The organism is Bradyrhizobium genosp. SA-3 (assembly GCF_004212635.1).
Lineage (GTDB): Bacteria > Pseudomonadota > Alphaproteobacteria > Rhizobiales > Xanthobacteraceae > Bradyrhizobium.
In genome coordinates this window covers 1-55,824 of sequence record NZ_PSRT01000028.1, presented here as the reverse complement: position 1 = coordinate 55,824, position 55,824 = coordinate 1, and the positions used below count along the sequence as shown (strand labels likewise).

Annotated in this window: 55 protein-coding genes, 1 tRNA gene and 2 pseudogenes (1 of these 58 only partly in view); 31 read left to right on the top strand and 27 right to left on the bottom strand. The window is 64.8% G+C overall.

All coding sequences use genetic code 11. The features are described 5' to 3' along the window. The 4 genes from CWO91_RS12225 to CWO91_RS12210 all read left to right on the top strand — a co-directional run. Positions 1-1,659, top strand: partial view of a helicase-related protein gene (locus CWO91_RS12225; protein WP_130213669.1) — the 3' portion only. Its footprint begins 1,737 nt before the window's first position; only the last 1,659 of its 3,396 coding nucleotides appear in the window; the start codon falls outside the window, past its left edge; its stop codon occupies positions 1,657-1,659. 22 nt (positions 1,660-1,681) lie between these two features. Continuing rightward, complete coding sequence (locus CWO91_RS12220; RefSeq protein ID WP_130213668.1) at positions 1,682-1,933, top strand: RNA-binding S4 domain-containing protein; 252 nt, start codon at positions 1,682-1,684, stop codon at positions 1,931-1,933. Positions 1,934-2,065: 132 nt separating this feature from the next. Further along, complete coding sequence (fdxA, locus tag CWO91_RS12215; protein ID WP_091893472.1) at positions 2,066-2,404, top strand: ferredoxin FdxA; 339 nt, start codon at positions 2,066-2,068, stop codon at positions 2,402-2,404. Between the two features lie 345 nt (positions 2,405-2,749). Further along, the gene (locus CWO91_RS12210) at positions 2,750-3,562 is read left to right on the top strand and encodes a CarD family transcriptional regulator (protein ID WP_091893477.1); all 813 of its coding nucleotides are present in this window, start codon (positions 2,750-2,752) and stop codon (positions 3,560-3,562) included. A gap of 335 nt (positions 3,563-3,897) precedes the next feature. On the opposite strand, the gene CWO91_RS12205 is transcribed toward CWO91_RS12210, so the two are convergent. From CWO91_RS12205 to cyoA, 7 genes are read right to left on the bottom strand one after another with little or no spacing between them, the layout of a single operon-like run. Then, positions 3,898-4,431: a response regulator transcription factor gene (locus CWO91_RS12205; RefSeq protein WP_130213667.1), complete on the bottom strand. Its 534-nt coding sequence runs from the start codon at positions 4,429-4,431 to the stop codon at positions 3,898-3,900. Next, positions 4,421-5,827: an ATP-binding protein gene (locus CWO91_RS12200; RefSeq protein WP_165405382.1), complete on the bottom strand. Its 1,407-nt coding sequence runs from the start codon at positions 5,825-5,827 to the stop codon at positions 4,421-4,423. The genes CWO91_RS12205 and CWO91_RS12200 overlap by 11 nt, the downstream gene beginning before the upstream one ends. Continuing rightward, a complete protein-coding gene (locus CWO91_RS12195) occupies positions 5,799-6,650 on the bottom strand; it encodes an SURF1 family protein (RefSeq protein WP_130213665.1) in 852 nt (283 codons plus the stop codon). Before CWO91_RS12195 ends, CWO91_RS12200 begins: the two co-directional genes overlap by 29 nt. Continuing rightward, complete coding sequence (gene cyoD / locus CWO91_RS12190) at positions 6,647-7,027, bottom strand: cytochrome o ubiquinol oxidase subunit IV (RefSeq protein ID WP_130213664.1); 381 nt, start codon at positions 7,025-7,027, stop codon at positions 6,647-6,649. The genes CWO91_RS12195 and cyoD overlap by 4 nt, the downstream gene beginning before the upstream one ends. After that, entirely contained in the window at positions 7,024-7,653 is a 630-nt protein-coding gene (gene cyoC / locus CWO91_RS12185) for a cytochrome o ubiquinol oxidase subunit III (protein ID WP_091893490.1), read from the bottom strand. Before cyoC ends, cyoD begins: the two co-directional genes overlap by 4 nt. Beyond that, a complete protein-coding gene (gene cyoB, locus CWO91_RS12180; RefSeq protein WP_130213663.1) occupies positions 7,654-9,651 on the bottom strand; it encodes a cytochrome o ubiquinol oxidase subunit I in 1,998 nt (665 codons plus the stop codon). 11 nt (positions 9,652-9,662) lie between these two features. Next, positions 9,663-10,826, bottom strand: coding sequence for a ubiquinol oxidase subunit II (gene cyoA, locus CWO91_RS12175; protein WP_130213662.1), 1,164 nt, complete (start codon positions 10,824-10,826; stop codon positions 9,663-9,665). A 182-nt stretch (positions 10,827-11,008) separates the two neighbouring features. Here cyoA and CWO91_RS12170 point away from each other — a divergent pair. Then, a pseudogene (locus CWO91_RS12170) lies at positions 11,009-12,336 on the top strand (MFS transporter). A 172-nt stretch (positions 12,337-12,508) separates the two neighbouring features. On the opposite strand, the gene CWO91_RS12165 reads toward CWO91_RS12170, so the two are convergent. Then, positions 12,509-13,900: a M48 family metalloprotease gene (locus CWO91_RS12165; RefSeq protein WP_245471225.1), complete on the bottom strand. Its 1,392-nt coding sequence runs from the start codon at positions 13,898-13,900 to the stop codon at positions 12,509-12,511. Positions 13,901-14,033: 133 nt separating this feature from the next. Continuing rightward, positions 14,034-14,855, bottom strand: coding sequence for a thermonuclease family protein (locus tag CWO91_RS12160; protein ID WP_130213661.1), 822 nt, complete (start codon positions 14,853-14,855; stop codon positions 14,034-14,036). 402 nt (positions 14,856-15,257) lie between these two features. On the opposite strand from CWO91_RS12160, the gene CWO91_RS12155 reads away from it, so the two are divergent. From CWO91_RS12155 to CWO91_RS44220, 5 genes are all read left to right on the top strand, one after another. After that, positions 15,258-16,463, top strand: a complete 1,206-nt coding sequence (locus tag CWO91_RS12155) for an ABC transporter substrate-binding protein (protein WP_130213660.1) — start codon at positions 15,258-15,260, stop codon at positions 16,461-16,463. Between the two features lie 137 nt (positions 16,464-16,600). Continuing rightward, positions 16,601-17,392, top strand: a complete 792-nt coding sequence (locus tag CWO91_RS12150; RefSeq protein WP_130213659.1) for an enoyl-CoA hydratase — start codon at positions 16,601-16,603, stop codon at positions 17,390-17,392. Between the two features lie 2 nt (positions 17,393-17,394). Next, positions 17,395-18,147, top strand: coding sequence for a hypothetical protein (locus tag CWO91_RS12145; protein WP_165405381.1), 753 nt, complete (start codon positions 17,395-17,397; stop codon positions 18,145-18,147). A gap of 149 nt (positions 18,148-18,296) precedes the next feature. Then, positions 18,297-19,709, top strand: coding sequence for an acetate--CoA ligase family protein (locus tag CWO91_RS12140; RefSeq protein WP_245471224.1), 1,413 nt, complete (start codon positions 18,297-18,299; stop codon positions 19,707-19,709). 13 nt (positions 19,710-19,722) lie between these two features. After that, positions 19,723-20,412, top strand: a complete 690-nt coding sequence (locus CWO91_RS44220; RefSeq protein WP_245471223.1) for an acetate--CoA ligase family protein — start codon at positions 19,723-19,725, stop codon at positions 20,410-20,412. A gap of 187 nt (positions 20,413-20,599) precedes the next feature. Here CWO91_RS44220 and CWO91_RS12135 read toward each other — a convergent pair whose 3' ends face one another. The 3 genes from CWO91_RS12135 to CWO91_RS12125 form a co-directional block, all read right to left on the bottom strand. Further along, positions 20,600-21,412 carry an enoyl-CoA hydratase/isomerase family protein gene (locus CWO91_RS12135; RefSeq protein ID WP_130213657.1) on the bottom strand — a complete coding sequence of 271 codons (813 nt, stop codon included), beginning with the start codon at positions 21,410-21,412 and terminating at the stop codon, positions 20,600-20,602. A gap of 196 nt (positions 21,413-21,608) precedes the next feature. After that, on the bottom strand, positions 21,609-22,769 hold the full coding sequence (locus CWO91_RS12130) for an acyl-CoA dehydrogenase family protein (protein ID WP_128940312.1): 1,161 nt from the start codon (positions 22,767-22,769) through the stop codon (positions 21,609-21,611). 16 nt (positions 22,770-22,785) lie between these two features. Further along, positions 22,786-23,850 (bottom strand): acyl-CoA dehydrogenase family protein, encoded by a 1,065-nt coding sequence (locus tag CWO91_RS12125; protein ID WP_130213656.1) that lies wholly within the window; start codon positions 23,848-23,850, stop codon positions 22,786-22,788. Between the two features lie 248 nt (positions 23,851-24,098). Here CWO91_RS12125 and CWO91_RS12120 point away from each other — a divergent pair, with 248 nt between their 5' ends. After that, a complete protein-coding gene (locus tag CWO91_RS12120) occupies positions 24,099-24,884 on the top strand; it encodes an SDR family NAD(P)-dependent oxidoreductase (RefSeq protein WP_130213655.1) in 786 nt (261 codons plus the stop codon). 204 nt (positions 24,885-25,088) lie between these two features. Here the strand turns inward: CWO91_RS12120 and CWO91_RS12115 are convergent, their stop codons facing one another. Beyond that, positions 25,089-25,361: a GlsB/YeaQ/YmgE family stress response membrane protein gene (locus CWO91_RS12115; RefSeq protein WP_206732771.1), complete on the bottom strand. Its 273-nt coding sequence runs from the start codon at positions 25,359-25,361 to the stop codon at positions 25,089-25,091. Positions 25,362-25,388: 27 nt separating this feature from the next. Beyond that, on the bottom strand, positions 25,389-25,955 hold the full coding sequence (locus CWO91_RS12110) for a YidB family protein (RefSeq protein WP_130213654.1): 567 nt from the start codon (positions 25,953-25,955) through the stop codon (positions 25,389-25,391). A gap of 164 nt (positions 25,956-26,119) precedes the next feature. Between CWO91_RS12110 and CWO91_RS12105 the strand changes: the two genes are divergently transcribed. Both CWO91_RS12105 and CWO91_RS12100 read left to right on the top strand, forming a co-directional pair. Further along, on the top strand, positions 26,120-27,127 hold the full coding sequence (locus CWO91_RS12105; RefSeq protein WP_130213653.1) for a 2-dehydropantoate 2-reductase: 1,008 nt from the start codon (positions 26,120-26,122) through the stop codon (positions 27,125-27,127). Positions 27,128-27,143: 16 nt separating this feature from the next. Next, positions 27,144-27,356, top strand: coding sequence for a hypothetical protein (locus CWO91_RS12100; RefSeq protein WP_130213652.1), 213 nt, complete (start codon positions 27,144-27,146; stop codon positions 27,354-27,356). Between the two features lie 92 nt (positions 27,357-27,448). On the opposite strand, the gene CWO91_RS42875 is transcribed toward CWO91_RS12100, so the two are convergent. Further along, positions 27,449-28,066, bottom strand: coding sequence for a hypothetical protein (locus tag CWO91_RS42875; protein WP_165405380.1), 618 nt, complete (start codon positions 28,064-28,066; stop codon positions 27,449-27,451). A 208-nt stretch (positions 28,067-28,274) separates the two neighbouring features. On the opposite strand from CWO91_RS42875, the gene CWO91_RS12090 reads away from it, so the two are divergent. From CWO91_RS12090 to CWO91_RS12070, 5 genes and pseudogenes are all read left to right on the top strand, one after another. Next, a complete protein-coding gene (locus CWO91_RS12090; RefSeq protein ID WP_165405384.1) occupies positions 28,275-29,303 on the top strand; it encodes an alpha/beta hydrolase in 1,029 nt (342 codons plus the stop codon). Between the two features lie 111 nt (positions 29,304-29,414). Next, entirely contained in the window at positions 29,415-30,932 is a 1,518-nt protein-coding gene (locus CWO91_RS12085; RefSeq protein WP_130213650.1) for an AMP-binding protein, read from the top strand. A gap of 25 nt (positions 30,933-30,957) precedes the next feature. After that, a pseudogene (locus tag CWO91_RS12080) lies at positions 30,958-31,598 on the top strand (RraA family protein). A gap of 27 nt (positions 31,599-31,625) precedes the next feature. Continuing rightward, positions 31,626-31,997 (top strand): cupin domain-containing protein, encoded by a 372-nt coding sequence (locus CWO91_RS12075; protein WP_130213649.1) that lies wholly within the window; start codon positions 31,626-31,628, stop codon positions 31,995-31,997. Positions 31,998-32,139: 142 nt separating this feature from the next. Continuing rightward, positions 32,140-33,096, top strand: a complete 957-nt coding sequence (locus CWO91_RS12070; RefSeq protein ID WP_130213648.1) for a tripartite tricarboxylate transporter substrate-binding protein — start codon at positions 32,140-32,142, stop codon at positions 33,094-33,096. A 12-nt stretch (positions 33,097-33,108) separates the two neighbouring features. Here the strand turns inward: CWO91_RS12070 and CWO91_RS12065 are convergent, their stop codons facing one another. Next, a complete protein-coding gene (locus CWO91_RS12065) occupies positions 33,109-33,468 on the bottom strand; it encodes a VOC family protein (protein WP_091893529.1) in 360 nt (119 codons plus the stop codon). Positions 33,469-33,612: 144 nt separating this feature from the next. Here CWO91_RS12065 and CWO91_RS12060 point away from each other — a divergent pair. The 3 genes from CWO91_RS12060 to CWO91_RS12050 all read left to right on the top strand — a co-directional run bounded on the left by CWO91_RS12060 (position 33,613) and on the right by CWO91_RS12050 (position 36,373). Continuing rightward, positions 33,613-33,689, top strand: a tRNA-Arg gene (locus CWO91_RS12060). Between the two features lie 261 nt (positions 33,690-33,950). Further along, a complete protein-coding gene (locus CWO91_RS12055; protein ID WP_130213647.1) occupies positions 33,951-35,087 on the top strand; it encodes a DUF2252 family protein in 1,137 nt (378 codons plus the stop codon). A gap of 146 nt (positions 35,088-35,233) precedes the next feature. Next, complete coding sequence (locus CWO91_RS12050; protein ID WP_130213646.1) at positions 35,234-36,373, top strand: amidohydrolase/deacetylase family metallohydrolase; 1,140 nt, start codon at positions 35,234-35,236, stop codon at positions 36,371-36,373. A 38-nt stretch (positions 36,374-36,411) separates the two neighbouring features. Here the strand turns inward: CWO91_RS12050 and CWO91_RS12045 are convergent, their stop codons facing one another. Beyond that, positions 36,412-37,137: an alpha/beta fold hydrolase gene (locus CWO91_RS12045; protein WP_130213645.1), complete on the bottom strand. Its 726-nt coding sequence runs from the start codon at positions 37,135-37,137 to the stop codon at positions 36,412-36,414. Positions 37,138-37,277: 140 nt separating this feature from the next. Between CWO91_RS12045 and CWO91_RS12040 the strand changes: the two genes are divergently transcribed. Beyond that, positions 37,278-38,258 (top strand): helix-turn-helix domain-containing protein, encoded by a 981-nt coding sequence (locus CWO91_RS12040; protein WP_130213644.1) that lies wholly within the window; start codon positions 37,278-37,280, stop codon positions 38,256-38,258. A 20-nt stretch (positions 38,259-38,278) separates the two neighbouring features. Here the strand turns inward: CWO91_RS12040 and CWO91_RS12035 are convergent, their stop codons facing one another. Together CWO91_RS12035 and CWO91_RS12030 are read right to left on the bottom strand one after the other, a co-directional pair. Then, complete coding sequence (locus CWO91_RS12035) at positions 38,279-39,424, bottom strand: acyl-CoA dehydrogenase family protein (protein ID WP_130213682.1); 1,146 nt, start codon at positions 39,422-39,424, stop codon at positions 38,279-38,281. Between the two features lie 140 nt (positions 39,425-39,564). Then, a complete protein-coding gene (locus CWO91_RS12030) occupies positions 39,565-40,509 on the bottom strand; it encodes an SDR family NAD(P)-dependent oxidoreductase (RefSeq protein WP_245471221.1) in 945 nt (314 codons plus the stop codon). A 71-nt stretch (positions 40,510-40,580) separates the two neighbouring features. Between CWO91_RS12030 and CWO91_RS12025 the strand changes: the two genes are divergently transcribed. Both CWO91_RS12025 and CWO91_RS12020 read left to right on the top strand, forming a co-directional pair. After that, positions 40,581-41,237 carry a TetR/AcrR family transcriptional regulator gene (locus tag CWO91_RS12025; protein ID WP_130213643.1) on the top strand — a complete coding sequence of 219 codons (657 nt, stop codon included), beginning with the start codon at positions 40,581-40,583 and terminating at the stop codon, positions 41,235-41,237. A 19-nt stretch (positions 41,238-41,256) separates the two neighbouring features. Then, entirely contained in the window at positions 41,257-41,934 is a 678-nt protein-coding gene (locus tag CWO91_RS12020; RefSeq protein ID WP_130213642.1) for an alpha/beta hydrolase family protein, read from the top strand. A 3-nt stretch (positions 41,935-41,937) separates the two neighbouring features. Here CWO91_RS12020 and CWO91_RS12015 read toward each other — a convergent pair whose 3' ends face one another. Then, a complete protein-coding gene (locus tag CWO91_RS12015; protein ID WP_130213641.1) occupies positions 41,938-42,912 on the bottom strand; it encodes a ketopantoate reductase family protein in 975 nt (324 codons plus the stop codon). A gap of 155 nt (positions 42,913-43,067) precedes the next feature. Between CWO91_RS12015 and CWO91_RS12010 the strand changes: the two genes are divergently transcribed. Continuing rightward, entirely contained in the window at positions 43,068-43,874 is an 807-nt protein-coding gene (locus CWO91_RS12010) for an enoyl-CoA hydratase-related protein (RefSeq protein ID WP_130213640.1), read from the top strand. A 4-nt stretch (positions 43,875-43,878) separates the two neighbouring features. Here the strand turns inward: CWO91_RS12010 and CWO91_RS12005 are convergent, their stop codons facing one another. After that, the gene (locus tag CWO91_RS12005; protein WP_130213639.1) at positions 43,879-44,151 is read right to left on the bottom strand and encodes a hypothetical protein; all 273 of its coding nucleotides are present in this window, start codon (positions 44,149-44,151) and stop codon (positions 43,879-43,881) included. Positions 44,152-44,363: 212 nt separating this feature from the next. Further along, complete coding sequence (locus CWO91_RS12000; RefSeq protein ID WP_130213638.1) at positions 44,364-45,248, bottom strand: LysR family transcriptional regulator; 885 nt, start codon at positions 45,246-45,248, stop codon at positions 44,364-44,366. A 109-nt stretch (positions 45,249-45,357) separates the two neighbouring features. Here CWO91_RS12000 and CWO91_RS11995 point away from each other — a divergent pair, with 109 nt between their 5' ends. The 4 genes from CWO91_RS11995 (at position 45,358) to CWO91_RS11980 (ending at position 49,641) form a co-directional block, all read left to right on the top strand. Then, a complete protein-coding gene (locus CWO91_RS11995) occupies positions 45,358-46,725 on the top strand; it encodes an FAD-dependent oxidoreductase (RefSeq protein WP_130213637.1) in 1,368 nt (455 codons plus the stop codon). Positions 46,726-46,767: 42 nt separating this feature from the next. Further along, positions 46,768-47,772, top strand: a complete 1,005-nt coding sequence (locus CWO91_RS11990) for an ABC transporter substrate-binding protein (protein ID WP_130213636.1) — start codon at positions 46,768-46,770, stop codon at positions 47,770-47,772. Between the two features lie 287 nt (positions 47,773-48,059). After that, positions 48,060-48,824: an ABC transporter ATP-binding protein gene (locus tag CWO91_RS11985; protein WP_130213635.1), complete on the top strand. Its 765-nt coding sequence runs from the start codon at positions 48,060-48,062 to the stop codon at positions 48,822-48,824. Beyond that, positions 48,817-49,641, top strand: coding sequence for an ABC transporter permease (locus tag CWO91_RS11980; protein ID WP_165405379.1), 825 nt, complete (start codon positions 48,817-48,819; stop codon positions 49,639-49,641). The genes CWO91_RS11985 and CWO91_RS11980 overlap by 8 nt, the downstream gene beginning before the upstream one ends. A gap of 166 nt (positions 49,642-49,807) precedes the next feature. On the opposite strand, the gene gtdA is transcribed toward CWO91_RS11980, so the two are convergent. Next, positions 49,808-50,848, bottom strand: coding sequence for a gentisate 1,2-dioxygenase (gene gtdA, locus CWO91_RS11975; protein ID WP_130213633.1), 1,041 nt, complete (start codon positions 50,846-50,848; stop codon positions 49,808-49,810). 140 nt (positions 50,849-50,988) lie between these two features. Between gtdA and maiA the strand changes: the two genes are divergently transcribed. Together maiA and CWO91_RS11965 are read left to right on the top strand one after the other, a co-directional pair. Then, complete coding sequence (gene maiA, locus CWO91_RS11970; protein WP_130213632.1) at positions 50,989-51,621, top strand: maleylacetoacetate isomerase; 633 nt, start codon at positions 50,989-50,991, stop codon at positions 51,619-51,621. Continuing rightward, complete coding sequence (locus CWO91_RS11965) at positions 51,611-52,123, top strand: MarR family winged helix-turn-helix transcriptional regulator (protein WP_165405378.1); 513 nt, start codon at positions 51,611-51,613, stop codon at positions 52,121-52,123. The genes maiA and CWO91_RS11965 overlap by 11 nt, the downstream gene beginning before the upstream one ends. A gap of 226 nt (positions 52,124-52,349) precedes the next feature. Here the strand turns inward: CWO91_RS11965 and CWO91_RS11960 are convergent, their stop codons facing one another. From CWO91_RS11960 to CWO91_RS11945, 4 genes are all read right to left on the bottom strand, one after another. After that, positions 52,350-53,963 carry a benzoate-CoA ligase family protein gene (locus CWO91_RS11960; protein WP_130213630.1) on the bottom strand — a complete coding sequence of 538 codons (1,614 nt, stop codon included), beginning with the start codon at positions 53,961-53,963 and terminating at the stop codon, positions 52,350-52,352. Further along, positions 53,960-55,099 carry an FAD-dependent monooxygenase gene (locus tag CWO91_RS11955; RefSeq protein ID WP_165405377.1) on the bottom strand — a complete coding sequence of 380 codons (1,140 nt, stop codon included), beginning with the start codon at positions 55,097-55,099 and terminating at the stop codon, positions 53,960-53,962. The genes CWO91_RS11960 and CWO91_RS11955 overlap by 4 nt, the downstream gene beginning before the upstream one ends. A 191-nt stretch (positions 55,100-55,290) precedes the next feature. Next, a complete protein-coding gene (locus CWO91_RS11950) occupies positions 55,291-55,506 on the bottom strand; it encodes a hypothetical protein (RefSeq protein ID WP_018316432.1) in 216 nt (71 codons plus the stop codon). A gap of 132 nt (positions 55,507-55,638) precedes the next feature. Beyond that, on the bottom strand, positions 55,639-55,824 hold a 186-nt coding region (locus CWO91_RS11945; protein WP_433995555.1), incomplete at its 5' end, for a cysteine rich repeat-containing protein.

Sequence of the window (55,824 nt, the reverse complement as noted above, 5' to 3'; positions counted from 1 at the left end):
TCCGCCGCAGACGACGCGCTGCATCCGCGCATCCGCATCATCTCCGACGAGAGATTGACTGGGGCGCCGCGCGAAAAAGTGCAGGCGCGGCTCGAGCTCTGGCTCAAGACGCATATCGAAAAGCTGCTCGGGCCGATGTTCGAGCTGTCGAAGGCCGAGGATGTCACCGGCATCGCCCGCGGCATCGCCTATCAGCTGGTCGAGGCGCTCGGCGTGCTCGAGCGTCCCAGAATCGCGAACGAGCTGAAGGATCTCGACCAACCCTCGCGCGCGGTCTTGCGCAAATATGGCGTCCGCTTCGGCGCCTATCACATCTATTTCCCCGGCCTGCTCAAGCCCGCCGCGCGCGCGCTGGCCGCGCTGCTCTGGGCGCTGAAGCAGGACAATGTCGATCTCTCCGCGCTCTCGGGCGCGCAGCATCTGGCATCGTCGGGCCGCACCTCGTTCCCGGTCGACAAGCAGCTGCCGCGCGATGCCTATCGCGTACTCGGCTACAAGCAGGCCGGCGAGCGCGCCGTGCGCGTCGACATTTTGGAGCGCCTTGCCGATCTGATCCGCCCGGCGCTGGCCTGGCGCGAGAATTCGCCCGGCGAAAAGCCCGCCGGCGCGTTCGACGGCCGCAGCTTTGTGGTGACGCAGGCGATGACCTCGCTCACGGGGTCTGCCGGCGAGGACTTCGCGTCCGTGCTGCGCGCACTCGGCTATCGCATGGAGAAGCGTCCGCCGCTGCCGCAAAAGCCTGTCGTGACCGAGACGGTCGCGGCAGAGACGCCGCCCGCCGAGGGCAGCGCGGAGACGTCGACCGAGACCGAGACCGAGACCGCGGCGGAGGCCGTGGCGGGCCTGCCCGCGGAGGCATCCACGGATGCCGCCGCTGAACCCGTCACCGTCGAAGACGCGCCCGGCGTGGAGCCGCAGGACGAGACAGCGCACGCGGAGCCGGCGCTGGACGCGTCGCCCGAGGCTCCCGTCACGTCCGAAGATGCCCCCGGCATCGCGCCGCCGGCGGAAGAGACCGCTGCGTCGGCGGAGGCTGCCGGCCTCGAAGCCGCTGCCGCCGAGACCGCGGCAACGGAAGCTGCCGCATCGCCTGACGCTGCCGCGCCTGAGGCCGCAGCGACTGAGGCTGCGGCGACGCCGGCGGAGCCCGAGCTCGTCGAGGTCTGGCGTCCCGGCGGCCGTCACGAGGACCGCAAGCCGCGCCACGAACGCCATCGCCATCAGCGTCACCATCACCGTCCGCAGGCGGCTGCAGAAGGCGCCACGGCCGCGCCGGGCGAAGCAGCGCAGTCAGCCGACGGCGAGAAACGCGGCGAGCGCCATCGTCATGGTGGTCATCGCCGCGATGGTGCCAAGGATTTTCGCAAGCCGCGTGAAGGTGGCGAGGGCGGTGATCGCCGCGAGGATAGGAATCGCAGCTTCCAGGGCAAGGACCGCGACAACAAGGGCAAGTTCGGCGCCGATCGCGACAAGGGTCGTGAGCATCGTGGCCGCGACCGCGACAAGGGCCGCGACCGCCGCGACCGTGAGTCCGGTCCGTCGCTGCGTCCCTATGCCTCCAGCGCGAATCCGCGCGAACGCGATCGCCCGGTCGATCCGAACTCGCCCTTCGCCAAGCTGGCCGCGCTGAAAGAGCAGCTGTCCGGCCGGAAGGAGTAATCCTACGACCGAGCGACAGCGCATAGACAAATGGCTGTGGCACGCCCGGGTGGTGAAGGCGCGCACCTCCGCCGCTGAGCTGGTCGTTACCGGCCATGTTCGCGTCAACGGTACGCGCGAGACATCGCCGGGGCATGCGATCAAGCTCGGCGATGTCGTCACCATCGCGCTCGATCGCACCGTGCGCGTGTTGAAGGTCACCGCCTTCACTGAGCGCCGCGGCGATGCCGCCTCGGCCCGCGTGCTCTATGAAGAACTCGGCGAGCGCAATTAATTGCGCTTCGTATTCATTTCTTGGCCGACCAAACGCACACAAGTGTCATGATCGGCCGTTGTCGACCTTGCAGCGCCGGGCCATCCGCGCTACGCAAGCCGCGACTTTTAAAAGAGCTTTTCGGAGCGTTGGATGACTTACGTCGTCACTGAAGCCTGCATCAAGTGCAAGTACACCGACTGCGTCGAGGTCTGCCCGGTCGACTGTTTCTACGAGGGCGAGAACATGCTCGTCATCCATCCCGACGAGTGCATCGACTGCGGCGTGTGCGAGCCGGAATGCCCCGCCGACGCCATCAAGCCGGACACGGAACCGGGTCTGGAAAAGTGGCTCCAGGTCAACGCCGACTACGCCAAGAGCTGGCCGAACATCACCCAGAAGAAAGAATCACCCGCCGATGCCAAGGAATTCGACGGCATGGAAGGCAAGTTCGAGAAATATTTTTCTCCGAACCCGGGCTCGGGAGACTAATTAGGGCCCAAACTTAACCCTATTAGCGGCGTTGCCGCCGAAAACCAGCCCTCAAGACCCCTAAATCATTGATTTTTGCGGGAAATGTGCTATATTGGGCACATTAAGCCGAACCCCGTCAGCCCCGTTGGCCCCTCTGGGTTCCCGTGAAACCAAATGTCGAACAGGGGCGTGGCAGTTTTCCGCGCGCAGGCTGTGTCACAGAAAACGCGTAAAAAGAGTACTTCAGCGAGGGCTTCCCATAAGGAGGCCAAAAAAGTCGCCGCGGCCAGCCGTAGCGCATCCAAGGGTCGGACCGCGACGAAGGCGCCGGCTGCAAAGTCCTCGAAGAACAAAAGAAGCGCAATGCCTAACAAGACTGCCAAACCGGCCGCGAAAGCGACCGTTGCCAAGCCTGCTGCTGCCAAGGCTCATCCTGCGAAGGCTCACGCTGCCAAGCCCGCCGCGCCGAAGGCTCCCGTTGCTGCTGCTCATGCCAAGGCTCCTGCCGCTGCCAAGCCGGCCGCCAAGCCCGCTGCTGCGCCGAAGGTCGAGGAAAAGAAGGTCGTGACCCAGCGTCAGGGCTTCAAGGCCAACGAATTCGTCGTTTATCCCGCTCACGGCGTCGGCCAGATCCTGGCCATCGAGGAGCAGGAGATCGCCGGTGCCAAGCTCGAGCTGTTCGTCATCAACTTCATCAAGGACAAGATGACGCTGCGCGTTCCGACCGCCAAGGTCGCCAATGTCGGCATGCGCAAGCTGTCCGATCCGGCGCTGGTCAAGAAGGCGCTGGAGACGCTCAAGGGCCGCGCCCGCGTCAAGCGCACCATGTGGTCGCGCCGCGCCCAGGAATACGAAGCAAAGATCAATTCGGGCGACATCGTCGCGATCGCGGAAGTCGTGCGCGACCTCTACCGCTCGGAGTCGCAGCCGGAGCAGTCCTACAGCGAACGCCAGCTCTATGAAGCGGCGCTCGATCGTCTGTCCCGCGAGATCGCGGTGGTGCAGCACTCGACCGAGACCGAAGCGGTCAAGGAGATCGAGGCCCAGCTCGCCAAGAGCCCGCGCCGCGCCAACGCCAAGGCGGAAGCCGCCGACGGCGAAGCCGATTCGGATGCCGAGGGCGATACCGACGACACCGATGGCGACGACACCACCGTCGCCGACGAGGCCGCGTAAGCGCCTCCGTCGATTGCAAGAGATCAAAAGCCCGGCCGTTTGGCCGGGCTTTTTGTTTGGGTCTGCACTCGCGCGAAGATACTGGATCGGTGCTCGCTGGTCCAGAACAACGAGGAGAGAATGGGAGCGAAGCCGGTTCAAGAAATGCGGTGTCGTCCCGGCCTAGCGCGCAATTGCGCGCGGGGGGCCGGGACCCATAACCACCGAATTGCATTTGGCAAAGACTACCAATGATCATCTCGCGCCAAACTACTCACTGTGGTTATGGGTCCCGGCCCCCCGCGCGCAATTGCGCGCTAGGCCGGGACGACGAGAGGAGTGAGACTCGCCTCGCCTTACTTCACCGGCCGCTTTTCCAGCTTCCGCGCCAGCGTCCGCCGATGCATCCCCAATCGCCGTGCCGCCTCCGAGATGTTGAAATCCGTCTCGATCAGGGTCTGGTGGATGCGTTCCCATTCCAGCGTCTTGATCGATGTCGGCCGGGCATCGAGCGCGACCTCGGCATTGCCTTCGGCCTTGTTGAAGGCGGCCTCGATGTCGTCGGTGTTCGACGGCTTTGCCAGATAGTGGCAGGCCCCCAGCTTGATGGCTTCCACGGCAGTGGAGATGCTGGCAAAGCCGGTCAGCACCACGATCAGCATGTCGGGATCATGCGTGTGCAGGAGCTCGACGCAGGCGAGCCCCGAGGCGCCGCCGAGCTTGAGGTCGACCACGGCGTGGCCGAAGGAGCGCTCCTCCAGCACTTTGCGCACCTCCTCGATCGAGGCGGCGAGCACGACCTCGTAGCCGCGACGCTCGAACGAGCGCTTCAACGTGCGGGCGAAGCCGGCATCGTCCTCGACGACGATGAGCGAGCGGTCAGGCGTCAAAATTCCCTCCGATCGCGAGCGTTGCGAGCGGCAGCGTGAGACGGACGGTGGCGCCGCGCTTCCTGTGGTTCTCGGCGGTCACGCTGCCCCCTAACTTGCGCACCACGTTCACCACCAGGAACAGGCCGAGCCCGCCGCCGGCACGACCCTTGCTCGACTGATAGGGCTTTCCGAGCTGCGCCAGCATCTCCGGTGCAAAGCCGGGGCCGCGGTCGCTGATCGCAAGCACGAGATTGTCGCCCTCGCGCTCGGCGACGAGCTCGACCCATTCCCGCGAGACCTCGTAGGCATTGTCAAGCACGTTGAAGATCACCTGCTTCAGCGCGACGTCGGAGACGATCGCAACATCCTCGCCGAAGGTGTTGACGAAGTAGAGCGTGCGCGCCGAGCGCGCATCGCGCCATTCCTCCACCAGCGCGGTGACAAAGGCCGTCACCGTCGTCGGCGAGGAGCCTTCTCCGCGCGCTTCGCCCGCCGATACCAGGATGCCCGTGACGATCGACTTGCAGCGCTGCAGCGAGGTCTCCATTTCCGCGAGATCTTCGGCGAGCTCCTGATCGGCGGCGAGATCGGGCATGCGGCGCCAGTCGCTGAGGATCACCGAGAGCGAGGCCAGCGGGGTGCCGAGCTCATGGGCCGCGCCGGAGGCGAGCAGACCCATGCGCACGATGTGATCCTGCTCGGCCGCATGCTGGCGCAGCGCCGCCAGATGCGCGTCGCGCTCACGCAAATTCCTGTTGATGCGGGTGACGAACACCACCAGCAGCACGGCGTTCAGGACGAAACCCAGGAGCATACCGGTTACGGTGAGGCTGTAGGTCTCGCTGATGGGATTTGGCGGCAGGTCGAGCGGCCGGTAAGCGAGCGTCAGCCACACGAAACTCGCGCAGGTCAGTGCGACCAGCGACCAGGTCGAGCGGGCGTCGAGCAGCACCGCGCCCAGCGTCACCTGGAGCAGGAACAGCGAGGTGAACGGATTGGTGGCGCCGCCGGAGAGGTAGAGCTGCGCGGTGAGCGCGGCGACATCGAGCATCAGCGCGACCAAAAGCTCATTGTTGGTGATCGCCGCGCGATGGCGCACCCAGACCAGGCTGGAGACGTTGAGCAGCACCAGCGCGCCGATCACCGCGCCCATCCGTTCCAACGGCAAGGCAATACCCAGGCCAAAATGCACGGCGCCGATGGTCGCGATCTGGCCGACCACCGCGGTCCAGCGCAGCTGGATCAGCAGCGCCATGTTCTTGCGGTTGGTCTCGTCGTCGGTGGGAGCAGTGCCGATCAACTCGCCGCGCGCGTCCGCCTGCGATTGCAGCGTCACGGCCAGCTCGCCGCCATGGGCAAGCGTCCGGGGACTCGACTTTGCGTCGTCAGGTCGGCTCGACGATCGTTCCAGCATCTGATCCCGTCCTGCGGGCAGCGGCATCGAAGCCGCCGGCCGGTTCATGGACGAAGCGTTTGCGGCGGAACAGCCCGCCGCCGAATGTGACAAAAAGCCTGCCGACCAGCATGAAAGCCAGGGCAAACCACGTCAGCGCATAGATCAGGTGGTTATTGGGAAAGCGGATCACGGTCAATCCGCCGATCGGACCGCCGCCAATTTGTGATCCGGCGTCGGCATCCACGAAGAAGGGCGCGACCTCGTGGAGGCCGCGTGCCGCTGCGATCGCGGCGACATCCCGCGAGTACCAGCGGTTGTGCTGGGGCACGTTGTTCCGCAGGAATCCGCCCTTCGGCTCCGTCATGCGCAACAGGCCGGTGATCTCGACCTTCCCGTCGGGATTGCCGTCCTGGCGCGTCGATGCGTCGCGCCTCTCGGACGGCACGAAGCCGCGGTTGATCAGGACCTGCGTGCCGTCATCACGCTTGAGCGGCGTCAGCACCCAATAGCCGGGGCCTTCCTCGGTGACGGCCTGAACCAGGGTCTCGCGGTCGTGCAGGAAGCGGCCGGTGACGCTGACATGCCTGTATTCGTCGTTCGCGGCGGTGATCATGGGCCATGAAGCGGCCGTGGGGATCGGCACCGCCTGGGCATGAACGCGCTGCTCGACGCGGTCGATCAGCGCCAATTTCCAGGCGCGGCGCTCGATCTGCCAGACGCCAAGCGCGATCAGAAGGGCAATCGCCGTCAGCGAGAGGACCGTGAGCCACAGGGACGGGGATCGCGCAGCCTTGCCGCGCGTCCCGCTTGCCTTGCCCGTCACGGTCCCGATTTCGCTCACTTCATGCCCGTCATCTGGTGGATCGGCATCATGTTGCTGTTGAGGTGGTTCATCACCCACAGCGAACCGGACAGCGCGATCACCACCATGACGATGGTGAAGATCAGCGCCATCATGCTCCAGCCGTTCTCCGACGTCGTGTTCATGTGCAGGAAGTAGATCATGTGCACGACGATCTGCACGACCGCGAAGGCCATGATCACGAGCGCGGTGATCTGCTTGCTCGGCAACGCGCCGCTCATCACCAACCAGAACGGGATCGCGGTCAGCACGACCGAGAGCACGAAGCCGAGCATGTAGGTCGAGAACGTGCCGTGGGCGTGGCTGTCGCCGTGGTGATGGTCGTCCGCGTGGGTGGCGTGGGTATCGGTGCTCATCGCAGAACTCCCAGAAGATAGACGAAGGTGAAGACGCCGATCCAGACCACGTCGAGGAAGTGCCAGAACATCGACAGGCACATCAGGCGGCGGCGGTTGGCTTCGATGAGGCCGAACTTCCAAACCTGCACCATCAGCGTCACCAGCCAGATCAGGCCGCAAGACACGTGCAGGCCGTGGGTGCCGACCAGGGTGAAGAAGGCGGACAGGAAGGCGCTACGCTGCGGCGTTGCGCCTTCATGGATCATGTGGGCGAACTCGGTGAGCTCGATGCCGATGAAGGCGAGGCCGAACAGGCCGGTGATCGCCAGCCACATCTGGGTTTGGGCAACCTTGTTCTGCTGCATCGTCAGCATGGCAAAGCCATAGGTGATCGACGACAGCAGCAGCATCGAGGTGTTCACCGCGACCAGGTCAAGGTCGAACAGGTCCTTTGGCGCGGGACCGGCGGCATAGTTGCCGCCGAGCACGCCGAAGGTAGCGAACAGGATCGCGAAGATGAGGCAGTCGCTCATCAGATAGATCCAGAAGCCGAGCGAGGTGCTCCAGCCTTCCGGATGCGGGTGCTCGTCGGCGAGATAGAAGACCGGCTCGCCGGTCTGCGAGGGATTGATCGCGACAGTCATTTACTTGGCTCCGGCGAGCAGTTTGGTGCGCGCGTCCTCGGTCCGGATGACGTCTTCAGCCGGAATGTCGAAGTCGCGGTGATAGTTGAAGGTGTGACCGATACCGACGGCGAGCATCGCGATGAAGCTCACGGCGGCCAGCCACCAGATGTACCAGATCAGGCCGAATCCCATCGCCGTGGCAAGGCCGGCGAGGATAATGCCAGTGCCGGTGCTGCTCGGCATATGGATCGGCTTGAACCCGGTGAGCGGACGCTGGTAGCCGCGCTTCTTCATGTCCCACCACGCGTCGTTGTCATGCACGACGGGCGTGAAGGCGAAGTTGTAGTCCGGCGGGGGCGAGGAGGTCGCCCATTCCAGCGTGCGCGCATCCCAGGGATCGCCGGTGACGTCCTTGAGCTGCTCGCGCTTGAGGAGGCTGACCGCGAACTGCATCAGCATCGAGAGGATACCGATGAAGACGAAGACGGCACCGATCGCGGCGATGATGAACCAGATCTGCAAGGACGGATCATCGAACACGCGCAGGCGGCGGGTCACGCCCATCAGGCCGAGCACGTAGAGCGGCATGAAGGCGAGGTAGAAGCCGGTGACCCAGAACCAGAACGACATCTTGCCCCAGAACGGATCGAGCTTGAAGCCGAACGCCTTCGGGAACCAGTAGTTGATGCCGGCGAACGCGCCGAACACCACGCCGCCGATGATCACGTTGTGGAAGTGCGCGATCAGGAACAGGCTGTTGTGCAGGACGAAGTCGGCCGGCGGCACCGCGAGCAGCACGCCGGTCATGCCGCCGATCACGAAGGTCAGCATGAAGGCGATGGTCCACATCATCGGCAGCTCGTAGCTGATGCGACCGCGATACATCGTGAACAGCCAGTTAAACATCTTCGCACCCGTCGGGATCGAGATGATCATCGTGGTGATGCCGAAGAACGAGTTGACGCTGGCGCCCGAGCCCATCGTGAAGAAGTGGTGCAGCCAGACCAGGTACGACAGGATGGTGATGACGACCGTGGCGTAGACCATCGAGGTGTAGCCGAACAGCCGCTTGCCGGAGAAGGTCGAGGTGACTTCCGAGAAGATGCCGAACGCCGGGAGAACCAGGATGTAGACCTCGGGATGGCCCCAGATCCAGATCAGGTTCACGTACATCATCGGGCTGCCGCCGAAATCGTTCGTGAAGAAGTTGGTGCCGACGTAGCGGTCGAGCGAGAGCAGCGCGAGCACGACGGTCAGGACCGGGAAGGAGGCGACGATCAGGACGTTGGTGCAGAGCGAGGTCCAGGTGAACACCGGCATCTTCATCATGGTCATGCCGGGGCAGCGCAGCTTGACGATGGTGCAGATCAGGTTGATTCCGGATAACGTCGTGCCGACACCGGCGACCTGCAGCGCCCAGATGTAATAGTCGACGCCGACGTCGGGACTGTAGCCGATGTTCGACAGCGGCGGATAAGCCAGCCAGCCGGTGCGGGCGAATTCGCCGATGAACAGCGAGGCCATCACCAGCACCGCGCCGCCGACCGTCATCCAGAAGCTGAAATTGTTCAGGAAGGGGAACGACACGTCGCGCGCGCCGATCTGGAGCGGCACGACGTAGTTCATCAGGCCCGTGACCAGCGGCATCGCCACGAAGAAGATCATGATCACGCCGTGGGCGGTGAAGACCTGATCGTAGTGATGGGCGTTGAGATAGCCTTCGGAGCCGCCAAAGGCGAGCATCTGCTGGCCGCGCATCATCAGCGCGTCGGCAAAGCCCCGCAGCAGCATCACGATGCCGAGGATCATGTACATGATGCCGATGCGCTTGTGATCCACCGTGGTGAACCATTCGCGCCACAGATAGCCCCAGAGGCGGAAATAGGTGAGGCCGCCGAGCAGTGCGGCGCCGCCGAGCGCGACCACCGCGAAAGTGCCGACGACGATCGGCTCGTGCAGCGGCAGCGATTCGAAGCCGAGCCGGCCGAAGATGAGCTTGAGAAGATCAGGAGACATGCGGGATCTCTTTAGGAGTCTGACTTCGGACGCTGTCCGAGGAAAAAGGACGAGGACTTCAGCGGCGCGAAGCTCGGCCGCTTCAGGCCGGCGCCGATGAGCGGCGCGGTATCGGTGGGAGCCTTGATCGACGCGGTGGTCGCGGCACCTTGCGGCGCATCCGGCGTGCAGCTGCCGGCGACGAAGCTCGGCTCCGGCCCAAGCACCGTGCCGCGGCGGGCGTATTTGTCGTAAGTGAGCGGCAGGGTGTTGTTCAGGCCCTCATGGCCGTTGCCGCCCTTGGCGTCGATCGCCATCATCTCGCTCTGGCACATCTTGCCGGTCTCGACGCACATGTTGAGGATCAGGCGGTAGAGATCGGAATCGACGGTGCCGTAGCGGCGGACTGGTTCGTTCTGGCTGGGCTTTTCGAGCTGGAGATATTCGGCGCGGCCGAGCGAGCCGCCGGCCGACTTGGCGCTGGCGATCCAGGCATCAAAGCCCTTCTCGTCGAGACCCTGGAAGTTGAAGTGCATGCCGGAGAAGCCGGCGCCACTATAGTTCGCCGAAAAGCCCTTGTAGGTGCCGGCGTGGTTGACGACGGCGTGGAGCTTGGTCTCCATGCCCGGCATCGCGTAGATCTGGCCGGCGAGCGCGGGAATGTAGAACGAGTTCATCACCGAGGACGCGGTGATGCGGAAGGTGATCGGACGATCGACCGGAGCTGCCAGCTCATTGACGGTGGCGATGCCGTAGTCAGGGTAGATGAAGAGCCACTTCCAATCGAGGGCGACGACGTCGACCTCGAGCGGAGCCTTGGACTGGTCCACGGCGCGCTCCGCATGGATGCGGCCGAGCGTGCGATAGGGGTCGAGCAGATGCGTGCCCATCCAGGTCAGTGCGCCCAGGCAGACGATGATCAAGAGCGGCGCCGACCAGATCACCAGTTCGAGTTTGGTCGAGTGGTCCCATTCCGGCTCGTAGCGAGCCGAGCTGTTGGATTGGCGGTAGCGCCAGGCGAATAGCACCGTGAGCGCCATCACGGGGACGACGATCAGGAGCATCAGGACGGTGGAGATGATGACGAGGTCGCGCTGCTGGGCAGCGATATCGCCGGCTGGCGCCAGCACGACGTAGTCGCAACCGCTAAGCGCGGCAGCCAGAGGTAGTAGCGCCAGGATCTTGAGACGAGACACGGGCCGAGCCTTATGAGAATGAGTTTCCTTTGCGGGGCCAACGGGTAGCTGCGGCGCAACAATCCGGACATTGGACAATTTGTCCAATGTTGCAGTGCGGAATGTTGGGTCAGAGAGGGCCAGATTGCCTGGCGTCCCGCCGGGCGGTCGGCTTTGGTTTTCAGGACGTTAAGGGCGCACGCATGGCGACGGCACAGACCCCCGCAATGGCAGACCTCCACTCGGGCGAGCACGGCCACGACCAGGCCAGTCCCGGCGAGATCGCCATCGGCGTCATTATTGGCCGCACCTCGGAATTCTTCGACTTCTTCGTCTTCGCGATCGCTCGGTGATCGTGTTCCCGCGCCTGGTGTTCCCGTTCGCGAGCGAGCTGACCGGTACCCTCTATTCCTTCATGATCTTCGCGCTGGCCTTCATGGCCCGGCCGATCGGCACCGTCATTTTCATGACGGTCGACCGCGCCTACGGCAAGACGGCCAAGCTGATCTCGGCGCTGTTCCTGCTCGGCACCGCCACCGTCGCTCTCGCGTTCCTGCCCGGCTATCACGAGATCGGCGTCGCCGCGATCTGGCTGCTGGCGCTGGCGCGTCTCGCCCAGGGTCTGGCCTGGGGCGGCGCCTGGGACGGTCTCGCTTCGCTGCTGGCGCTGAATGCACCGCCTTCGAAGCGCGGCTGGTACGCGATGGTGCCGCAGCTCGGGGCCCCGCTCGGCCTGATCGTGGCGAGCGCGCTGTTCGCCTATTTCGCCGGCAACCTCTCGGCCGATGACTTCTTTGATTGGGGCTGGCGCTATCCGTTCTTCGTCGCCTTCGCCATCAACGTCGTGGCGCTGTTCGCGCGCCTGCGCATGGTGACGACGGAAGAATATTCCTCGCTGTTCGAGACCCGCGAATTGCAGCCGGCGCGCATCTCCGACACCGTCGCGCGCGAAGGCCAGAACATCATGCTCGGCGCCTTCGCGCCGCTGGCGAGCTTCGCGCTGTTCCACATGGTCACGGTGTTTCCGCTGTCCTGGGTGTTCCTGTTCACCCGCGAAAGCCCGGTGCGCTTCCTGATCATCGAGATCGTCGCCGCCGTGTTCGGGGTCGTCGCAATCGTGCTCTCCGGCATCATCGCCGACCGCGTCGGCCGCAAATCGCTGCTGATGGGATCGGCGGTCGCGATCGCGATCTATAGCGGCTTTGCCCCGCAATTGCTCGACGCAGGTGCGTTCGGCGAGACCATCTACATGGTGATCGGCTTCATCCTGCTCGGCCTGTCCTTCGGCCAGTCCTCGGGCGCGATCGCCTCGAACTTCAAGCAGACGTACCGTTACACGGCTTCGGCGCTGACCTCGGATATGGCCTGGCTGTTCGGCGCCGGCTTCGCTCCGCTGGTGGCGCTACTGCTCGCGACCAATCTCGGCGTCATCGCCTCAGGTGCGTACCTGCTGTCGGGCGCGTTCTGGACCCTGCTCGCGCTCTGGCTCAGCGGCCAGCGCGAGGCGGGCGATATGGACGCGGGGCGGTAAGGCTCAAGCATTAGCCACATAACAGCCGTCGTCCCGGCGAAGGCCGGGACCCATACCCCCAGGGAGGGGTTGTGGCGCATACTGGCAACCACGAGTCTTCGCCAAACTACGGCCTGTGGTTATGGGTCCCGGCCTTCGCCGGGACGACGGCAGAGATTGTAGCGCGAGTATGTCAATCCGCCACGATCTTCACGCGGTCGCGCACCTTCACCTGGGCGTTGCGATCGAGGCCGTTGAGCACGCGGAAACGTTCGGCGGGGTGATCGACGCCGGCCATGCGGTGGGACAGCGATTCCACGGTGTCGCCGGGCTGCACGGTGATGACCTTGATCCGTAGCGGGCGCGCGGCCTGGATCTCGTCGAGCGTCAGGCGGCGGAATGAGTTGACGGTCTCGCGCGCGTTGCGGTCGCTCTCGGTCGACTTCTGCCGTGTCGCGAAGATAAAGCGGTAGACGTCGCTGCCGAAGCGCAGTGCATAGACCTTGAACTGCCACTGATCGCCCTTGGCGGTGGCGGACGCCGCCGGAAAACCGTTGATGGTGAGGTCTTCGGTCGAGGCCTTCTCGACGCCCTCCATCCAGCCGGAGTTCAGGTAATCGCCGAGCGACTGCTCGGCCGGCACCCGCACCACGTCGAAGCGCATCGCCTGCGAGCCGCCGTCGCGCACGCCGATCACGGCCTGCGCGGTGTTGTCGAGCGTGAAATTGTCCGGCGCCTGGAAGGTGAAGCCGAGCTTCGGATGCAGGAACCTGCGGCCGCGGACAAAACCTTCGCTGGGGTCTTCGCCATAAACGAGGTTGTCGATCGCGGCGAGATAGGTTTCGCGGTCGCGTTCGGCGCCCTCGGGCGCAGCATATTGCCGCGCGATGGTCTGCGCATTCTGCACGCGCTCCGGGGTTGCCGGATGCGACGAGGTGAAATCCTGCGCGCGCGGATCGAGCGAGCTCTTGCCGGCCTTCAGCTCGGCATTGCGCTCCATCGCTGAAAGGAAGCGGGCCGCACCATAGGGGTCGAAATGTGCGCGGGCGGAAATGCCGACGCCGATGCCGTCGGCCTCGATCTCCTGCTTGCGCGAGAAGCTCGCCATGGTGAGCTTGGTCTTGGCGAGCGCCAGCGCGGTGAGATCGGGATCGTTGCTCATGTCGGTGACGACGCGGGTGACGATCGCGGCCTGGCGCGCCTGATCCTCGCGCATCGCGGCGTGCTTGGACAGCACATGCGCCATCTCGTGGCTGAGCACGGAGGACAATTCCGAGGTGTCGCTGGCGAGCGCGAGCAGGCCGCGCGTGACGTAGAGTTGGCCGTTCGGCAGCGCGAATGCGTTCACCGCGCCGGAATTGAGGATGGTGACCTTGTAGCCCTGATCGGGGCGGTCGGAGGCTGCGACCAGCCGGTCGACGGTCTTGCTGACAAGCGATTCGAGCTTGGGATCGTCATAGTTCCCGCCATAACTCGCCAGGATGCGCTCATGCTCCTTCTCGGTGGCGGGGGTCTGCGCGACAGCAGGCTTCGGCTTGGGCATCGCCACAACCGGCGGGGTCGCAGCGGTTTGGAACCGGCCCATGTCGCCGCAACCCGCCAACGCCGTGCCCAGGACAAGGCATAGCGCGACCGGCGCAGCCCGCAGGCGGCGGCCATCACCTCGTTCGTGCCGTTCTAGCACCCCATTCACGTCGCTTAACCCGTGCCCGGCCCTTTTAGGGCCTTACCCCTGTCGGCTCGTTTGCGCCTAGCAACTCGACCTGTCCCACGAGGCGTATATCGATACGCGGTCCCGTGTTTCCCTCGACCCAGCCCCGAACTCGAATACGTCTATTCTCCAGGGACTTAAGGGTAATTCCGGCGCTTTCGAACGCCGGTAGCGTGCGCTTTGAGATAGTCGCCGCAAAGCCGCGTGTCCAGTTCCGTCCGAAGTTGAGGTAGGTCATTGCCCCAGCTTGCCGGACCGACAGGACTTTGCCCTCGACCACCATAAAGCGCCCGATCCCCGCCAAAATATCGTCCGGACTTTCCGCGTTTTTTATGGCCGACAGGTCAGCCCAGTTGCCCTTTTTTTGGCGCCGCGCCTCGGCCTCCGACGCCATCAGAGCGGCCGCGCAGTCCCTGTCCGCGATCTCGGCGGAGACGATGGCATCGCCCTGGGCGAGCAGCGTCGCCTGCACGGAGGTATCGCTTTCGCCGACGAAGACCAGCGCGTTCTGGCGGCCGTAACGATCGGGCGTGTCGTCAGGGCTCCGCAGTGTCACGTCGCGGCCGGCGAGCAGCGCGGTCAGTGCCTGCTTCGTCGTCGCCGTCGGCTCGATGCCGGTGAGGCGGATCTCGCGGCCGTCGTCGAGGCGGATGCTGCGCGCATCGACGACCGCGGCGACACGGCCGTCGCCTTGGGACTCGAATTGGCATGGCGCGGCAAACGCAGCGCGACTTGCGACGAGAAGACATGCGACGATGAGATGAAGCCGTTGCGTCACGTGACCCGGAGAGGTTGTGTTGTACTTCGATCTTAACCCAAACGGTGCCAACGACGAAGGGGCACTCGTAGGGTGGGCAAAGCGAAGCGTGCCCACCTCTTTGGTCCGTCGCTCCGGGCTGGTGGGCACGGCGCGAAGAGTGCGCCTTTGCCCACCCTACGGCAGATCATGTGATGCTTCGCCATTGCCTCACACGCCGTCATTGCGAGGAGCGGAGCGACGAAGCAATCCAGACTATCTCCGCGGAAAGACTCTGGATTGCTTCGCTGCGCTCGCAATGACGTGGAAGCATTTGTCCGCCTCTCACTATTCCGCTTTGCGGAAATCTGGCGCCGAACCTGCGGCCTCGTCGCGCCTCGCGCTTGCTGCCCTCTCGCGCATGCGGCATGATCGCGGCAACAACGATAACCAAGCCGCCATCAGAGCACGGCGCGATAAGGGAGGTCTTTTCCGATGAAGCATATTCTGGCGGGCATTTTTGCTGCCGCGTTTGCTCTCAGCGCGAGCGTCGTGCAGGCGGAGGACAAGCCGCCGCTCAAGATCGGCGGCATCCTCGATATGTCGAGCCTCTATGCCGACATCACCGGCCCCGGCAGCGAGACCGCGGCCAAGATGGCTGTCGAGGACTTTGGCGGCGAGGTGCTGGGCCGCAAGATCCAGGTGCTGGCGGCCGACCATCTCAACAAGGCCGATCTCTCCGCCAACATCGCCCGCGACATGCTCGACAACCAGGGCGTCGAGATGATCTACGACGTCGCGGCGTCCGCGACCGCGCTCGCTGCCGGCGAGATTGCGAAGGCGCGCAACAAGATCATCATCTTCAACGGCCCCGGCTCGATCCGCCTCAGCAACGAAGCCTGCGGGCCCTATACCGTGCACTACGTGTTCGACACGTTCGCCCAGGCCAACGTGACCGGCCTTGCCGCCGTGAAGTCGGGCCTCGACACCTGGTTCTTCCTCACCGCCGATTATGCCTTCGGCCAGGACCTAGAGAAGGACACCAGCAACGTCGTCACCAAGACCGGTGGCAAGGTGCTCGGCAACGTGCGTCATCCGCTCAACACCTCGGATTTCTCGTCGTTCCTGCTCCAGGCGCAGGCCTCGAAGGCCAAGGTGATTGGTCTTGCCAATGCCGGCGGCGACACCGTCAACGCCATCAAGCAGTCGGCGGAGTTCGGCATCATGAAGGGCGGCCAGAAGGTCTCGCCGCTGCTCGCCTTCGTCACCGATATCGACTCGATCGGTCTCGAGACCGCGCAGGGCCTGTTGCTGGCCGAAGCGTTCTACTGGGACATGAACGACGAGACGCGCGCCTTCTCCAAGCGCTTCCAGGAGCGCGTGAAGCGACCGCCGACCTCGGCACAGGCCGGGGTCTATTCCTCCGTGACGCATTATCTGAAGGCGGTGAAGGCGGCCGGCACGACCGACACTGCTCCGGTGATGAAGGTGATGAAGGAGACGCCGATCAACGACTTCTTCGCTCATAACGGCAAGATCCGCGAGGACGGCCGCATGATCCACGACATGTACCTGTTCGAGGTGAAGAAGCCGTCGGAGTCCAAGGGCCGCTGGGACGATTACAAGCTGCTCGCCACCGTGCCCGGCAATGAGGCGTTCCAGTCGCTCGAGCAGTCGCGCTGCGCGCTGGTGAAGAAATAAAGATCGTCATTGCGAGCGAAGCGAAGCAATCCAGAGATGTTTCCGCAGAGTCAGTCTGAATTGCTTCTTCGCAAGAGCTCCTCGCAATGACAAGAGTGACGATAGACCGAGCAAAACAACAACAAGGGAGACACCCCATGAGCAACGACATGGTCCTGCAGAAGCTCGAAGGCGGGCTGCTCACCATCACCATGAACCGGCCCGAGCGCAAGAATGCGCTCAACCCCGACATGGTGCGCGGGCTGGTCGAGGCAGCGCGGCGCGCGGCTGACGATCCGGAGGTGCGCGCTGTGCTGTTCAAGGGCGCGGGCGGCAGCTTCTGTGTCGGCGGCGACGTCAAGTCGATGGCGGAGGGTCGGACGCCGCTGCCTTTCGAGCAGAAACTCGCAAACCTGCGCCGCGGCATGGAGGTCTCGCGCATCCTGCACCAGATGCCAAAGCCCGTCGTGGCGCAGCTCGACGGTGCGGCGGCCGGCGCCGGTCTGTCGATGGCGTTGTCCTGCGACCTGCGCATCGCCAGCGAGTCCTGCAAGATCACGACGGCCTTCGCCAAGGTCGGCTTCTCAGGCGACTACGGCGGGACCTATTTCCTGACGCAGCTGCTCGGCAGCGCGCGGGCGCGCGAGCTCTATCTGATGTCGCCGGTCCTCACCGCGAAGGAGGCGCATGCGATCGGCATGGTGACCAAGGTCGTGCCCGACGCCGAGATCGACGCCGCCGCCCACGAGCTCGCGCTGTCGCTGGCGCAGGGGCCATCGATCGCGCTCGGCTTCATCAAGCGCAACATCAACAATGCCGAGCATTTGGCGCTGGAGGATTGCTTCGACGGCGAGGCGATCCATCACACCCGTTGCGGCGACACCGAGGACCACAAGGAGGCCGCCAAGGCCTTTGTCGAGAAGCGCAAGCCGACCTTCAAGGGTGCATGACGATGGCGCCCTATATCCGGCTGCGTCAGATCTGCCTGGTTGCGCCGCAGCTTGAGCCTGTCATCACGGATATCGCCAGGATCATGGGGCTCACCGTGTGCTATCGCGACGGCAATGTCGCGAAATACGGTCTGGAGAACGCGCTGCTCCCGGTCGACACGATCCTGCTGGAGGTCGTGGCGCCCTTCAAGGACGGCACCACGGCCGGCCGCTTCATCGAGAAGACCGGCGGTCGCGGCGGCTACATGGCGATCTTCTGCTGCGACGATCCGGACGAGCGCGGCCGCAACGCCAACGCGCTTGGCGTGCGCACGGCCAACGTCATCGACCATGCACCGTATCACGGTGTGCAGCTCCACCCCCGCGACTGCCGCGCCGCCTTCATCGAGTTCAACCACACCGACGGCAGCGACGACATTCTGGGCGCCTATCCGCCGGCGGGACCCGATTGGCAAAAATTCATCCGCAAGGATGTGACGCAGGCACTGAGGGCCGTGGAGATGCAGAGCCCGGATCCGGTCGGGCTGGCGGAGCACTGGGGCAGAATCATCGGTGTTGCGCCAAGCGCCGATGCCGAACTGAAGCTGCCCAACGCAACCTTCCGCTTCGTGAGGGGCGCCAGCGAGATCATGAGCGCGCTGGAGTTTCGGGTGACGGATGCGGCACGTGTGCTGCATGCCGCGCGAGAGAAGGGGCATGCGGTTGCCGGCAGCGAGTTCTTGTTAGGTGGGGTAACGTTCCGGCTCGTTGCTTGACCACTTGCGACATTTCTCGTTGTGTCGTCATGCCCGGGCTTGTCCCGGGCATCCACGTTCTTGACGATCGTTGAGAAGCAAGACGTGGATAGCCGGGACAAGCCCGGCCATGACGGGGATAGCACCAGATCAACAACTGGAATCTGCACATGCCGCATCCGCTCGACAGCTTCTTCGCGCCCGCCAGCATCGCGCTGATCGGGGCCTCGCGCGATCACGAGAAGATTCCGGGGCGGTTGCTGTCGATGCTGCGCAAGAACGATTATCCCGGCAAGATCTATCCGGTGAACCCGAACTATGCCGATATCGACGGGCTCGCCTGCTACACATCGATCGCCGAGATCGGCGCGCCGATCGATCTCGCCGTCATCGTCATTCCGGCGCGCGCGGTGCTGCCTGCGCTCGAGCAATGCGCCGTCGCCGGCGTCAAGAACGCCGTGATCATCTCTTCCGGCTTTGCCGAGGAGGGCGGCGACAGCGCCGCGATGCAGGAGGCGATCTCGGCGCTGGCGAGGCGCACCAGCATGCGGATCTCCGGCCCCAACGCCGAGGGCTTCTTCAGCCAGGTGCAGCGCGTGGCGGCCACCTTCAGTCCCGCGGTGGACGTCAAGCCGGGTGTGGTGCCGCTGGTCGCGACGCAAAAGCGGATCGGCATCGTCGCGCAAAGCGGCGGCATCGGCTTTGCCTATTACCATCGCGCGCGGGCGATCGGCATCGCCGTGAGCTACGTCGTCAGCGCCGGCAACGAATCCGATCTCGGTGCCGGCGAGTTCCTGGACTATCTGGTGCAGGACACCTCGACCGACGTGATACTGCTGTTCATCGAAGGCATCCGCGACGTCGACAAGTTTCTGACCGCCGCGCGGCGCGCCGCCGAGACGAGGAAGCCCATCATCGTGACAAAAGTCGGCCGCTCCGGCGCAGGCCAGCGCGCGGCGACCTCGCACACGGCGAGCATGGCCGGCTGGTCGACGGCCTATGACGCGGTGTTCGCGAAATACGGCTTCATCGTCTCCAACGATCTCGACGAGGCGTTGACGATCGCGGCGCTGCTCGCCAGCAATCCGCTGCCGAAGGGCGATCGCGTCGCCGTCGTCACCGTCTCCGGCGGCGCCGGCATCTGGGGTGCTGATGCCGTGGCACTGCAAGGCTTGCAGGTGCCGGAGCTCTCCGAAACGATCCAGGCGGGGATCCGAACGCTGATGCCGTCCTACGGCACCGCGCGCAACCCGATCGACGTCACCGCGCAAGGCGTGACCTCCGGCGGATTGCAAAAGAGCATCGATCTGCTCACCGCCTCCGACGAGGTCGATGCGGTGCTGGTGGTGCTGTCACTGTCGAGCGAGGTGCGCAAGCCGTTCGACGAGGCCGAGCTGACGCCGGCGCTGGCGGCGCAGAAGAAGCCGGTCGCGTTCTACTCCTACACGGTCCCCTCCGAGTTCGCGCGGCGGGAGCTCGCGCAATCCGCTGTCGTGGTCCTCTCGGGTTTGACTCATGTCGGCGTCGCGATGCGGCGGCTCGTCGACTACGCGAAATTCAAGCTGCCGAAACCCCGCGGATGAGACGCGGTTGCCGGTGCGCGATCTCTCTGCGCATTTGAAGTCGCAAGCATTGTCCGAGGCCGACAGCAAGGCATTGCTCCGCACCGCCGGCATCGCGCTGCCGAACGAAGTGCTGGTGACGGACAAGGCCGGGCTGGATGAAGCGGTCGCCCGCGTGGGCTTTCCGCTGGTGATGAAGATCCAGTCGCCCGACATCGCGCACAAGAGCGAGGTCGGCGGCGTGCGCGTCAACATCACCACCAAGGGCGAAGTCTTCCTGGCGTTCGAAGCGCTGCTGGACAATGCGCGCACGCAGCGGCCGGACGCGGCGATCCAGGGTGTGCTGGTTGGCCCGATGGCGAAGCGCGGCGTCGAGATCATCGTGGGAACGATGACGGACCAGACGTTTGGGCCGATGGTGATGGTCGGGCTCGGCGGCGTCACCACTGAACTGTTCCGCGACGTCATCTATCGCCCGGCGCCTGTCGGTGCGGAGGAGGCGGGCGCGATGCTGGCGGGATTGAAGGCGGCGCCGCTGCTGAACGGATTTCGTGGGGCGGCGAAAGCGGATGTCACAGCGCTGGCGCAATTGATCGCAGATGTCTCAGTGCTCGCCGCACGGCATGCACAGGAGATCGCGGAGATCGAGCTCAACCCGGTGCTGGTGCACCCGGAGGGGCAGGGCGTGACGATCGTCGACGCGCTGGTGGTGAGAAGGATATAGCCGCCCAATGCACAGCTGTCGTCCCGGCGAAGGCCGGGACCCATAACCACAGGATCGGGTTTGGCGAAGACTCGTGGTTACCAGCGTCGTGCCACACTTCTCCCTGGGGTTATGGGTCCCGGCCTTCGCCGGGACGACATGGGAGGTTATGGCGACGTCAGACCGATACGGCGAAACGTTGCAGCAATCACCTTCCTTTAAAATTCGCCACGCGCCGCTCCTCCGTCGCCTTCACGCCCTCCTTGAAGTCTTCCGTCGCGCGGAGCCGCGTCTGCTCGGCGAGCTCGTGATTGGTCGCGGCCATGACGCGGTCGGCGAGGCCGGCGCGCATCGTGGCGCGGGTGGAGAGCAGGCCGAGCGGGGAGCATTCGGCGATCTCGCCGGCGAGCTTCATCGCGGCTGATTTCACCTGGTCCTGCGGCACCAGCTCGTTGGCGAGGCCCCACTTCACCGCTTCTTCGCCGGTGACGCGGCGGCTGGTATAGAACATCAGCTCGGCGTTGTTCTTGCCGATCAGCTCGGGCAGCGTCACGGTCAGGCCGAAGCCGGGATGGAAGCCGAGCTTTGTGAAGTTCGCGGAGAAGCGGGCTTCGGGGCAGGTGACGCGGAAGTCGGCCGATACCGCAAGACCGAGGCCGCCGCCGATGGCGGCGCCCTGCACGGCGGCGACGATCGGCTTCTTGGCGCGGAAGATGCGCACGGCCTGAATGTAGAGATAGTTGATCGGCCCGAGACTGTCGGCCGGATCGCCCTTCTTCTCGGCCTCGCGCGCCTCCTGCGCCTGCCGCGCCGGATCCTGGAAATTGGCGCCGGCGCAGAACGCCTTGCCCTGTGCCGAGAGAACGGAGGCGCGGATCTCGATGTCGCGATCGAACTCGTCGAGCGCATCTGCGATCTGATTGATCAGCGAAATATCGAAGAAGTTGAGCGGCGGCCTGCGGATCTCGATGGTGCCGACGTGGCCGACCTTCTCGACGCCGATATCTTTATAGGTGGTCATATGGCCTCCTGTATCTCGATCTGTCAGTAGCGAAGAATCACCTCGCCCAGAGGGAGAGGTCGGCGCGTAGCGCCGGGTGAGGAGCTGCGGTCCCTAGTGAGGGCGTAACCCCTCACCCGATTTGCTGGCGCAAATCGACCTCTCCCTATGGGAGAGGTGGACGGAGCGTGTGGCCGGAAGTTCGTTCTCATCAGAATCAGCGCAAACCAAGCCCGCGGGCGATGATGCCGCGCAGCACCTCGGTGGTGCCGCCCTGGATGGTGAGTTTGGGTGCGGTCTTGATGGCGAAGTCGAGCTGCCGCTCCAGCGTCTCGCGGTTGGTCGCGGTCTCCTCGACGAAGGCGGCGAGATCGCGCACCCGGTGCGGCAGCTGCTGCTCCCAGACCGTGCCGATGTCCTTGACGATCGACGCTTCCACCACCGGCTCCTTGCCGGCCTGCAGCATGCCGGCGACCGAGACCGACATGCGCCGCATGGTGTGGAGCTGCGCGACGAGGCGCCCGATGCCCTCGGCACTGCGCGTGTCCGGGTTGGGACCGATCGCGCGCACCAGCTCGGTCAGCACGTAATAGGTTTCGAGGAAGCGTTCGGGGCCCGAACGCTCATAGGCAAGCTCTGATGTCGCCTGCTTCCAGGCGCCATCGACCTCGCCGAGCACATGATCGTCGGGAATGAAGTGATCGGTGAAGACGACCTCGTTGAACTCGTACTGGCCGGTGATCTGCCCGATCGGGTTCACCTGGATGCCGGGCTGCTTCATCTTGACCAGGAACTGGGTCAGGCCGTGGCGGCGGTTTTCCTTGGTCGGCGGCGAGGTCCGGAAGATTGCGATCATGTAGTCGGCGATATGCGCCGACGAGGTCCAGATCTTGGTGCCGTTGATGAGATAGCCGCCGTCGGTCTTGGTCGCGCGCGTTTTCGCCGCGAACAGGTCGGAGCCCGAGTTCGGCTCGCTCATGCCGATGGCGAAACAGATCTCGCCGCGGCAGATGCGCGGCAGGATCTCCATCTTGATGTGCTCGGGCGCGTATTTCAGCAGCACCGGCCCGCTCTGGCGGTCGGCGACGAAGAAGCGCCGCGTCGGCGCATTGGCGACGCGCATCTCCTCGGTCACCACGTAACGTTCGAGGAAAGAGCGCTCCTGGCCGCCGTATTTTTTGGGCCAGGTCATGCCGAGCCAGCCCTTGGCGCCGACCCGGCGGGAGAATTCCGGCGCGTCGGTGTCTTCGCGGTTGGGCTTGTGCGGATCGAAAGTGCCGGCGGCAATTTCCTCGGCGAGGAAAGCGCGCACTTCCTTGCGCAATTGCTCGCATTTTTCGGGCAGGCGGATCGGATCGAAACGGAGGGCAGCGGTCATTGTGGTCGTTCCCTGATCAGCGCGAAGCCACGAGCGGCCACAATTCATCGGCGCCGCGGTTTGCCACGAGCTTGCCGAGCTCGACGGCCCAGTGGCTTTCCGAACCGAAATCGTCGCGCCAGGCCAGCGCCCGCAGCGAATAGCGGTGCAGGATGTGCTCCATGGTGAAGCCGATTGCGCCGTGAACCTGGTGGGCGATGCCGCCGCCTTTCTCCGCAGCTTCCGCGCAACGGATCTTTGCGGAGGCGGCTTCGAGATAGACCTCGTCGTCGAACGATTTTGCGCTCGCGATGGCATCGGCTGCCGAGGTCGCGGCCGCAAGCGCTGCGGCGGATTCACCGGCGAGGCGTGCGAGATTGTGCTGCACCGCCTGGAATTTCGAGATCTTTTTCTCGAAGGCGACGCGCTCGTTGGAATAGCGGACGGAGATATCGAGCATCGATTCCAGCGCGCCGGCGATCTGGAGGCTGCGCGCGACGCCGCCCATCAGCATCAGAATGGTCTGATCAAAACCTTTCGGCGCGGGTTTGAGGGTGACGGGCTGAACCTTGTCGAGCGTCACGGTGTCGCTGTGGTCGTAGCCGACGTTGAGGCCGGACTCGATCCGGCCCTTGCCGGCATCGACCAGCGCGATCGAGACGCCGTCCTTGCCATGCGCCAGCACCGCAAAATGCTTCGCCGCTTTGGCAAAGGGCACCCCGCGCGCGCGGCCGGAGAGCGCGCCGTCGGCACCGAGCGTGATGCGATCCCTTGGCGAGGCCGGCAGCACCGTCATCTCGCCCTCGGGCGATGCGATCTTGGCCTGCGCCAGCAGCCAGCCGGCTAGCATGGTCTCGGCCAGGGGGACGGCGACCGCAAAGCGGCCCGCAGCGTTCAGAAGCGCAAAACCGTCGGCAAGGCTGGCGCCGGAGCCGCCGAGGTCGTCAGGCACCCACGATAGCGGCAGGCCGGCCTCGCTCAGCGCCTGCCACAGCGGCGCTTGCCAAGAATTCTTCTTGTCGTTGTTGATGGTTTGCGGATCGGCGAGATCGGCGAAGATTTTTTCCGCGGTCTCGACGACGATGTTGTCACTCTCCGCCACAGCGTTCCCCGTGTTTTGCCATTGGCGCGTCCGCCCAGGTGGGCCGGCGCGCGGGTTCTTCTTGCGCCCGATGATCGGAAAAAGCCATGGCCCTGACAAGCGTTGATCGCAGGTCAACCTGCGGCGTGGGCATGGGCGCAAGGACCAATAGGAGGCTAATTCCGCTTAGCGGAGTTTGCTCGATTTGCAGGGCGCGGCAAACTCGCTAAACAAGGCGCCGACGTCAGAGACAGGGGAAGGAAACCAGGATGGCCAAGGACAGTTTGTGCGCAATCGTGACGGGGTCGGCATCCGGCCTTGGTGCCGCAACCGCGGAAATTCTCGCGCGGAACGGGGCCCGGCTCGTCATCAACTATTCCTCGAGCCAGAAGGAAGCCGAGGCCACGGCTGAGCTCTGCCGCAAGGCCGGCGCCGCGGAAGTCCTGGTCGCGCAGGGCGACGTCTCGAAGGATGGCGATTGCCGCAAGATCGTCGCGGCGGCGGCCGGGTGGGGCCGGCTCGACGTGCTCGTCAACAATGCCGGCACCACCAAGCACGTCGCCCATGCCGATCTCGACGGCTTATCGGCGGAAGATTTCCAGCGCCTCTACGGCGTCAACACCATCGGCCCATTCCAGATGGTGCGCGCGGCACGCAGCCTGCTCGAGGCTGGCGCGAAGGCCTCGGGCCGGCCGTCGGCTGTGGTCAACGTGTCATCGGTCGCCGGCATCAGCGGCGTCGGCTCGTCAATCGCCTATGCCGCCAGCAAGGGCGCGCTCAACACCATGACGCTGTCGCTGTCGCGTGCACTGGCGCCGCTGATCCGCGTCAACACGGTGTGCCCCGGCTATATCGACACGCCCTGGTTCACCAAGGGCCGCGGCGAGGCCGGGGCTAAGCAGGTGCGCGACAGCGTGGTCGCGAAGGTGCCGCTCAAGGTCGCCTCGAGCGCGGAAGACATCGCGCAGCTCGTCTGTTTCCTGGCGATGCCGGCCTCCAGCAACATGACCGGCGAGGTCGTGCGCATGGATGCGGGGATGCATTTGATTACGTGATTGCGTTCGTCGAGCGCGGCAAACACCGCTGTCGTCCCGGCCTAGTGCGCAATTGCGCACGGGGGCCGGGACCCATAACCACCGAGAGGAGTTTGGCGGAGACTCGGAGTTGTCAATCTTAGCCAAACCACTCCCTGTGGTTATGGGTCCCGGATCGGCGCGCGCTTGAGGCGCGCTTGTCCGGGACGACGACGGGGTGAAATCTCACCCCTTGATCACGCCGCTCGCGACCAGGCGGTGCCAGATGAACAGCACCACCACTGCGCCGACCGTGGCCATGATGAAGCCGGCGCCCTGGTCGGGGCTGTAATGGCCGATGGCCTGGCCGACGAAGGTCGCCAGAAACGCGCCGGCGATGCCGAGAATGGTGGTGAGGATGAAGCCGCTCGGATTGTTCGGCCCCGGCGCGAGCCAGCGCGCGATGAGGCCGGCGACGAAGCCGACGAGGATGATCCACAACAGGCCGCCCATGCTCATGACAGTGCTCCCCTCCCTTTGACGATATCAGATGCGACCCGAGAGCTCGTTCTCGGTCGGCAGCCTCCCGTCTGGCGTCAAATGGTCGATCACCTGCGGCAGATACTGGCTAAGCCCGGACAGCAGCTCCTCGCGTGACAGGCCGCTTTGGGCGGACAGGCTGTCGATCTGGTCGGCGCCGAGCGCGCTGGCGAGATCGCCCGGCGCGATCGGCTTGTTCTGGCCCTTGCCGACCCAGGAATTTGCGGTGTCGCCGTGTCCGCTCTGCTGGAGCTGGTTGAGGAGATCGCCGAGCCCGCCGCTGAGCACGGTACCGGCCGCGCCGCCCGCGAGTAGGCCGCCGAGCCCGCCCTTGAGCAAATCGCTGAGGCCACCGCCCGCGCCGGCGTTGACCGGCGGCGGTGCAGGCGTCGGCGACGGTTGCGGCGCCGTGCCGGATTGGTTTGCGGTGATGTGCTTGAACGCCTTCCAGGCGAGCAGGCCGAGCAGCGCCATGGTCATCGGCGACATTCCGCCGGAGGATTTCTCTGAGCTGGGCGCGCTGGGGCCGCGCGGGCCGTTCTGCATGCCGTTGAGGACGTCGAGTAGACCCATGGTGCTCTCCTTTGGCGTCTCGTTCGGCGAGCGCTCGCCGCTGACAGGCTCCCCCGGGGCGAAAACATATGGGGCGGTCATGACGGTTACAAGGCGGCTGCGACGCGATGGGCAGCCGGTCTCGCCTCTGCTATCGAAGGCCGGTCATTCAGGGAGCGAGATCAGTGGTTACGGATCGACCGATCGTGGTGGCCGGCGCAGGCGCCATCGGCTGTTTCGTCGGCGGCATGCTGGCGGCCGCGGGCCGCCGCGTCGCGCTGCTGGTGCGGCCGCGGGTGAAGACCGAGATCGAGCGGTTCGGCCTGCGGCTGACCGATTTCGACGGCTCCGAGAACAAGCTCGGTGCTGGCCAGCTCGCGTTGTCGGAGGATCCTTCGATCTTCCACAGCGCCGGCATCGTGCTGGTGACGGTGAAGAGCGCCGACACCGCCGATGTCGCGGAGCAGATCGCGCAGCATGCGCCGCAAGACGCCGTTATCGTCTCGCTTCAGAACGGCATTGGCAATGTAACAGTGCTGCGCGAGCATCTCGGCGATCGGCGCGTGCTCGCTGGCATGGTGCCGTTCAACGTGATCGCGATGGGTGAGGGCCGTTTCCACCGCTCGACCTCCGGCGACATTCATGTTGGTGAGGACGATGCGAACACAGCTCTCGCGCTGTCGGTGGCCGGCCTCACGGTACGCGCGAGCCGCGACATCACCGGCGTGCAATGGGGCAAGCTGATCATCAATCTGAACAATGCGCTCAGCGCGCTGTCCGACATGCCGCTCGCCGCGCAACTGGCGAACCGCGACTGGCGAAGGCTGTTCGCGGACCAGATGGCGGAGGGCCTGGCCGCGCTGAAGGCCGCCGGCATCGCGCCGGTCTCGGCAACACCGATCCCAATGGGATGGACGCCGGCCTTGCTGCGGCTGCCCGACGTGATCTTCAACGCAATCCTGGGACGCACGATGAAGATCGATCCCGAAGCGCGCTCCTCGATGTGGCAGGACCTGAAGCACGGGCGCAAGACCGAGATCGACTATCTCCAGGGTGCGGTCATCGCGCTGGCCGAGCAAAACAATGTGGATGTGCCGCTGATGCGCCGCATTGTTGCGCTGATCAAGGAAGCCGAAGTTGCCGGCAATGGCCCGCCTCGGCTGACGCCGCAGCAGATTCGCAGGTTAGCGTGAGTGAAGGAGGAGCGCGATGAAGCGTTGTTTGACGATTGGGATCGCGCTGGCCGCACTCTGCGGCGCATCGACGCTCGCTTATGCAAGGCCGCCGACGGTCGTGAACTCTCCGGGCTATGACGCGCGATTGCAGGAGAGCCGCAAGGCATTGAGTGCTTCGCCAACGGCAGCGCCGGCAAATGCGCCGACGATCAAACCAAGGCGCACCAAGAAGAAGCGCGCGAATTGAAGCCAACCTCGGCGCAACACCCTCCGCTGTCGTCCCGGACAAGCGCGCCCAAAGCGCGCGCAGATCCGGGACGACAGCAGAGTTTGCGGTGGCTAGCCCTTCTTCGCCGGCTTGGTCGGCGTTGGACTGAACAACTTCTTCAAATCGTTCAAGCTTTCCGACAACCGCGGCCATTCGCAGGAGAAGGAGCCTTTGGTGCAGGGCGCGCCCTTTCGCTGGCCGACATTCTGCTGCACTTTCGGCCGCTCGACCGGAACGGGCACGCGTTCGACCTCGGTTCGCAGTGCGACCTGCTGGAACTGCTGTACCTGTTGTTCCTGCTGCTCGCGCTGCTGACGCGCGGTGGCTTGGGCGGCTTCATTAATGCGGCGCTGGTTGGCGAGATAGGCGGTGTAGGCTGCGTCGATCTTCTTCTGCTCTTCCGGGGTCGGATTCGGCCCGGCGATGTCGAAGGTGCGATCCTGGAGGAAGTCGTAATAGGAATAGCCGCCGCCAGCCTTGCGGCGGCCGGCGAATTTGGCGTTGCAGTCGGCAAGCGCCGCGGTCTTCTCAGCCTTGGTTGGGGATTTTTCGGCGGCGTCGGCGCATTCCTCGAAGTCGACGGGCGCGCGCTTCCACCATTGCGCCTGGGCATGCGGCAAGGTCAGCAGAAAAAATCCTGCTGCGGCAACGAGAAGCGCCGCACGACGCGATGCAACTACGACCGACATTCTACGAGAGCATTCCTTGCAAAACTCAACCCGCCCTGAGTCGAGTCGGATTTTTGCCTCTTTATCGCCGGCTTGTCACCCATGGAACCCGGGAATTTCATGGCTGGGCTGCTGACATTTTTTGCTTGACGTGGCGCGCGAGTCACAGCCGCGCGCAGACGATGTGCTTAGACTTTTATCGATTTGAATTCGAAGGGGAATGTCCGTCATGCGAGCGCTGGCCGGTCTCGTCGCAATCGCGCTGGTGCTGATTTGCGGCCATGCCTTCGCGGCGGACGAAGCGGCGCCCAACCGCAAGCCGGTGAGGGCGATTGCCGATGCGCGGCTCGCGGTCGGCGGCCAGGGCATTCTGCCGCTCTACCTCTCCAGCGACTGGTCGATGCCGCTGCCGGCGATCTCGCGCGCGATCATCGTGCTGCATGGACGGCTGCGCAATGCCGACGAATATTATCCCTCAGCCCACACCGCGCAGGTGGCAGCGGGCGACGACGGCAAGCGCGCACTCATGATCGTGCCGCAGTTCTTGGCGGAGATCGATGTCGAGGCCCACAAGCTGCCGGCAGATATGCTGCGCTGGTCGTTGGAGGGATGGCAGGGCGGCGACGCCGCGCTGGCGCCCAATCCGGTCTCCTCGTTCGAGGCGCTCGATGCGATCCTGGCAAAACTCTCGGACCGGCGCATCTTTCCGAACCTGAAGCAGGTCGTGATCGCCGGCCATTCCGGCGGCGGCCAGGTCGCGCAGCGCTATGCCATCGCCGGCAAGGGCGAGGCGGCGCTATCGCGCCAACACATCGATGTCCGCTACGTCGTCGCCAACCCGTCGTCCTATGCCTATTTCAGCGCCGAGCGGCCGGTGCCCGCCATCACCGCTTCCTGCCCGGACTACAACAATTGGAAATACGGCATGGGCGAGCGGCCGCCCTATCTTGCGAACGTCACGCCGGCTGCGCTCGAACAGCGCTATGTCGAGCGCGAGGTGATCTATCTGCTCGGCACCCTCGACACCAATCCGGAGCATCCCGCGCTCGACAAGAGCTGCATGGCGAAGGCGCAAGGCGCCACGCGCTACGCCCGCGGTCACGCCTATGCGGAGGCGATGGCCAAGCGCAACCACGGTACGCCCAATCACCGGGTTTGGGACGTCGCGGGCGTCGGCCACGACGCCGACAAGATGCTGACCTCGACATGCGGGCTCGCGGCGCTGTTCGATAGTCCGGGCTGCGGCGCGGAGCGCTGATGCGCATGTCTTGAAGGCTTGCGGCTTGAAGGCTCGTCTCCGGCTGTTACACTTCGCACCGTGAGCGCCTCATCGTGAGGCGGCGCCAAGAAGACGAAGTGGAAACGCCTGATGCTGCTGCCCCTGTCCGACGTGCCGCGCTGGTACGCTGAACGCAAACCGCACGGCACGATCGCCGTCCGTCATGGGCAGAATACGCTGACATGGGACGAGCTCGAGCGCGGCGCCAACCGGCGCGCGCGGGCGTTCATGGCCAGGGGCGTCAAGCCCGGCGATTTCGTCGCGATCGGTTTGCCCAACGGCAACGCGTTCTTCGAGACTTCCTTTGCGGTGTGGAAGTGCGGGGCGACGCCGACCTCGCTGTCGTGGCGGCTGCCGCGCGGCGAAGTCGCCGCGGTGCTCGACATCCTCAAGCCGGCGCTCGTGGTCGGCGGCGAGGCCGATTGGAACGCGCCGAACCGCCTGCCCGCGGATTTCGTGCCGCAAGGTTTTTCGGACGAGCCACTCAATCCGCCGGTGGCGCGCTACTGGAAGGCCATGACCTCAGGCGGCTCGACCGGCCGTCCGAAGGTGATCCTCGACCATCATCCGGCGGTGACCGACACGGTCGCTGCGCCGCCGCTCAACATCCCCTTCGGGGTCTCGTTGCTCAATCCCGGTCCGCTCTATCACAATGCGCCGTTCATCGTGTCGCATTACGCGCTGTTCACGGGCGGCCAGCTCACCGGCCTCGTCAAGTTCGACGCCGAGGACACGCTGCGGCAGATCGAACGTGAGCGCGTGCAATGGGTCAATTTCGTGCCGACCATGATGCACCGGATCTGGGCGCTGCCGGAGAGCGTGCGCAATGCCTACGATCTCTCGAGTCTACAGACGGTCTTCCACATGGCGGCGCCGATGCCGCCCTGGCTGAAGGAGAACTGGATCGTCTGGCTCGGCCCTGACAGGATCTGGGAGCTCTATGGCGGCACCGAGCGCCAGGGCTCCTGCATCATCTCCGGTACGGAATGGCTGACGCACAAGGGCTCGGTCGGCAAGATCGGCGACATGGCGAAGCTTCGCATCATCGGCGAGGACGACAACGACGTCGCGCCGGGCGAAACCGGCGAGATCTATTTCCTCAACAATGACGGCAAGGACGCCACCTATCACTATCTCGGCGCCGAGTCGAAGCGCCGCGCTGACGGCTGGGAATCGCTCGGCGATATCGGCCGGCTGGACGCGGAAGGCTATCTCTATCTCGGCGACCGCCTCGCCGACATGGTGCTGCGCGGCGGCGCCAACATCTATCCGGCCGAGGTCGAGGCCGCCGTCTCCGCCTGCCCCGGCGTGCGGTCCTGCGTCGTGGTGGGATTGCCCGATCCGGAATTGGGCCAGCGCGTGCATGCCATCATCGAGCCGGAGCTTGATGCGGACGGCCAGGCGCTCGCCGACGGCATGGCCGATTTCCTGAAGGATAGGCTCAGCCGCTACAAGCATCCGGAGAGTTTCGAGATCGTCAGCGCCCCGCCGCGCGATGATTCCGGAAAAGTTCGCCGCACGCTGTTGCGCGACGAGCGCGCGGCGTGGATGAAGGAGGGGCGCGCCTTCCGGATTCTGCCGGCGAAGGCGCGGGCGCACGCCGACTGAGACACATCACGGAAGGACTGACCAGATGAGCATCACCATCGCTGCCAACAGCGTGCCGAAGCCGCCGCCGGCCGAGATCATCGAGGCTTTCGCGGCGCGCCGACTTCGGTGATTTCCGACAATCTCGCCCGGTTGCCCGGTGCCGTGGGGCTGAAGCGGTATCATCGCGGCGGCAAGCTGGTGGGGACGGCCTTCACCGTGCGCACGCGCCCCGGCGACAATCTCGCCATCCACCGCGCACTCGAGCTGGTCGGTCCCGGCGACGTCATCGTGGTCGACGGCGGCGGCGACGAGACCCGGGCCCTGGTCGGCGAGATCATGAAGAACATCGCCCAGTGGCGCAAAGCCGAAGGCTACGTCATCGACGGCGCGATCCGCGATGTTGCGGCCTTCGCGGCCGACGACTTTCCCTGCTACGCCCGCGCCGTGATCCATCGCGGCCCCTACAAGAACGGTCCCGGTGAGATCAACGTGCCCGTGACGATCGGTGGCAGCGTGATTGTGCCCGGCGACATCGTCGTCGGCGACGAGGACGGCGTGGTGTCGTTTCCCGCCGCGGGTGCTGCCGCGCTGCTCGAAGCCGTCCGCGCCCAGGTCGCGCGCGAGGAGGAGACACTGAAGGCGATCCGCGAAGGCCGTTACCAGGGCTCGTATGGAAAATCCTGATCAGGCGAGAACGAAGGGGAGGATGGCGTGAGCCAGAAGGACGAATTCCATAACATTGATAATCCCAGCGACGGATTGTTTCGCGAGCTCGCGGCGGGAGTGACCACGCGCATCTTCTCCGGCGAGCAGGCGATGCTGTCGGTGGTGACGCTGGCACCGCATGCGCAGGGCACGCTGCACCATCATCCCGAGGAGCAATGGGGCGTGCTGCTCGACGGCTCCGCCGTCCGCGTCCAGGGCGATGAGGAAATCCCGGTGAAGAAGGGCGATTTCTGGCGCACGCCCGGCAACGTGCCGCACACCATGCGCGCCGGCCCCGACGGCGCCCGCGTGCTGGACATCTTTAGTCCGCCGCGGCCAGAATACAGAAAACCGGGGTCGGGCTTCGGGACGACCTAAGCGCTTCGCGCTTAGGTTATTTTCTTGAGCATGATCTTTCGGAAAACCGCTGCACACTTTGCGCTACGCGGCCCTTCGGGTCCGGATCATGCTCTAGCGCCAAAGAGCAAAAGCGGGGCGCAAAGATCAAAGGGAGGGAACCATGACGATCACACGACGCGCGCTCTTGGCCGCACCGGCCGTTCTCGCGATGGCGCCGGCAGCGGCGCAGGCCGGCAAGATCACGCTGGTGGTGCCGTTCCCGCCGGGCGGATCGACCGACGCCATGGCGCGGCTGTTGCAGTCCAATCTGCAAACCAAGCTTGGCCGCATCGTCGTGGTCGAGAACAAGTCAGGCGCCGCCGGCGCGCTCGGTGCGGCGCAGGTCGCCAAGAGCCCGGCGGACGGCTCGACGTTCCTGGTGACATTCGATTCCCACGCAGTGATCCCGGCCATCCTCGACAAGCCGCCGGTCGACGTCGAGCGCGAGCTGATGCCGGTCCTGCTGGTGGGCACCGCGCCTTACGTGATCGCCGCGGGCGCCGGCCGCCCTTACAAGAGCTTCGCGGACGTGGTGGCGGCCTGCAAGGCATCCCCCGGTGCGGTGAAATATGCCTCCGTCGGCATCGGCACGCTCGGCCATCTCGCCATGACCGTGCTCGGCAGCAAGGCCGGCGTCGAGATCATGCACGTGCCCTATCGTGGCGGCGGGCCGGCGATGAACGACGTGCTCGGCGGCCATGTCGATCTCATCGCGGGATCGGCGGCGCTGGTCGCAGCCCAGCTCGGCACCAACATGCTGCGGCCGATCCTGCAGCTCGGCCGCACGCGGCTGCCGGCCTTGCCGGACACGCAGACCGCGATCGAGGCGGGCTTTCCGGATTTCGAGACGCGTGCCTGGTGGGGCATCTTCGCGCCCGCAGGCACGCCACCCGACATCGTGGCTGCGATGGCGACGGCGTCCAAGGAGATCCTGAGCGAGCCCGCGACCGCCGCCCAGCTCAAGGACACGCAGCACATGACGTTGCTGCTCGAGGACGGCGCTGCCTTCAAGACCTTCTTCGACAAGCAGGTCGCCTATTGGGGCAAGGTGGTCAGGGACAACAATATCAGGGCGTAGCCGATCGCCGTTTCATGGCCCGCGCAGGGGGCGTGCGAAGCTGAGCTCATGGCCGTCGGGGTCGGTGAGATGGAAATAGCGTTCGCCCCATTCCGCATCGCGCGGCGTGGTCGACGGCTGCCATCCGGCGGCGCGCGCCTGCTCAAAGGTCGCATCGACATCGGCGACATAGAAGATGACGCGGCCCCACCAGGACCAGCGCTTGTCGTCTGGCTGTGCCGTCAGGTTGAGATAGCCGGTGCCGGCACGAAAGCTGGTAAATGCTGCGGCTTCGCCGCCATGGAGGAGCTCGAACCCTAGCGAACGGTAGAAGCGCACGGCGCGCGCCATGTCATGCGTGCCGAGCGTGATGGCGCTGATGCTTTCGATCATGTGGGCTGCTCCGCAGAAAGGGATCCGGGACGAGATTGTACAGCCGTCTCGCTTCCCTTGACGACAACCTGGCCCGCGATGCGGCTGGCGAACGGCATCCTGCTCTGCTATGAGGGGACCGAACCCGCAAGCTCCGGGTTCCGCGGTCCCGTAGCTCAGCCGGATAGAGCGGCGGTTTCCTAAACCGTAGGTCGGAAGTTCGAGTCTTCCCGGGATCGCCATAATCTCAGATACTTAACGTATTGCTCGCCAGATGCTGGGTGGGCTCGCGCGCATATTCCCTATCTCTTTGTTTCGCCCTCGTGTTCGCCTGCTGTGACCCTGCGGGTGGCAATGGCAACGCCATATCATCCGACTAGCGGGAAAATAGTGCCGGGGCTATCGTGCTCGCTCTGCGATTGAATATCTGGACGCCTGTTCATAGCGACGCAGCTCGCAATCATTTCCGCGAACTTGCTCATCATCATTCTTTTTAGAAGGTTCTGGCGGTCATCAAGCAGAAGTCAAATAGTCGCGGTGGGATCTGGCCGCGTTCATTTCTGGACGACAACGGAGAGTTCGAGCGCTGGCTGCGTTCCCAATGCAAGGTCGTCGAGCGCGACCTCGACGAAAAGCACAAAAAGATGAAGGACGACCCGTTCGTCTTCCTTCGTGCAACCTTCTTCCGCTGGGCGAGATGTATTGAAGCGCTCTGCCCGGAGTTGACGGACGCGCCGCGCGTGCCGTCCGTGGGGGACACCCATATCGAAAATTTCGGGACTTGGCGCGACGCGGAGGGACGCCTCGTCTGGGGCGTCAACGATTTCGACGAGGCCGCGAGCATTGCCTATCCCTTCGATCTCGTGCGCCTTGCGACGAGCGCTCGGCTGGCGCCAAAGGCCAAGAAAAAGAAGGCGAGGGCCATGACCCACGTCGGCAACGGTGACGCCGCAAAGGCGATTCTTGATGGTTACAAGAAGGGTCTCAAACAACCGCGGCCCTCGCTCCTGGATGAGCAGGCGAGCTGGATGCGCGCTTACGTGACATGCACCGACGACGAACGCCATGAGTTCTGGGACGAGGTGGAGAAATATCCGCGAGCGAAGCCACCGTCTGCTGTTGCCGCAGCACTCCGCAAGAAATTACCGCCCGGTGCCGCATTCGATCGCTTTGCGACGCGCGTGGCAGGTGTCGGCAGCTTGGGCCGGCCGCGATTCCTCGCCATTGCCGATTGGTGCGGCGGCCAAATCGTCAGGGAAGCTAAGGCGCTGGTGCCATCGGCCTGGGATTGGGCGCATGATCAGAAAGGCAAGCTGCGCTTCCTCGATCTCGCAAAAGGTTCGTATCGAGCTCCCGATCCACACCTCGTGCTCGAACGCCAAAATGGCTTCGTGATCCGGCGCCTTGCGCCCGACTCCCGCAAGATCAATCTCGGGGATCACGCGAACATGAGCCTGGAGCTCGATCTGCTCAACGTCATGGGATTTGACATCGGCGCCATTCACGCCGCGACGGCAGGCGCATCGACCACGATCGCCGCAGACCTGATTAAACGCGACAATGATTGGCTGCATGCTGCTGCAAAGGCCGCCGCCGCATTCGTCGAAGATGATTTCGAGGAGTGGCGCCGGCACGGTTGACCGGCGAGCGGCGGGCTCCGTTCTCGATCGTCTCCGCGCTTTGCCCGGCTGGTGCAAGATTTGCTACAAGATTTGCTATAGGCAGGACGGCGACTAAGGCCGCACGGCCGCCATCTGCAAGCCTGGCCACAATTCCGGAGACGACGATGCCTTTCGACTTGATCCTGCGCGGCGGCCGTGTGGTCGATCCGTCCCAGAAGCTCGACGCAGTGACCGACGTCGCCTTTGCCGGCGGCAAGGTCGCGGCGGTGGGCAGCGGGCTCAAGGCGGACCCGGGGACCGAGGTCCGTGACGTCTCGCAGCTCATCGTGACGCCGGGGCTGATCGATCTCCACACCCATGTCTATTGGGGCGGCACCTCGCTCGGCATCGATGCCGAGGAATTCTGCCGCCTCTCCGGCGTCACCACGGCGATCGACACCGGCAGTGCAGGGCCGGGCAATTTCGCCGGCTTCCGCAAGCATGTGATCGAGCCGAGCCAGGTCCGCATCCTTGCATACTTGCACGTCTCCCATGCCGGCATTTTCGGCTTCTCGCACCGGATCATGGTCGGCGAGAGCGAGGAGCTGCGGCTGATGAATCCGGTCGATGCCGCCAAGGTGGCCGATGCCAACCGCGACCTCATCGTCGGCATCAAGGTGCGCGTCGGCCTGCATTCGTCGGGCACGTCGGGCGTCGTGCCGCTCGACATCGCCCTGGAAGTCGCCAACGAGGTCGGCATGCCCTTGATGGCGCATATCGACCATCCGCCGCCGAGCTATGAGGAGGTGCTGGCGCGCCTGCGTCCCGGCGACGTGCTCACCCATGCGTTCCGCCCCTTCCCCAACACGCCGGCGACCGCACAGGGCACGGTGAAGAAGGCGGTGCTGGATGCGCGCGAGCGCGGCGTGCTGTTCGACATCGGCCACGGCAAGGGCTCGTTCGCGTTCAAGACCGCGCGCGCCATGCTCGCCAACGGCTTCTATCCGGACACGATCTCCTCCGACATCCACATGCTGTGCATCGACGGTCCCGCCTACGACCAGGTCACGACCATGTCGAAATTCCTGTGCATGGGCATGGAGCTGCCGGATGTGATTGCGGCCTCGACGGTGAATGCGGCGATGGCGCTGCGGCGGCCCGAGCTCGGCAGCCTCAAGCCGGGCAGCGTCGGCGACGCCACGCTGATCTCGGTCAAGCAAAGCCAGTTCGATTATGAAGACGTCGTTGGCGAGCACCTGATCGGTAACAGGAAGATCGTCTCTGAAGGCGTCGTCATCGGCGGCCGCTGGTGGCATCCGAATTGAGCGGGACTTTCGCTAAGCGCGCGATCGCGACGCGCCGGTCAGTCGCGTCCTGCCTCCATGATGGCTTTGGCGAGGCGCGCCGGATCGGAGAAGCACAGTTCGTGGCTTCCCGGCACCTGCACCAGGCGGAACAGGCCGAGCTTCTCCGACAGGCGCGGATGCCAGGAGTAGCTGTGCGGCAGCGCCGTGTCTTCGGTGCAGTTGATGTAGGATTTTGCCAGCGGCATCTCGGCCGGATTGGCCTTGAGCGCGATCTTGTCGGTGAAGGTCGCGAGCGGATGCGGATTGAGGACGTCGTAGGCGCGCTGCGCCGTCTCCAGATCGGCATCGTTGATGAAGGCCTCGCGCCAGATCGGGAAAGGCAGCACCACCGAGCCATCGCCGCGTTCGGCCGCGATCGCGTCGAACAGCCCGATATAGTGCGGTGGCACCATGTCGTTGAGGCATTCGCCGCTGTTCGGCACGAAGGCATTCCAATAGACCAGGCGGCGAATGCGTTCGGGCGCGAGGTCGGCGACGCCGGTGATGATCATGCCGCCATAGGAATGTCCGAGCAGGATGACATCCTTCAGATCGTTCTCGGCAAGATAGTCGACGATTGACTGGATCGCTTCCTTCAGCCCTGTCGTCTTGGCATCGCCCGGACGGTTGCCCTTAATCGTCGGCGTGTAGACCTGATGGCCGGCGGCGCGGATCGGTGCCGCGACGGGCTCGAACTCGGCACCGGTGTGCCAGGCGCCATGGACGAGAACGTAGGTCGACATGTTGTGGCTCCTCCCGAGGGTGTGGTTAGATCGACGCAAGATGGTCTTGGCGGGCGCAGTGTCGCCGCGCGGCCAATCTGGACCAGCAACGGATTTGTTGCTTGGCTGGGAGTGAACCGGATTGGTCTCGGAGTGAACCGATGCAGCAGATCGAGCGCGCCGTTCCGTCGCGCCAATCAGCCTGGAATACCGCCGGCATGCGGTCGGACGAGCAATTCGCCTATTATCGCGAGGCGATCTGCCAGGCCTTCATGAATCTGACGCCGGAGCCGGCGGCAGCTGCTGGTTTCCCTGCCAGCGTCGAACACATCCGCCTCGGCGATGGCGCGATCAACCGCGTCAGCTTCCCCGAACACGTGGTGCGCCGATCAGCGGCCGACATCGCGGCGTCCGACCGCAGCTGCTTCTATCTCAATCTGAAGCTGACGGGCCGTTGTCGCATCCAGCAGGGGAGTCGCGAGATCAGTCTCTCGTCCGGACAGGTCGGCATCTTCGACAGCGATCGGCAGTTTGCGCTTCTGCACGACCGCGGACCGCAGTTGTGCGTCGCCTGGTTCTGGGTGCCCGCAGAGGCCTTGCGCGAGCGGTTGCCGGCCTCATTTGACGTCGCTGCTGCGCGCGTCTCCGATGATCCCTATGTCGGCCATCTCATCGTCGAGACCGCGCGTACACTCAGCGACGGCGCGCTGCGCATGACTGAGGACGAGGGTGTGCGGCTGTTCCGGGCGCTGATCGAATTGGTCGCGGTGAGCCTGTCGCGGCGTAGCCGCGTGCACACCGCAGAAGCCGAAACTCTTGCCGACGCGACCGCATTGGCGCTGAAGCGAGCCGTTCACCAGCGGCTCCGCGAGCCTGGTCTTGCGGTGGCGGATATCGCCGAGGCCGTTGGCATCAGCGAGCGCTATGTGCACAAGCTCATGGAACGGTCGGGTTGCAGTTTTACCGATTATGTCATCGACCGTCGTCTGGAGGGCGTCGCCAGGGATCTCAACGATCCCGCAATGGCGGACCGCGCGATCGGTGCCATTGCGTTCGACTGGGGCTTCTCGGACCTCTCTCACTTCTCGCGGCGTTTCAAGCAGCGCTTCGGCTGCCGGCCGCGCGACTGGCGCACGCGATGAATGGAGCTACAGCGACATGATCATAGCGACCTTGCGATCAACAGCTTCATGATTTCGTTGGTGCCGCCGTAGATCTTCTGGATGCGGGAATCGATGAAGATGCGGGAGATCGGGTATTCCTGCATGTAGCCGTAGCCACCGAACAGCTGGAGGCATTCGTCGGCGGTCTCGACCTGCTTCTCCGAGCACCAATATTTCGCCATCGGCGCCGTGACCGTGTCGAGATCTTTGGCAATCAGGCGCTCGATGCACCAGTCGACGAAGACGCGCGCGATCATCGCCTCGGTCTTGCGCTCGGCGAGGGTGAAGGCGGTGTTCTGGAAGTCCATCAGCGGCTTGCCGAACGCTTTCCGCTCCTTGGTGTAATCGGTGGTGAGCTTGATCGCGCGCTCCATCGCGGCGACGGCGCCGACCGCGAGCGCAAGGCGCTCCTGCGGCAATTGCTGCATCAGCTGCACAAAGCCCTGTCCTTCCTCATTGCCCAGCAGGTTCTCCGGGGCGACCTGCACATTGTCGAAGAACAGTTCCGAGGTGTCGGAGGCGTGAAGGCCGATCTTGTCGAGATTGCGCCCGCGCCGATAGCCTTCGGCCCCCGCAGTCTCGACCACGATCAGCGAAATACCCTTGGCGCCCGCCTCGCCGGTGCGCGCGACCACGATGACGAGATCGGCGGCCTGGCCGTTGGTGATGAACGTTTTCTGGCCGTTGATGACGTAGGAATTGCCCTGCTTCTTCGCCGTGGTCTTCACGGCCTGCAAATCCGAGCCGGTGCCGGGCTCGGTCATGGCGATGGCGCCGACCATCTCGCCCGAGGCCATCTTCGGCAGCCAGCGCTTCTTCTGCTCCTCCGAGCCGTAATTGAGGATGTAGTGCGCGACGATGGCGCTGTGCACGGAGACGCCGGTCGTCAGCTCCGGCACCGTGCTTTCGAGGTCGTCCAGCACGGCGGCGTCATAGGCGAAGGTGGCGCCCAGCCCGCCATATGCCTCCGGCACGCTCGCCAGCAGCGCGCCCATCTCGCCGAGCCCGCGCCAGGCGAAGCGGTCGACCATCTTCTGCTCGCGCCATTTTTCGGCGTGCGGCGCCAGGTCCTTGGCAAGGTATTTCCGGAACTGGTCGCGGAAGATTTCGAGCTCTTCGGTCATCCAGGAGGAGCGGTAGGACATGGAAACCTCGATCGGTGATGTCGCGCCTTGCGACAGCCAGCGCGTCAGGCCTGCCACAACGGCCGGCACGGGCGCAAGGCTGCTCCTCTTGGTACGCCATTCGAGATCGCCGCGAATTGTGTTTTCAGGCTGCGCCCGATCTAGCCGCCATGTGCGGTCTTGCCGCCGTCGATGACGAACTGACCGCCGGTCGTGTAGGGATGATCGTCGGAGGCCAGCACGAGCGCGAACGCGGCGATCTCCTCGGGCGTTGCCACGCGCTGCAAGCCCGGAACGTTGGACTTGGCCCATTGCGCGATGCCGACGTGCCAGGCTGCATCGGGCAGATTCTCCATGCCCGCGAGCCGGCGAATCATCGGCGTGTCCGTGGTACCGGGAACCAGCGTGTTGATGCGGATGCCATGCTTTGCGTAGTCGAGTGCCGCGGCCTGGACCAGGCCGACCAGTCCGCGCTTGGCCGCCGAATAGGCCGAGCGTTTGGCTGTCGTGGCAATGGCGTTCGACGACGCCGTGACGACGATCGCGCCGCCTTTCTCCAGCATCTGAGGGATCTCATACTTCATCGACAGGAATACGCCGCGCAGGTCGGTGCTGATCACGTCGTCGAATTCGGCCGCGCTGTATTCGTGAAGGGGACGCTCGATGGAAATGCCGGCATTGTTGAAGGCGACGTCGAGCCGTCCGTAGCGTTCGATCGTCTTGTCGACCAGCGCCTTGATCTCGGCCTCGTTGCGGACGTCGGCGCGAATGAAGACCGCGTCGCCGCCGGCCTCGCGCACCTCGTTCTCCACCCGTTTGCCGCGCTCGGCGTTGCGGCCGCAGAAGGCGACCTGGCCGCCTTCGGCCGCGAACATCAACGTCGCGGCGCGGCCGATGCCGGAGGTGCCGCCCGTGACGATGACGACCTTGCCCTCGAATCGGCGCTTGCCGCTGGGCTTCTGCTGCGGCAGCGTCGCGCTCTGGCCGAGCGCCACGCCGCCGGCGAGGCCACCGACGGCGCCCGCGAGCACGCCGAGCGCGGCGCCTCCGACCAGATGACGCCGCTTTACGGGACTGCTTGCGGTGATATCCTGCATTTCGGTCATTTCGAACTCCGGGCCACTCATCTAAACAGTGTTAAGATAGATATGCCGCAATCTGAACAGTGTCAAGTTACATGAAGAAACACGCCCCCTCCGCCAAGCGCGGTGCCGGTGTGACGCGGCCAAAGCCGGAGCCCGGTTATCATCACGGTGAGTTGCAGGAGGCGTTGATCGCTGCGAGCGAAGCCATTCTCGCCGAGCAGGGTGCCGAGGGTTTCACGCTGCGCGAAGCCGCGCGCCGCGCCGGGGTTTCGCCGGCTGCCCCGTCGCATCATTTCGGCAACGCGCAGGGGCTTCTCACCGAAGTCGCGATCCGCGGTTACGAGGCGCTTGCCGGCGCCTTGCGCGAGGCGGCATCCGGCAAGCTGGGTGCGCGCGACAAGCTCCATGCCCAGGGACTTGCTTATGTCGATTTTGCGCTGACACATCCCGGCCGGTTCCAGATGATGTTTGCGAACAAGCGCCTGGTGGCAGACGATGCGCATCTGAGGCAGGCGAGCAGGGCCGCCGGTCACGCGTTCGAGATCGTCGTCGCCGAGCTGGCCGGCGGCACCGTGAAGGAGGCGAAGACAGCGGCTGCGGCGGCCTGGTCCACCGTTCACGGCTTTGCCAAGCTTGCGCTCGAGGAGAAATTCGGCTCTGTGAAGAACGAGGCCGGACGCCGCGAGATCATGATGACGCTCGACCAAGTCCTGAACTATCTATGGCCGGCGAGCGGCACGCGCCGTTGAGTGAGGGCCCCACGACGTCATGACAAGCAAGACGACCGAGCTCAAGCTCGACATCGAACACATCGGCACGGTCTCCGCAATCCTGACGCTGCCGGCCCATGCGCGCGCCTGCTACGTCCTTGCGCATGGCGCGGGTGCGGACATGCGGCATGCCTTCATGGAGAAGGTCGCGGCGGGCCTTGCGGAGCGCGGCATTGCGACATTCCGCTTCAATTTCCCCTACATGGAAGAGAAGAAGGGGCGTCCCGACCAGCCGGCCGTTGCGCACGCCGCCATCCGCGCGGCTGTCGCGGAGGCTGCCCGGCTCTGCCCCGGCATCACGCTCATCGCCGGCGGAAAATCGTTCGGCGGGCGCATGACATCACAGGCGCAGTCCAAGGCCCCATTGCCTGATGTCAAAGGGCTCGCCTTTCTCGGCTTTCCCCTGCATGCCGACAAGAAGCCATCGAGCGAGCGGGCCGAGCACCTCGCCGGCATCGCTATTCCTATGCTGTTCCTGCAAGGCACCCGCGATGGGCTTGCCGATCTGAGCTATCTCAAGCCTGTCGTCGAGAAGCTCGGCCCGAAGGCGACGCTGCATCAGGTCGAAGCCGGCGACCATTCGTTTGCGGTGCTAAAGAAGTCGGGCCGCAGCAATGATGAGGCGCTCACCGAGGTGCTGGACGCGCTCGCGGCCTGGATCGACGGCCTCGTCTGAATCTCAGGCCGAGTAAAGCCCCTTGTCGCGCGCCTTCTGGATCGCGAGCGCGGCAATCAGGTCGAGCGTCGGCGTCGACAGCCCGGCGGTGCGGGCGAAAGCGGCAGGCGCTTTCACCAGCACATCGATCTCCATGGCGCGGCCGAGCTCGTAGTCCTGCAGCAGCGACGGCTTGTGGTTGGGGGCGGGGCCGCTGCGGGTCACGCGTTTGACCTCGGGAATGAAATGCTGGGCGATGTCATTGGCCTCGTTCAGCATGCGCGGAATGACTTCAGTGAAGGCGGGGTCGTCGCGCACGCCGCGCGCGGTCTGGCCGGTGAGCAGGCACAGCACCGACAGCGACATGTTGGTCAGCAACTTTGACCAGATCGCCTCGCGGATCTCGGCCACCGGCGGCGATTCCAGCCGGGCATCGTTGAAGACGCCGCGCAGCTCGGTGATGCGCTCGCAATTGCGGTCGTCGCATTCCCCGATCAGCAGGCGGTTGCGGTCCGGCGTCAGGTTCTGCACCACGCCGGGCGCGATCACCTCGTTGGAGGAGAAGACGACGCCGCCGACGATCCGCTCCTTCGGGATGCAGGCACGCAACCGACCGCCGGGATCGAGGAAGGAAATGTCGGGCGGGGTCGGGTGCCGCGGCGGCAGGCCGATGCCGTACCACCAGGGAATGCCGTTCTGCGCGAACACGATCGCTGTGTCGTCCTGGAGCAGCGGCTTGATGCTGGAGACCAGCCCCTGAAGTGCGGTCGCCTTCAGCGTCGAGATCACGACGTCTTGCGGGCCGAGTTGGGCCGGATCGCCTGACGCGTTCACCTTGGCGCTGACCTCGGAATCACCGACGCGCAGCTTGAGACCGCCTGCGCGCGCGGCCTCCAGATGTGCGCCCCGCATCACGCACGAGACCTCATGGCCGGCGCGTGCCAGCCGGACCGCGATGTGGCTGCCGACGGCGCCCGCGCCGAAAATGCAGATGCGCATGTGATGTCCCGTCCTGATCCCTTGGTCCCATCAGGTGCCAGCATGACACAAGCCGCCATGCGATGGACGCGGCCGCCCCACGCCGGAAAGATATGGATCAGGACGCGTGCCCTCGGCCATAGTGCGCAGCAAACAAACCGACCGGAGGATCGCCGATGCCCGCCAACCCCGTCCTGTGGACATCAGAAGATGAGCGCGGCGTCGCGACCGTCACCTTGAACCGTCCCGAGGTCAACAACGCCTATGACGGCGCGCTGATCGCGGGCGTGCTCGCGGCCATGGACGATCTCGGCAACAAGCCGAACTTGCGCGTCGTCGTGCTCCGGGGCAATGGCAAGCATTTCCAGGCCGGCGCCGACCTCAAATGGATCAACGGCGTGCGGCCGCAATCGACTGAAGCGAACGAGGCGGCGTCGCGAGCGACCTTCGAGACCGTGCAGCGTCTCAACACGCTGCCGGTTCCGACGGTCGCGCTGGTGCAGGGCGGCTGCTTTGGTGGCGGCACCGGCGTGATCGCGGCCTGCGATGTCGTCATCGCGGCCGAAAACGCCCTGTTCTCGATCACCGAGGTGCGCTGGGGCCTGACGGCCGCGATCATCATTCCCCAGCTTTGCGACGCCATCGGCGTGCGCCAGGTCCGCCGGTACGCCCTGACCGGCGAGCGCTTCGGCGCCGAGGACGCCCGCCGCATCGGCCTCGTCCACGAGGTGGTGCCGCTCGCCGATCTCGAAGTCGCCGGCGCCAAGGTGGTCGAGCAGCTGCTCGCCAACGGGCCGGAGGCGATGGCCGAGACCAAGCGCCTTGCGCTGGAGAGCTCGTTCGGCGGCATGGCGGTGGACGATGCCGCCTACAAGCGCCTCGTGCAGCTGCATTCGGTCAAGCGCCAGAGCGCGGAGGCGGCGGAAGGGCTGGCCTCTTTCGCCGAGAAGCGGGCGGCGAATTGGGGCGGCGGCAAGAGTTAGGGCGTCAGCAGCCGCGGCAGATGTTGTTGATGCTGCGATAGACGGCGTCGTCGCCCTGCCGCATCTGTCGCAGCGTTTCGAGCGTCTTGCTCTCGTCGGACGGTACGGCGGGCTTGCGCTTGGCGGCGAGCTCGTCCTCCTGGCGCTTGTAACAGGCCTCGCGATCGACCTTGGCCTGGATGAAGCGGCAGTTCTGCTCCAGGGCTGCGGCGGGAGCGGCTGAGATCAGCAGGGCAGTCAGGGCGGCGAGGGTGTACTTCAAGAGCGTCGAATCCATTTGTTGAACCAAGGTGTTTGTCGTCGCCCGGCTTGACCGGGCGACCCAGTACGCCGCGGCTTCTCCGTATACGTTTGACGTCTCTGGAATACTGGATCGCCCGCTCCAGTGCGCAATTGCGCACAAGGCGGGCGATGACAGCGGTGTTTGATGGCCCTTCTCTCAGGTCCATTGTCCGAGAGCAACCGCCATCTTGTGAGGCCAGACACGGCCTACAGCGACGTCGCCAGTGACGTTTTCAGCAGCGTGAGCAGCGCTTGCACCGCAGCGGCGTTGCGGCGCCGTTCGGGAATCGCGGCCTTCACCCACAATTCCGGAATCGGAAAATCGCGCAGCACCGGCTTGAGGGTGCCGTCGCGCAAAGCATCGGCCACGAGATAATGCGACATCAGCGCGATGCCGTTGCCGGCGATGGCGCTGCGCGCCAGCACGTGCCCCTCGTTGGAGGAAAGCAGCGGGCTGACCTGGATGCTGATGCGGCCACGCGGTCCGTCGAAGACCCATTCGGGGCCGGTCGGCATGAAGCTGAGGCAGCGATGCTCGACGAGATCGCGCGGATGTTTTGGCGCGCCATGCTTCTTCAAATAGGCTGGTGAGGCGCAGAGCAGCCGCTTCAGCGGGCACAGCGGCTCGTCGACCACGCCGCCGAAGGAATGCGGGAAGGCGCCGATGGCGATGTCAAATCCTTCGGTGACGGGATCGACTGGGCGATCGATCAGAACGATCTCGAGCTTCAGCCGCGGGTTCTGGGTCTGAAAGGCACTGAAGGCATCGGCGAGCCGCGCCACAGTCAGCGAGGTCGGCGCCTTGATGCGGAGGTGGTCGACGAGATCGTGGCCCTTCTCGCCCATGCGCGAGAGCAGGTCGGTGGCGTCAGCCACGACGCCGCGCGCGCGATGCACGTAGCGCTGTCCGGCCTCGGTGAGCCGCAACTGCCGGGTCGAACGGTGAAACAGCGGCGTGCCGATCCGCGCCTCCAGCTGCGTGACGCGCTTGGCGACGACCGAGGTCGAGACATCAAGCTTTCGCGCGGCGGCGGAGAAGCCCGCCGTATCCGCCGTGGCGAGGAAGGCTTGCAGGTTCACGAGGATGTCCATGGCGACCTTTCTCGATTCGCGAAAGCTGATCGCATATTTTGGTGGATTGTAGCTCCTCGCGCGTTAATTCATAGTCGCTCCCAAGCAAGAGATTTGGGAGCGACGCGCCATGCGGGCCATGACGATCGAAGAACCGGCACGGAAAGTGCCGCTCTATGGCGAATATGAAGTCGTCGTGCTCGGCGGCGGTCCGGCCGGCATCGTCGCCGCGGCCTCGGCCGCGCGCGCGAGGCGAAAGACGCTTCTGATCGAACGCTACGGCTTCCTCGGCGGCATGGGTACGGCCGCGGGTGTCACCAATTTCTGCGGCTTGCACGGCAACGTCTACGGCGAGCACCGGCGGCTGGTGCAGGGCATGGCGTCCGAGTTGCTGGCGCGGATCGATCGGCTCAACGGTCTCAATGCGCCGCACCTGATCCTCGGCAAGGTCTTTGCGCAGGCCTATGACACCGCCGCCTACAAGATCGCGGCCGACGAATTGCTGGCAAGCCACAAGGTGCACATCATCTTCCATGCGCTCGGCGCCGGCGTGGCGATGGGCGATGACCGCCGCATCGACGCGCTGATGGTCGAGACCAAGGCCGGCCGGCAGGCGGTGCGATCTGAGATCTTCATCGACTGCTCCGGCGACGGCGATCTCGCGGTGTGGGCCGGTGCGCCGTTCGAGATCGGCGACGAGCACGGCCATCCGATGTACCCCTCGATGATGCTGCGTCTCAACGGCATCGATCCCGAGAAGGCGGGCGATGCCTGGCGCACCATTCCGCAATTGATGGAAAAGGCCATCGCGGCCGGCACCCACACATTCCCCCGCAAGAGCGCGATCGTGCGGCCGCAAAAATCCGGCATCGAATGGCGGGTGAATTTCACCCAAGTGGCGCGCGAGGACGGCCACGCCATCAACGGCATCGAGCCCGACGATCTCACCCGCGGCGAGATCGAGGGCCGCAAGCAGGCGCTCGCCGCCTACGAGTTCCTTCGTAGCACCGTGCCGGGCTTCGAAAAGTCCTACATCGTCGATCTGCCGCCGCAGCTCGGCATCCGCGAGACCCGCCGCATCAAGGGTGGCTATCAGCTCAGCGGCGAGGACGTGCTCGGCTGCGCTTCGTTCGAGGATTCCATCGGCGTCAATGGCTGGCCGATCGAGGCCCATGTGTCCGGCGACGTCGTCTTCACCTTCCCGCCGATCCCGGAGTCGCGCGGCTACAACGAGCTGCCCTATCGCATGCTGGTGCCCGAAGGCGTCGACAATCTCCTGGTCGCCGGCCGCTGCGCCTCCATGACCCATGAGGGCCAGTCGGCGGCCCGGGTCTCCGGTGCCTGTTTCGTGATGGGCGAGGCCGCCGGTTCCGCCGCGGCGCTGGCGCTCTCCGGAAACCGGATCCCGCGTGACATCCCCGTTGAAAAATTGCAGGAAACGTTGAAACAACAGGGCGCCTTCATCGGGCGGGACCAGACGGTGCCCGAGGGCCTGTAGCGGACGGCAAGAACGACCAAGAGAACCACTGGAGGAAACGGGATGATCGGGATTGCGCGGCTCGCGCTAGTGGGCCTTTTGGCGATCATGGCGATGAGCACGGCCACGGCCGAAGACGCGCTGAAGGCGAAGATCGGCGTGCTTCGTCTGTCGTCCTCCGCGCCGGTCTTCATCGCCCAGGACAAGGGCTATTTTCGCGAGGCCGGCCTCGAGGTCGAGCTGAAGTTCTTCGATGCGGCGCAGCCGATCGCGGTCGCCACCACCTCGGGTGACGTCGATTTCGGCATCACCGCGTTCACCGCAGGTCTCTACAATCTCGCCGGCAAGGGCACGCTGAAGGTGATCGGCGGCATGAGCCGCGAGAAGGCCGGCTATCCCCTGATCGGCTATTTCGCCAGCAACAACGCCTATGCCGCCGGCCTGAAGACGCCGAAGGATCTTGCCGGCAAGCGCGTGGCGGTGACGCAGGTCGGATCAAGCTTTCACTATTCGCTCGGCCTGCTCGCCGATAAATACGGCTTCAAGCTTGCGGACGTGAAGATCGTGCCGCTGCAATCGCTGTCGAATGCGGCGGCTGCGCTGAAGGGCGAGACGGTCGATGCGGCGCTGCTGCCGATCTCCACCGCACGCAAGCTGATGGACGAAGGCGGCGCAAAATTTTTGGGCTGGGTCGGCGACGAAACGCCGTGGCAGCTGGGCGCCGTGTTCGCCTCGCCCAAGACGCTGACCAACAAGGCGCTGGTGACGAAGCTGCTTGGCGCGCTCGCCAAGGCCGACCGCGAATATCACGACGTTATCCTCGCCGCGATGAAGGACGGCGTCGCCCCAATCAACGACAAGACGAAGCCGCTCTTGGAGATCATCGCCAAGTACACCAATTTGCCGGTCGAGCAGGTGGTCGGCAATTGCGCCTATATCGACCCCGACGGCAAGCTGGACGTGAAGAACGTCGACAACCAGATCAAATGGCTCCAGGAGCAGGGCTTTGCGGACAAGGGCTTTGATGCGAACGCGATCATCGCCAAGGAATTTGTGAAGGCGGATTGAATGCTGGGCGCTCCACTCTCACCCTGTCATCCCCGCGCAACGGCGAAGCCGTTGTCGCTGGAGGTGCGCGACTTGCGGCAAGCCCGCAAGTCGCGCCTCGAAGGATGCACGGCCCGGATGCCGCGGGGCCGTCGCTGATGCCAGGCCCTCAGTGTCGTCCCGGCGAAGGCCGGGACCCATACGCCGAGTGGGAGTTGTGGCGCAAAGTGGTCATTGCCTGTCTTCGCCAAATTCAATTCGGTGGCTATGGGTCCCGGCCTTCGCCGGGACGACACTGAGGCCGTAACATGGACCTGATCGCCAACCACATCTCCCACCGCTTCGGCGATCTCGCCGTGCTCGACGACGTCTCGTTCACGGTCAGTGCCGGCGAGGTGGTCGCGATCGTCGGTCCCTCCGGCTGTGGCAAGAGCACGCTGCTGTCGATCCTGGGCGGCCTGCTGCAGCCGACCTCCGGTGCGCCCGAGCTGCGCGGGACGCCGCCGGCGGACAGCCTCAATCCGCTGACCTTCGTGTTCCAGGATTTCGCGCTGCTGCCATGGGCGACGGTCGAGGAGAACGTCGAATTCCCGCTGCTGCACACGCAAACGCGGCGCCGCGCACTGGTCGACGATGCGCTGCGCCGCACGGGTCTGACCGATTTTCGCAAAACCTATCCAAAGCAGCTCTCCGGCGGCATGCGCCAGCGCGTCGGCATTTCGCGCGCGCTTGCGGTCAAGCCTGCGATCCTGCTGATGGATGAGCCGCTGTCGGCGCTGGATTCGCAGACGCGTGAGCTGTTGATGGAGGATTTCGTTAGCCTGCTCGCCGATGGCGGCATGGGCGCGGTCTACGTCACGCACAATCTCGAAGAGGCGGCGCGGCTCGCCGACCGCATCGTGGTGCTGTCGCGCCGGCCCGGGCGTATTCGCGAAGTCGTGACGGTGCCGATGACGCGCGCCGAACGCGGCGAGACCGCGGCGCGCGAAAAGCTGCTCGCGCTGCAGAACCAGATCTGGTCGCTGATCCGTAACGAGGCGATCGATGCCGAGCGCGAGGTCCAGCATGCTTGATCGCGCGGCGGCGGAAGGGACTTCGAAGGATCGAGCGACCCGGCGCGTCCGCTTCCGCGGCGCAGGCTTCGTGCCTGCGTCGAGCCGCTTCGGCGGCTGGATCGCGCTCGCGCTCGTCATCGCGATCTGGCAGGCCGCCGGCACCGTCGGCCTCGTCAATCCGCTGTTCCTGCCGGCGCCGTCGGCGATCGCGCGCGCGATCTACGAGCTCGCGATGTCAGGCGCGCTCTGGCAGCACGTTTCGGCGTCGCTGCTACGCATCGGCGTCGGCTGGCTGCTCGGGACGGCGGCCGGCGTCGCCGTCGGCTTCGCCATCGGCCTGTCGCGGCTCGCGCGCAGCGTCGGCATCACCTTCATCTCGGCGCTGTTCCCGATCCCCAAGATCGCGCTGCTGCCGCTGTTGATCCTCTGGCTCGGCATCGGCGAAGAGCCGAAGATCGCGACCATTGCGCTCGGGGTGTTCTTCTCGACCGCGATCTCGGTCTATAGCGGCGTCGATGCGGTGCCGCGCAACCTGATCCGCATGGCGCAGAGCTTCAACGTGCCGTTTGCGACCATCGTGCGCAAGGTGATCTGGCCTGGCGCGCTGCCCGCGATTCTCGCCGGCTTCCGCATCACCGCCTCGGTCGCGCTGCTGCTCGTCGTCAGCGCCGAAATGATCGGCGCGCAATACGGCATCGGCGCCTTCGTGCTCCAGGCCGGCAATCTGATGCAGACCGATCAGCTGCTCGCGGGCGTGGTGATCCTGTCGGTGTTCGGGCTCGCGGTGGGGAAGGTGATCGGCTGGCTGGAGATAAGGTTGTTGCACTGGCGGTGATTATGTCGTCCCGGCGAAGGCCGGGACCCATACCGCGTGATCTAACAAGGAACGGCGGCTCTTGTACCGACGAAGATTCACTCCGAATCTTCATCAAACTGAATTCCGTGGTTATGGGTCCCGGCCTTCGCCGGGACGACACCGAATGGGTGGCCGGCACCGCCGCTCACGCATTCCCGCGATCTTCCCGGAACAGATCCAGCTTCTGCTGCACCGGCCGGTCCGAGAAGCTGAACAGCACGGCGTCCTCGTCCGCCTCGTGCGTAACCCAATGCCAGCTCGGCACCACGAACAGATCGCGCGGGCCCCATTCGAAAACGGTGTCGCCGATCCGGCTGCGCCCCTTGCCCTCGATCGGGCAAAACACCGTCGCATCGGTCGCGCGATAACGCGCGGTCTTGAAACCCTTCGGCAAGAGCTGGATGAAGGTGCCGATGGTCGGCATCGCGAAATCGCCGGTCTCGGGATTGCTGAACTTCAGCTTCAGCCCGTGGCAGGCGTCCCATTCCTGGCTTACGCGGGCTTTCTCCAGGGCTTCGCGGGTGTAGGCATAGGGATAGCTGAAGATCGGCGAGGTCTTCGAGCTCCGTTTCACGTCCACCGGCAGCAGATTGTGGCCGTAGCGGGCAAAGCTGTCGCCGGCAGGCTTGGTGATCTTCTGCTGGTCTTCCTTGGAGCCTTCCGCAAAGGAGCAGTCGAAGAACTGCACCAGCGGGATGTCGAGACCGTCGAGCCAGAACATCGGCTGGTCAGTTTCGTTGGAATGATCGTGCCAGGTCATCGACGGCGTGATGATGAAGTCGCCCGGCTCCATCGCGGTGCGCTCGCCGTCAACGGCGGTGTGGGCGCCCTTGCCTTCGAGCACGAAGCGCAGCGCGGACTGGCTGTGGCGATGGGCGGGCGCGACGTCGCCGGGCACCACCATCTGCACGCCGGCATAGAGCGACGTCGTGATCTTGGACTGTCCGCGCAGGCCCGGGTTCTCCAGCACCAGCACGCGCCGCTCGGCTTCCTTTGCGGTGATCAGCTTGCCGGCTTCCGTCATGTAGTCGCGGATGACATCGAACTTCCAGAGATGCGGCCGGCAGGCGCTCTTCGGCTCCGGCGTGATCAAATCGCTCATCACCGTCCACAGCGCGGTGAGATTTTCGCCGTCGATCTTCCGGTAGAACGCCTCGCGTTCCGGCGTCTTGGTCACGGCTTCCATGGTTGCTGCTCCCGTTCGTTTTGTTGATTGACAGTATACTGACGATCTAGGTAGCGTCAACGTGACGGATGACAATCAAGGTCGTCATTCCGGGGCGATGCGTTAGCATTGAACCCGGAATGATTAAAAGGGAGGTCTCGATGAAGCTGCACGGCTATTTCCGCTCCAGCGCCGCCTATCGGGTGCGGATCGCGCTGAACCTGAAGGGCCTCGGTGCCGAGCATTTGCCGCATCATCTGCGCAAGGGCGAGCAGTGCGCGCCTGCCTATCTCGCCATCAATCCGCAAGGTCTGGTGCCGGCGCTGGAGAGCGATGCGGGTGTAGTGCTGACCCAATCGGTTGCGATCATTGAATGGCTCGACGAAATGCATCCCAATCCGCCGCTGCTGCCAAAGGATCCGCTGCGCCGCGCCAAGGTGCGCGCCTTCGCGCTGGCGATCGCCTGCGACACCCACCCGGTGCAGAACCTGAAGGTGCTGGCGCGGCTGCGCGAGCTAGGCCTGCCCGAGGAAAAGGTCCAGGAGTGGGCGGCGTGGGTCAACCGCGAGGGGCTGTCGGCCTGCGAGACACTGATCAAGGACGAGCCTGGGCCGTTCTGCTTCGGCGATGCGCCGACGCTTGCTGATCTCTGTCTGGTGCCGCAGCTCGCCAATGCCCGCCGCTTTGGCGTCGATGTGTCGGCCTATCCGCGCCTGCTGACGGCAGAAGCCGCCGCCAAGGCGCTAGCGGCCTTTGCCGATGCCGCCCCGGAGAAGCAGCCCGATGCCGAGTAAGCCTCTTCCTGCGATCACGATGGACGCGGTCTATGCCGCGCCGGGCTATCTGTTCCGGCGCATGCAGCAGATCGCGGTCTCGATCTTCATGGAGGAGTGCAAGGCGTTTGATCTGACGCCGGTGCAATATGCGGCGCTGATCGCGATCCACACCCATCCCGGCATCGATGCGACGCGTCTGTCGGCGGTGATCGCCTTCGACCGCTCCACGCTCGGCAGCGTGATCGAACGGCTGCAGGCCAAGGACTATATCGAGCGCAAGCCGGCGCCCGAGGACAAGCGGATCAAGCTGCTCTATTTGACCAAATCCGGCGCCGCGATCCTGCGCGAGATCATCCCCGCCGTGGAGCGGGCGCAGGCGCGCATGCTTGAGCCGCTCAAGCCCACTGAGCGCAAGGCACTGCTGGGGCTCTTGGTGCAGCTCGTCGACCTCAACAACGAGGCGTCACGGGTGCCACTGCGCGCAGAGGACGCGCTGGAGCATCTGGGGAAGGGTGGGTGAGGGCGGTGTGAGGCTGCGCTGGCGCCTCATATTCAGCCGTCGTCCCGGCCTAGTGCGCAATTGCGCACGGGGGGCCGGGACCCATTAACACGAATCTTAATTTGGCGAAGATTGGAAAGGACCACCTGACGCCACAACTACTGCTGCGGCGTATGGGTCCCGGCCCCCGTGCGCAATTGCGCACTAGGCCGGGACGACACCTAATGTGTGGCGCCATCCTCGTCCCTCACATCCGCAGCAACGCCTGCCGGTCAATCTTCCCCGTGCCCGTCTTCGGCAGCTCGTCGATGAAGATCACCTCGCGCGGATATTTGTAGGGCAATAGCTTACCCTTCACATAGTCCTGTAGCTTGCGCGTCGTCTCGCTCTGGTCGACGCTCCGGTTGTTCATCACCACCACCGCCTTCAGCGTCATGCGCCGGTCCGGCAGTTCGGCCGCGAACACCGCGCATTCGCGGATATCCGGGTGATCGGCGAGGCACAGCTCGACCTCGAGCGGATAGACCCACTGGCCGGAGATCTTGATGAGATCGTCGGCGCGGCCGCGGAAGAAGTGGAAGCCGTCGGCATCGCGGGCGAAGCGGTCGCCGGTGTAGATCCAGCCGCCCTCGCGGATGGTCTCGGCGGATTTGTCCGGCCGGTTCCAGTAGAGCGGCGTGTTGGAATCACCGCGCACCCACAAGATGCCTTCCTCGTCATCGCCGACGTCGCGGCCGTCCTTGTCGCGCAGCGCGACCTCGTAGCCGGGCACGCGCAGGCCGGCGGCGCCGAGCTTTTTCTGCTCGGGCCGGTTGGAGAGATAGATATGCAGCACCTCGGTCGAGCCGAGGCCCTCGACGATCTCGAGGCCCGTGAGCGTCTTCCAGCCGTTGAAGACTTCGGCGGAGAGCACCTCGGCCGCGGAGAGCGACATGCGCAGCGACGAGAAGTCGGTCTTCTCCGCACCTTCGGCCTTGGTCAGCGACGTGTAGAGCGTCGGCAGGCCGAAGAAGACCGTCGGCTTGTGCTGTGTGATCGCCGAAAAGATCGCTGCAGGCTTCGGCTGGCCCGGCAACAGCAGTGTTGCCGCGCCCGCCGAGAACGGGAAGGTGACGGAATTGCCAAAGCCATAGGCGAAGAATATCTTCGGTACCGAGAAGCAGATGTCGTCAGGCGTCAGCTTCAATACGCTCCGGGCAAAGGCGGCCTCGCTATAGGCCATGTCGTGCTGGAGATGGACGATACCCTTGGGCCGTCCGGTGGAGCCGGAGGAGTACATCCAGAACGCCATCTCGTCGCGATTCGTGTCCGCTTCGGCGAGTTCGGCTGGGAATTGCATGAGCCAGCTTGCCGCTGCGATCGCACCAGGCGCCGCGTGGTCGCGCGCCTCGCCATTGACGACGATCAGCGTGCGTAGATCCGTCTCCTTGCAGGCTTCCGTATTGAAGCGCGCCACGAATTCGGCATCGGCCACCGCAACTGCAGCGCCGGAATCGGCGAGATAGAATTGCAGGAGATCTGGCGGCGTCAGCGTGTTGATCAGGAGCGGCACGAAGCCGGCGCGCACCGCGCCGAAGAAGGCGGCCGGATAGGCCGGCGTGTCGTCGAGGAACAACAGCACGCGATCGCCGCGTTTGAGGCCGAGCGATGCGAGGCCGTTGCCCCAGCGGCAGGCCTCCGCGCAGAGCTCGGCATAGGTCCGCTTGCCCGCCGGACCGATCAGCGCGAGCTTGTCGCCGCGTCCTGTGTCGAGATTGTCGAACAGCACGCGGCTGGCGTTATAGATTTGCGGAACGGCAAAGCCGATCTCGCGTGCGCCCGGGCTGTCCGCCGGCACCTGGTCGTGAATCTCGTTGCTCATGCCGCTTCTCCGCCGTTCTTGACGGCTTCGTAACGCGCCATGAAGGCTGGGGACATCGCCCGCAGCCGGGAATCGTCGATGCGGCCGGACCGGGTGATGTAGCTGTACGCGAAATCCATCAGATCGAGTTTCATGTGCTCGGCAAAATGCTCGTACCAGAAGGCCGAGGTGCGGGCGGCATTGACGAGCTTCTGCACCACCGGCTTGCGCGCGGCCTGGTAGCGGTGCAGCGCGGTCGCCAAATGCGCATCCGATTCCAGCGCCTTGACCAGCGCGATGGCGTCCTCGATCGCGAGCCGCGTGCCCGAGCCGATCGAGAAATGTGCCGAGTGCAGGGCATCGCCGAGCAGCACCATGTTCTTGAACGACCAGTACTCGTTCCAGACCCAGGGAAAATTGCGCCAGACTGATTTGTTGGAGACGAGGCAATGGCCGCCAAGCGTATCGGCAAACACCTCCTCGCAAACGCCCTTGGACTGCTCGACGTCCTTGTAGGCGAAGCCATAGGCGTGCCATGTCGCGTGATCGCATTCGACCAGGAATGTGCTCATGGTGGGCGAGTAGCGGTAATGATGGGCGTTGAAGGCGCCGCGGTCGGTCTTCACGAAGGTCTGCGACAGCGTGTCGAAGCGTTTCGAGGTGCCGTACCAGACGAACTTGTTGGAGGAGTAGGACAGCGAGGTGCCGAAATCGCCCTCATAGGCCCGGCGCACCAGCGAGTTGAGCCCGTCGGCGGCGACGATGAGGTCGTGGCCGTTCAGCTGGTCGATTGCATGGATCTGGGTGTCGAAGCGCGGGGTGACGCCGGCATCAAGCGCGCGCTGCTGCAGGAACTTGAGCAGCTCGAGCCGTCCGATCGAGGAGAAGCCGACCCCGTCGATGGCGACACTGTCGCCGTGCAGGTTCAGCGTGATGTTCTCCCAGCTCTCCATATGCGGCGCGATCGCATCGACCGTTTCGGGGTCGTCGGCGCGCAGGAATTCCAGGGCCTGGTCCGAGAACACGACGCCAAAGCCCCAGGTCGCGTCGGCCGGGTTCTGTTCGAACAGGTCGACCTGATCCTCGGGGTGACGCTTCTTCCAGAGATAGGCGAAGTAGAGCCCACCGGGCCCCCCGCCAATCACGGCGATCCGCAACGTCTGCCTCCCTAATTGACAGTATACTTACTATCTAGGGGTAGACTAATGTGCTCCGGCGTCCGGCGCCAGCAGAATTATCGGCAAAGCGTGGCGCGCCGAAGCTCACTCTCGGACCGCGCGTTTGGCGCGTGTCCGAAGCAGTTTCGCGCAAGCATAGCCAAACCGCGCCGGTTTGGCCATCCGCACCGTCAGACGCAGCGCTTCACGTAGACCCCGTTCACCAGCACCCTGGTGCAGCGGACGGCCGGAACCGGCTTGCGGACCACGACGGCCGCGTTCGGCCCGGCGCAGCCGGCGCGATACACGCCGCGGGCGCAGACTACCGCATTGGCGTCGGTGGCCTCGAAGGTCATGGTCGCCGCGAAGGCGAGGAGCGCAGAAGCGACGAGCAGCAATGAACGCATGTTGTCCTCCCGGTCTGGTCGTGATCGAAATCGGATCCTTGCAAAAGGTTTGTCGTTGCAGGCGCGCGGGAATTCACTTGCGCCCGCCGCCAAACATTGCCCCCGCGCCTTGGTGCGCGATCGTGCGCCGCCTCATCTCGCTGCGAACGGGGTGAGCACGTCCTTGCACGCCGGCGACAGCGAGGCGGCATTGCTGGAGATGCATTGAACGATGCGGCCGCCGCCGGGCGCGACGCCGGCGCAGAGCGTGCGGATATCGGCGCCGCAGGCCGACCTGACGATGAACAGCTCTTCGCGCGGCCGCAGCGGGCGTAAAAC

What these genes read in the sequence shown, in the direction of transcription:
- fdxA (WP_091893472.1), top strand. Translation starts at nt 2,066, where the DNA reads ATGACTTACGTCGTCACTGAAGCCTGCATCAAGTGCAAGTACACCGAC.
- CWO91_RS12210 (WP_091893477.1), top strand. Translation starts at nt 2,750, where the DNA reads ATGCCTAACAAGACTGCCAAACCGGCCGCGAAAGCGACCGTTGCCAAG.
- CWO91_RS12200 (WP_165405382.1), bottom strand. Translation starts at nt 5,827, where the DNA reads ATGCTGGAACGATCGTCGAGCCGACCTGACGACGCAAAGTCGAGTCCC.
- cyoD (WP_130213664.1), bottom strand. Translation starts at nt 7,027, where the DNA reads ATGAGCACCGATACCCACGCCACCCACGCGGACGACCATCACCACGGC.
- cyoC (WP_091893490.1), bottom strand. Translation starts at nt 7,653, where the DNA reads ATGACTGTCGCGATCAATCCCTCGCAGACCGGCGAGCCGGTCTTCTAT.
- cyoB (WP_130213663.1), bottom strand. Translation starts at nt 9,651, where the DNA reads ATGTCTCCTGATCTTCTCAAGCTCATCTTCGGCCGGCTCGGCTTCGAA.
- CWO91_RS12165 (WP_245471225.1), bottom strand. Translation starts at nt 13,900, where the DNA reads ATGGGCCGGTTCCAAACCGCTGCGACCCCGCCGGTTGTGGCGATGCCC.
- CWO91_RS12155 (WP_130213660.1), top strand. Translation starts at nt 15,258, where the DNA reads ATGAAGCATATTCTGGCGGGCATTTTTGCTGCCGCGTTTGCTCTCAGC.
- CWO91_RS12150 (WP_130213659.1), top strand. Translation starts at nt 16,601, where the DNA reads ATGAGCAACGACATGGTCCTGCAGAAGCTCGAAGGCGGGCTGCTCACC.
- CWO91_RS12145 (WP_165405381.1), top strand. Translation starts at nt 17,395, where the DNA reads ATGGCGCCCTATATCCGGCTGCGTCAGATCTGCCTGGTTGCGCCGCAG.
- CWO91_RS12140 (WP_245471224.1), top strand. Translation starts at nt 18,297, where the DNA reads ATGCCGCATCCGCTCGACAGCTTCTTCGCGCCCGCCAGCATCGCGCTG.
- CWO91_RS12135 (WP_130213657.1), bottom strand. Translation starts at nt 21,412, where the DNA reads ATGACCACCTATAAAGATATCGGCGTCGAGAAGGTCGGCCACGTCGGC.
- CWO91_RS12130 (WP_128940312.1), bottom strand. Translation starts at nt 22,769, where the DNA reads ATGACCGCTGCCCTCCGTTTCGATCCGATCCGCCTGCCCGAAAAATGC.
- CWO91_RS12120 (WP_130213655.1), top strand. Translation starts at nt 24,099, where the DNA reads ATGGCCAAGGACAGTTTGTGCGCAATCGTGACGGGGTCGGCATCCGGC.
- CWO91_RS12115 (WP_206732771.1), bottom strand. Translation starts at nt 25,361, where the DNA reads ATGAGCATGGGCGGCCTGTTGTGGATCATCCTCGTCGGCTTCGTCGCC.
- CWO91_RS12110 (WP_130213654.1), bottom strand. Translation starts at nt 25,955, where the DNA reads ATGGGTCTACTCGACGTCCTCAACGGCATGCAGAACGGCCCGCGCGGC.
- CWO91_RS12100 (WP_130213652.1), top strand. Translation starts at nt 27,144, where the DNA reads ATGAAGCGTTGTTTGACGATTGGGATCGCGCTGGCCGCACTCTGCGGC.
- CWO91_RS42875 (WP_165405380.1), bottom strand. Translation starts at nt 28,066, where the DNA reads ATGTCGGTCGTAGTTGCATCGCGTCGTGCGGCGCTTCTCGTTGCCGCA.
- CWO91_RS12090 (WP_165405384.1), top strand. Translation starts at nt 28,275, where the DNA reads ATGCGAGCGCTGGCCGGTCTCGTCGCAATCGCGCTGGTGCTGATTTGC.
- CWO91_RS12085 (WP_130213650.1), top strand. Translation starts at nt 29,415, where the DNA reads ATGCTGCTGCCCCTGTCCGACGTGCCGCGCTGGTACGCTGAACGCAAA.
- CWO91_RS12070 (WP_130213648.1), top strand. Translation starts at nt 32,140, where the DNA reads ATGACGATCACACGACGCGCGCTCTTGGCCGCACCGGCCGTTCTCGCG.
- CWO91_RS12065 (WP_091893529.1), bottom strand. Translation starts at nt 33,468, where the DNA reads ATGATCGAAAGCATCAGCGCCATCACGCTCGGCACGCATGACATGGCG.
- CWO91_RS12050 (WP_130213646.1), top strand. Translation starts at nt 35,234, where the DNA reads ATGCCTTTCGACTTGATCCTGCGCGGCGGCCGTGTGGTCGATCCGTCC.
- CWO91_RS12045 (WP_130213645.1), bottom strand. Translation starts at nt 37,137, where the DNA reads ATGTCGACCTACGTTCTCGTCCATGGCGCCTGGCACACCGGTGCCGAG.
- CWO91_RS12040 (WP_130213644.1), top strand. Translation starts at nt 37,278, where the DNA reads ATGCAGCAGATCGAGCGCGCCGTTCCGTCGCGCCAATCAGCCTGGAAT.
- CWO91_RS12035 (WP_130213682.1), bottom strand. Translation starts at nt 39,424, where the DNA reads ATGTCCTACCGCTCCTCCTGGATGACCGAAGAGCTCGAAATCTTCCGC.
- CWO91_RS12030 (WP_245471221.1), bottom strand. Translation starts at nt 40,509, where the DNA reads ATGACCGAAATGCAGGATATCACCGCAAGCAGTCCCGTAAAGCGGCGT.
- CWO91_RS12025 (WP_130213643.1), top strand. Translation starts at nt 40,581, where the DNA reads ATGAAGAAACACGCCCCCTCCGCCAAGCGCGGTGCCGGTGTGACGCGG.
- CWO91_RS12020 (WP_130213642.1), top strand. Translation starts at nt 41,257, where the DNA reads ATGACAAGCAAGACGACCGAGCTCAAGCTCGACATCGAACACATCGGC.
- CWO91_RS12015 (WP_130213641.1), bottom strand. Translation starts at nt 42,912, where the DNA reads ATGCGCATCTGCATTTTCGGCGCGGGCGCCGTCGGCAGCCACATCGCG.
- CWO91_RS12010 (WP_130213640.1), top strand. Translation starts at nt 43,068, where the DNA reads ATGCCCGCCAACCCCGTCCTGTGGACATCAGAAGATGAGCGCGGCGTC.
- CWO91_RS12005 (WP_130213639.1), bottom strand. Translation starts at nt 44,151, where the DNA reads ATGGATTCGACGCTCTTGAAGTACACCCTCGCCGCCCTGACTGCCCTG.
- CWO91_RS12000 (WP_130213638.1), bottom strand. Translation starts at nt 45,248, where the DNA reads ATGGACATCCTCGTGAACCTGCAAGCCTTCCTCGCCACGGCGGATACG.
- CWO91_RS11995 (WP_130213637.1), top strand. Translation starts at nt 45,358, where the DNA reads ATGCGGGCCATGACGATCGAAGAACCGGCACGGAAAGTGCCGCTCTAT.
- CWO91_RS11990 (WP_130213636.1), top strand. Translation starts at nt 46,768, where the DNA reads ATGATCGGGATTGCGCGGCTCGCGCTAGTGGGCCTTTTGGCGATCATG.
- CWO91_RS11985 (WP_130213635.1), top strand. Translation starts at nt 48,060, where the DNA reads ATGGACCTGATCGCCAACCACATCTCCCACCGCTTCGGCGATCTCGCC.
- CWO91_RS11980 (WP_165405379.1), top strand. Translation starts at nt 48,817, where the DNA reads ATGCTTGATCGCGCGGCGGCGGAAGGGACTTCGAAGGATCGAGCGACC.
- gtdA (WP_130213633.1), bottom strand. Translation starts at nt 50,848, where the DNA reads ATGGAAGCCGTGACCAAGACGCCGGAACGCGAGGCGTTCTACCGGAAG.
- maiA (WP_130213632.1), top strand. Translation starts at nt 50,989, where the DNA reads ATGAAGCTGCACGGCTATTTCCGCTCCAGCGCCGCCTATCGGGTGCGG.
- CWO91_RS11965 (WP_165405378.1), top strand. Translation starts at nt 51,611, where the DNA reads ATGCCGAGTAAGCCTCTTCCTGCGATCACGATGGACGCGGTCTATGCC.
- CWO91_RS11960 (WP_130213630.1), bottom strand. Translation starts at nt 53,963, where the DNA reads ATGAGCAACGAGATTCACGACCAGGTGCCGGCGGACAGCCCGGGCGCA.
- CWO91_RS11950 (WP_018316432.1), bottom strand. Translation starts at nt 55,506, where the DNA reads ATGCGTTCATTGCTGCTCGTCGCTTCTGCGCTCCTCGCCTTCGCGGCG.